The sequence below is a fragment of the Cyclobacterium lianum genome (assembly GCF_900143075.1).
GTDB lineage: Bacteria > Bacteroidota > Bacteroidia > Cytophagales > Cyclobacteriaceae > Cyclobacterium > Cyclobacterium lianum.
Genome location: NZ_FRCY01000001.1, coordinates 584856 through 642526, shown reverse-complemented (window position 1 = coordinate 642526; position 57671 = coordinate 584856). Strand labels below are relative to the sequence as shown.

The window sequence follows — 57671 nt, the reverse complement described above, 5'->3', positions numbered from 1 at the left end:
GCGACATCTACACCCACATTTTCGGTGGAGGCGGCTTTGGCAGGGAAGCCATTGTAGATAAGGGAGGTAACCTACGCCCATTTGTCAAGGCGGCCCAGGAACGAGGGATCGTATATGATGTGGGACATGGAGGCTCTAGCTTTGCATTCAAGCACGCAATCCCTGCCATGGAGCAAGGGCTTAAACCTGACGTTATCAGTACCGACAGCCATATGAGCAGCATCATGAGCGGCATGAAAAACATGAATAATGTCATGTCTAAGTTTTTGAACATGGGCATGAACCTGCAGGAGGTGATCACCGCTTCCACCTGGAAGCCGGCCCAGGTCATCCAGCGTACAGAATTCGGACACCTTAGCCCCGGTGTAAAAGCTGATATCGCTGTTCTTAATGTACTGGAGGGCGACTTCGGCTTTACAGAAAAGACCGGAGAGGGTAAAATGAAGGGGAAATACAAACTGGAAAATGAACTTACCATCAAAGCCGGTCGCGTAGTCTGGGACCTGAACGGACTTACTGCACCCCTTTGGAATGAGTAAACAAATATGAAAAGGAGACATTTCTTTCAACAAGCCGGGATGCTTTCTGCCGGCATTGGCATGGGCCTGTCCGGATCATTGAAGGCGGCTACCGGTAATGTAAACTACAAGAAGCAACCCTTCACTGTAGCCGTCAATGATTTTAAAATCGATTTTCATGTACCCCATCTGAAACAGGCTGTAAAAATCCTGCACATTACCGACACCCACCTTTGGCGTGACGACAAGCGCGGTAAACCCTACCGGCAATTCAGCGGCAGAATGGCGGGGGCCTACAACGAGACCAAACATTTCCTCACCGGTGAGGCCACGCATCCTGAAGAAGCTTTTGAACAAACATTGAAAATCGCCAGGGAATCAAATGCAGACGCCATTACCCTGACTGGAGACCTGTTTAGCTTCCCCTCCGAGGCTGCCATCGAGTGGACAATGGAAAGATTAGATAGCCTGGACATGCCCTATTTCTATTCCAGCGGCAATCATGACTGGCATTATGAAGGCATGGAAGGAAGCCTGCACCAGCTTAGGGAGACCTGGATCAACAGGCGGCTGTTGCCCCTGTACAAAGGAAACAACCCCCTCATGTATGCTGAAGAGGTAAATGGAATCAATATGGTCAACATCGATAACAGCTACTATGAAATCCTGCCGGAACAACTGACATTTTTTCAGGAGCAGGTCCGCAGGGGACTTCCCATGGCACTGATGATGCATATACCCCTATATGCACCGGGAAGGAGCTTAGGATACGGATGCGGACACCCCGACTTCAAGGCTGAAAATGACAAGAATTATCAACTGGAGCGCAGACAAAGGTGGCCGGAGAAGGGGCATACCCAAACTACCATGGACTTTCACCGGGAAGTATTCAATGCAGAAAACTTGCTGGGTGTCTTTGCCGGACACGTACACCGGCAAACGGTAGACTGGGTGAAAGGAACGCCTCAGTTTCTCACTGAGCCCAATGCTGCCGGAGGTTATCTGGAAGTAAATTTTTTACCCATGGACCATACAGACCTGAATCAGGTCAGCAGGTAAGTTTGGCCGCTAAATTTTCTGCCTTATTGATGCCTCATCCAATCCGGCTAGCATGCTTCCGTCCTCAAAAATAAGGATAGGCCTTTTGATCATGCTGCTTTTCTCCCGAAGTATGGGCATAGCGGATTCTTTTTTATCTAAATCCTTTTTGGCAGTATCATCGAGACGCTTGTAGGTAGTGCCCCGTTTGTTTACCACCGTTTCCAGCCCAAGGGTATCAATGAACTTCTCAAGCAACGCATTGTCAGGCTTCTCCTTCTTGTAATCCACAAAATCATATGCTTTGCCTTCTGCTTCAAAAAGTGCAAAGGTCTTTTTCATCGTATTGCAATTCTTAATGCCGTAGATTTTGGTTTTCATTTTTATCCTATTTAACTAACTTTAACAAGGAAATTTTATAATTTTGGAATGTTTATTGCAAGAAAGTACTTGAATTTTATTTTAATCCAAAGTAAACGAAATCATGACTTATTCAAAACTATTGAATGCATCTCTATTTTCCCTTTTGTTATCCGTCTGCTTTGCCTACGGAAGCATCGCACAACAGCTTCCACAGGGAGGCCAAAAGGTAAATGACAATTTTACAGACGAAGAATATGAACAATTTGTTACCATCAACCAGTCCCTTGCACCCATGCAGGCAGAAGTAGAAGCGAAAATGGTGGGGATACTGGAAGACAAAGGAATGGAAGTACCCAGATTTCAGGCCCTGATGCAGGCCCAGCGGCAGGGCAATATCATGGACGCAACCGATGACCCGGATGAGATCGCCTTGTTTAACGAAGCCGGACAGGAAATCATGAAAGTACAGCAAGAAAGCCAGCAAGAGCTTCAACAGCACATTGTAGACAATGGCATGGAAATCCAAAAATTTCAGGAAATGTCCATTGCCTACAATCAAAGCCCGAAAGTTAAGGAAAAGGTAGATGCCAAGATGGAAGAGATAGAAAACCAATAATTTTAAAACTTGTATTGCGTAAAAGGGGGCAGATTTGCCTCCTTTTTTGTTTCCGCTCGCCGGTGCTTCCGGTTTTCAATCTCTCTCCGGAGCTTCCTTCAAATTTTCGAACTGCCTTTTCCCAAAACTTTTTCTCGAATTTGCTGCGACTGAGAACCTGAATCAGCCGGTGATCGCTCCTGTAGACCGTTTCATTTTTTGCACAGGTTTTTGAGCCGGATTTTTATTACATTTAGGCTAAATTCACCCCCAAACGCATGAATATCAAATACAGCATTGCCGGAATATGCCTTGTAGTGGCACCTTATTGCTGGGGACAGCAAGTCGAGGTATCGGAAAAACCCACTACTTACACAACTTATCCATTTTCGGATCCCAGTCCGGTACCCTCATTGGCATATAAACCTGATATTTATCCCTACTTTAAATTTGAAGGATACAGTAAGGATCCGGTGGAGCAGGATTGGAAGCTCATTACGCTGGAAAATGAGTACCTCGAAGTAAGGGTCATGCCCGAAATCGGAGGCCGGGTATGGGGTGCTGTGGAAAAATCTACCGGAAAAGATTTCATCTACGAAAACGAAGTCGTCAAATTCCGGAACATTGCCATGCGCGGCCCCTGGACCTCGGGTGGTATTGAATTTAATTTTGGCATCATCGGACATGCCCCCTCTACGGCCTCGCCCGTAGACTACATTACCTACGAAAACGAAGACGGCAGCATCACCTGCGTGGTAGGGACAATGGATCTTCCCTCCCGTACGCAATGGCGCGTGAAAATCAATCTTCCGAAGGAAAAGGCCTACTTCGAGACAGAGGGGATCTGGTACAATCCCGAGCCTCTCCGCCAGCCCTATTACCACTGGATGACGGCAGCAGCTCATGTGGGAGACGATCAGGAGTTTTTTTATCCCGGACACATCGCCCTGCAACACAGCGGAGCACTGATGGACTGGCCGATCCAGGGAGGGAAAAATGTGAGCTTATATGCCAATAATGCCTTCGGCTCCAGCAAATCCCACCACATGGCAGGATCCTTTCGGAATCACTTTGGCGGGTATTTTCACGATCAGGGCTACGGATTCGGACATTTTTCCAGCTACGATGACATGCCCGGCAAAAAGTTATGGCTCTGGGCTTTGTCCCGATCGGGAGGCATTTGGGAAGACCTGCTGACGGACAATAGCGGGCAGTACATGGAATTCCAGGCGGGCCGGATGCTCAATCAGTTTTCCCCTTCCAGCCGGCAACCCAGTCCCCTTACAAAGGCTGGCTTTGCTCCCTATAGCATAGATCGCTGGACGGATTACTGGTTTCCTGTCAAGCAGATCGGGGGTATCAGTACCGTAAGCCGCAGCGGAGTATTTCATATTCAGGAAAAAGAGCAGACCCTTTCTATCGCCCTGAACCCGTTGAAAACTATCAATGAAAACCTGTTGGTTTACATCAACGACCAGGCTGCTCAAAACATTTCCCTCTCCGGACAGCCCATGGATGTGATCCGCAAAGGACTTCCTCTGAACGGCCCGCTTGAAAAGTTGGAATTGGTATTGGGTAACGAGAAAGTTTATTCCTGGGCGAGCGAAGACCCCATGTAATTGAGCCGGTCGTTTGATAAAGCCGACGCGGCCCCGCTGTCGGCCATCGAAGAATTGTATTACAGTGCCCGGCAGGATTACTACAGCAGGGACTATCCTCAGGCCCAATCAAAATACGAGGAAATTCTCCGTGAGGAGCCAGGACACCAGCAGGCCTGTATCGACTATGCCGAGCTGTTATTCCGCTTTGGCCGTTATGAAGAAGCATTGGAACAAATTTCTCAGCCCCTCTCTACTGATTTTTTCGATCCGCAGGCCAATTTTGTAGCTGGTAGTATTTACCGGGCAATGGACAGGCCTGTTGATGCGCTGGAAGCCTACGGATGGGCATCCCGGTCCATGGAGTTTCGCTCCTCGGCTTATACCGCCATGGCGGAGCTCCAACTCGCTGAAAACAACCTGGAAATGGCTGCCGATTATGCGCGGAAAGCCCTGGATTACAATGTACACAACATCATGGCCTATCAGGTGCTTGCCGTCAAACACAGGCTGGCGGGAGAACAACAAGCTGTAGATTCCGTGCTGGAAAAGCTATGGCAAATCGATCCTCTGAATCACTTTATCCGGTTTGAAAAGTACCTGAACGAGCCGGATGCGGCAAAATTGGAGACATTTCAGTCCCTGATCAACAATGAATTTCCATACCAGACACACCTGGAACTGGCCGCCACCTACCTGAAATATAAGCAAAAGCCGGATGCCCTGCAGGTCCTGGCACTGAGTCCCGAGCATGCCCTTGTAGACCTCTGGATGGCGGCACTGGATGAGGAGAAAACCGATTCGAAACTGGATGCCCTGCTGGCCAAACCCATTGCCTTTGTGCTCCCTTACCGCAAAGAGACCCTGCACCTGCTGCAGCAGGCCCGTGAGAAACGCTCGCACTGGAAGCTGGATTATTACCTTGCCCTGAACAGCCTGGCATTTAATGAAATACAGCAGGCGGCAAAGCTACTGACAGAGATCGGCGATGCAGCAGACGAGGCCACCTTTTACCTGAACCGGGCCTTATTGCTTGAGCGGGCAGAAGACAGGGACCCATCGGCAGACCTGCAAAAGGCCTGGGAAATGGATCCTGCGCAATGGAGGCATTGGCAACACCTGGCCCGGCATAGGGCAGAAAACGGACAGGAGCAGGAGGCGCTTTCCTTACTAAAAAAAGCCACAAGCCGGTTTTCGGGAAATTATGTATTGGAAATGGATTACATCCGGATACTCAACAGCCTTGGACAGTACAAGCAGGCCATGGCCCTGCTCGATAAAATCAAGGTGCTGCCTTATGAGGGAGCGGGAGAAGGACGTGCACTCTTTGAGACGGTTTACCTGAATGCAGCCCTGGAGGACATGCAGGCAAAACGCTGGAACGCCGCGCAGACCAAACTTGAAAAATCCCTGGAATGGCCCGAAAATCTGGGTGTAGGTAAGCCATTCACTGCCAACGAAACCATGCAGGATTACTTGCTGGGGCTGGTGGCGAAAGCCCGGAATCAGCAGGATTCCTTCCGCTCCCACATGCAGCAGGTGCAAGCCGCTACCTCCGGTATATCTCTCAATCGGTCCGAACAACTACTGGCTTTATTTGCACTGGAAGCCCTGGAAAAAAGCGAGGAAGCCGCTGCACTTTGGAAAGAAATCCAGGAGGAAGGTAATGAGGAAACGGTCCGTTTTATCGGCCAACTCTACCTGGGAAGTAACGAAACGGTGCGGTCCGATCCGGGCAATCGCCGGGAAGCCTTACTGGAAAAGATCGCGGAACTAAGGCGGATGCTGCAGTAGTTTCCCGGCCATCAAATCCGGGTATCGGTTATAAAATTCAGAAGATTCAGCTATTGCATCTATTCCGTTTTTATTACCGTTGATTTCGACAATTAAACCCGTATCGCCTTCCGGTCAGGAAAGACAAGCTATTTGTTTTTGTCCCCGTCTAGCTGGTTTAAGATCCGCCTGATTTTGACCTTTACCGAAGCACTCACTTTTTCCAGTGAATCTTCACTGAGCAAGCGGAATTCATTCTTTAGCCCGGGAAAAAATTTTACAATCTCAAAATAAGCCGCAAAGGCCGAGGCTTTGACAAAGGCGCGATCAGAAGACAGGTGATTTCGAACAACGGGCTCCAGATGCTCGGCTTGTTCCTCGGTGAGCGATATCATAGGGATTATTTGAAGTAGGTGAAGCTGGGCCTGCCAATAATGTAGCGCTCCCAAACACCTTACCAATTGATCTACTTGTGTTGTGTTAAGCAGGTTTCCCTGTTCCACATGATGCTTCACCACCCAGCTGCCTGGCACTTCAACTCCCTTGCCTGCTGTCAATAGGGCAATAGTATGGGGAATAAACGAGGCGTCGTCAATACTTTCCTGATACAGGGTTTTCAGATGCCCAATATGGGTACCGTCCCACTTCAAATAGACTTCCTTAAGCGTTGATTGGTCCATATTGATCGGATTATCCGGCATTCGGCGTCAGCAGAGAGCGCTAAGTCCCGGATGCATGCGTTATTAACTTGCCTTGTTAAAATTACAGAATTATTGAAAACTTATCCACCTGCAGCTTTGCTATTTTGATCAACCTGGCCTTTCCAGGATATTGGGAACCAGATTGTGAAATTGAATTGCCCATCGCTATGCCACCAAAAGGCGCGTTTTGTGGTAAAGCAAACCGAAAAATGGTAATAAACGGCTTTCTATCGGCCTCGGTGATGGAAAATCTTTTTTCGTTTACGAATAGTGTCGATAACTGTACCCCAAGGAGCTTAGGATCTATTAATTATAGACACTGGAACCAGATAGCACGCTCCCACCGCAATCGTCCTGATGACTTTCCCTCCTGCCTCCAAAAATCAACATGCCAAACCGATTCTTTATCTATCCTACAATTGATAGGCTCACTGCCGGGATTTACCCCATTCGACGCATACAATTCACCCCGCGTTACGCTTATACAATGTCGTGGGTAGTATTTCATTTGGGTCAACAGCTACAAATCCTGCCCGACTCTGTCATTCAGGCGGGCACAACCTATAATCCAGTGAACTGGGGCGGAGCGTTAAGAAATGACCCATTTGGGTCATTTTAGTGACGAGCCGGGATGCAGGGAAGCTACGAGACCCGTACGCTTGTTGGTCCCGATTTTCGGGATAAATCGTGAGGGGTGCTCCGCAGGCTTACGGCCTGCGGCCATCCACTCGATTAGGGCATTGTGCTTCTTTTTCGTCCGCTCGGTTTTCTTTCGGTTCTGTCGAGCGTTGGGACAGACACACTCTTTGACAAGCTTGGGTTCAAGCGTTGGCATGAGCGGCTTGGCAATGTGTGTGGCTGTGAAGCGTGGGCATCATTCGTTTAGTTTTTTATAAATTTTCTTCATCATCAACTCTTTTACTAAGTCTCCAAACACCTTGTCTTCCAGTATTTTTTCAAATATATCTTGGTTTTGATCCATACGTCCGATGAGCTTGTCAATGAATTTGTCGTTGAATGCGAATTTAAATGTATCAATTTTGTTTACTCTTGCTTGTGTCTGCAAGGTTTCATCTTCCATCAATTCTGCTTCAATTTGGTCGAAGAAAAGTTTGTCTGCTTCTTCAAATTCTGTCCCAAAGCGATCGTTGAGTACATTAATAATTTCCGATAATAACGCTTCTTCGTCTTTTGCCCTTTTCAGTCCTGCTTCGGATGTCCCACTTAATTCTCCTTCTTCTCCCTTTTGCAATTCAATGGAGCCTTCTTTAATCTTCTGTAAGCGATAATACTCCAAAGCTACTTCATCATCTAAATGCAAGGATTCTGAAAGTTCTCGTTTTGGAAGTCTGGTTTGTAATAGCTTGGCATAGGCATAGAACTTCTCAAATTCTGCATCAATAAAAGGCATGATTTGAGATAGGAAAGCATAGAGGTTTGTCCAGGAACGTAAACCTTTTTTAAACTCGTCTTGCTTTTCTTCTTCGGATATGGCTCGATACCTATCAACAGCAGGGTCTGTGAAAGCATAAAGATGTTTTTGTTGTTTTGGATTGTTTAATTTGGTTTTGGGGTCAAAATATACATTGGCAAATGCTTCTATTTCCTGTTCCCAATAAACTTGAAATTGATCCAGCCTTGCTTTCAAGTCGTACAGATGGTTGATATCCGTTTCCTCAGTTACGGATGTAACTTCATAGTAGGGTTGGAAGGAATCCAGAATCGTTTTTCTCTCATTGGCAAAATCTAAAACAAAAGTGTCTTCTTTGCCGGGGCAAGTTCTGTTTAGACGTGAAAGCGTCTGTACTGCTTTAACTCCTGAAAGCTTTTTATCAACATACATGGTATGAAGTAGCGGTTGGTCAAATCCGGTTTGGTACTTATCTGCTACGATCAGGATTTTATACTCATCTTTCTCAAAGGCACCTGGTAGTTCTTTTTCACTGTAGCCTGTTATTTCCGGTTCTGAAACCCCTTGTGGCACATCATCGTCAATTACTTTTCCTGAAAAAGCGACCAGAATTTTTATTTCATTATCGTAGCCTTTCTCTTCTATATAGCTTTCAAATTCTTCAAAATACCTTTTTGCATGGAGTCTTGACCCACAAACCAACATGGCTTTGGCTTTTCCTCCAATTTTTTTGGAGACTACATCTCTGAAATGCTCAATGATGATTTCTGTCTTTTGTGCCAAATTGTGGGGGTGCAATGAAACATATTTCCCAATGGCTTTTGCAGCTTTTTTCTTGTTTAGTTGTGGGTCTTCCTGAATGGCTTTTGTCAGTCTAAAATAAAGCTCGTAGGTGGTGTAGTTTTGCAATACATCCAAAATAAAACCTTCTTCTATGGCTTGACGCATAGAGTACAAATGGAATGGTTTGGGTTTCCCTTCTGAGCCTGCCTGCCGCGCCCACTTCGCTAATGTCTGTTTTTCAAACTCACGCTTTAGCCATTCCCTACCAAATCCAGTCTTAAGTTTCTTCTCTCGATCAACGGCATCTTCACGTGTATTAAAAACTTCCCAATGAATTAATTCTACGGGCAAATATTTAGACGTCCAACTAACTTCACCTCGTTCATGCTCAGAAAATCTTCTTGGAAAATCTTGAGATTGTCCTATGTAAAAAGAGTTGTTTGAACATTTTAGAACATAAATACAGAATTGACCCGCTTGTGGTCTTGGCGCAGGCAGGTCTTTATCTCCAAATACTTGTAAGGTTTTATACTTGGGGGTTGCAGTGAAAGCAAAAAATGAAATATTGTCCTGCTGACCTCTTGCGGCTGCTGATCGCACTATTTGTTCACGAACAAAATCATCCCCGGTATAGTCTTCTTCCAAATCTTCTTTATCTGCATCTTCCAAAGATTTTGAAGCCAAGACTTCTTTCATTTTCTTACTGGCTTCACCACCTTGTGAACTGTGGGCTTCATCAATTATAACCGCATACTTTCTGTCCGGTAGTTCACCAACCTTATCCACCACGAACGGAAATTTCTGTAATGTGGTGATAATTACATTTGTCCCATAACCCAGAGCAGAAGCCAATTGGTTACTGTCCTTATCAATTTTCTGTACAACCCCGGATTTATGCTCAAATTGGTAGATGGTATTTTGTAACTGCTGGTCAAGGACTTTACGGTCTGTTACAACAATGACCGAATCAAAAATTCTTTCCTCCTGTGCATTGTGCAAACTGGATAATCGATAAGCTAACCAGGCTATGGAATTACTTTTTCCCGAACCTGCCGAGTGTTGTACGAGATAGTTTTTACCCACACCTACTTCCAAAACCTTATTGCCAATCTCCCGAACAGCATCTAACTGGTGATAGCGTGGGAATATTAATTTCTCTTTTTTAAAAACTTTTCCACCTGCTTGCCCGTTTGGCGCAGGCAAGTCAACTTCGATTTCTTCTGTTTGCAGATGTACAAATCGCTGAATGATTTCCATCCAGCTGTCTTTTTGAAGGATGTTTTCCCACAAGTAGGACGTTCGATATCCGTCAGGGTTTTGCGGATTTCCTTTACCATTATTAGAGCCTTTATTAAAAGGTAGCCAGTAGGTTTTACTCCCTTCCAATTTCGTACACATGAATACTTCATCCTGATCAACGGCAAAATGAACCAAACATCTTTTTTTGAAAGTAAAAAGGGTCTCCCGGTTATCTCTCGTGATGCTGTATTGTTTAAGTGCGTTACCTGTGTTTTGCCCGGTGAATTGATTTTTCAATTCCATTGTGGCAAGTGGAATCCCGTTCAGGGCTAAGACAATATCAACCGAATTTTTATTCTTCGTGCTGTAATATATCTGTCGATAGACTTTTAAACTGTTTTTATTGTACAAGTCCACCGCATCCGGATTAAGACCCGAAGCAGGCTGAAAATAGGCCATTTGAAACCGAACTCCATAATCTACAAAGCCGTTACGTAACACATCCAAACTGCCCCGTAAATCCATTTCTTTGTACAGCCGCTGAATTACTCTGTTTTCTGCCTCTGTTCCATGAATGGCCGAAATCTTTTCCCAGCGTTTGGGTTGCGATTCCTGTAAAAATCGAATGACCTCATATTTAAACAAGCCCAAAGCTGGACTGTAATCTTGTGCATTACCTTCGGTATAGCCACCTTGTTCTACAAGGGATTGAACAAGGGCGGTTTCAAATGTATTTTCAGTTGTTATACTCATGATGCATAGAATTTATCATCCTTCCAATTGGCGGGATTGTTTATGATGTAATCCGAAATGCGTTGATATTCCGCATCATCTCTTATGATATGGTCGTGAAAACGGGGTTGCCATCCGTTTTTAAATCCCATTCGGTTAGCGTGTTTGGTCACGGCCGATTTGTATGACCCAATGATGGACGAAACCGTATTTTTTCCAATATTCTGAAAACGGTTTTGTCCGATGAATGGGGGTTGGGGTTGGGGTTGTAGAGACAGGGCATGCCCTGTCTCTACAACAACGGTATCAATCCCCACGGTATCATCGATATCATTTTTCCCATCCGGTTTATCCAATATCAAAATCCCGTGAATATGATTGGGCATGACCACAAAATCGCCCAATTCAACAAATTTCGAATGATTTGGAATTTCATACCATAAAATATCGGCAATCACCCCTACGGACGACAATATCATTTTCCCATCGTTGATTTCCCCAAAAAAATGTTCACGGTTACGGGTGCAGATTGTAATGAAATACACGGCATTCCAGCCATAATCCCACCATTGGGCACGGGCTGAGGCGATGCGGTATTTGTTTTTAAATTTAGCCATGGCAGTGCGTTTTGGATGGGCGGAACCGGACTGCCGGGTCTATAAAAAGCGAAGACCCGCGAGCAGATCTGACGGGATGCCACACGGGTACTGTTAATAAAAAGGTACAACGATTCCCGGTATTTAGCAAATCACCACATTGTCTGAACCATTGAATTAATTGATTTGGGGATTTCTCTGATTTTTTAGTGAGATGTATTTTAAATGTTCCCATCGTTAGCTGTGCTTATCAAATTTTCTTGATTTGAGGGTTCCCCTGAGTTGTTTGGTTAAACTTTCGGTTAACAATTCGCTTATGCTGTAAGCTTTTGCTTCCGAAATTAATAAGTAGACCTACCTCTAAATCATACGCTTCCAAATAGTTGATGGCCTGTGCGAGATGTACATCTTCCAGTTGGGTTAATGCTTTCAACTCAACCGAGACCACATCTTCTACCAAAAAATCCACCCTTCTGGTACCTATTTGTTGATGCTTGTAGTAAATGGGCATTTCATGTTCACGCGAAAAGCTCAAACCTCTATCGGCCAATTCAATTTCCAAAGCCCTTTGATAGATCACTTCCTGAAAACCATTACCCAAAGCCGAATGAACCTGCATTGCAGCTCCGATAATTTTCCCTGTTATGTCGGAATATTTGTATTGTTCTTTTATCATAGCCTAATCATTTGATGTCTGAACCTCTGATTTGTCCGATTACCGGATTTCGCTCATTCCATTTTTATTCGCCAATTTATTCTTTATTAAAATCATAGCTAATCATTTAATCATAAAAATCAGTGGTTCAGACTACTTTTATTTTCCCCGTCACCACCTCGCTAATCAAGGCTTCACGGTATTCCTTTAATAAATCAATCAGCTTTTTTGTACGTGCTACCTGCGTATCAATGCGCTCGCATTCGGTTTCGATGTGGCGGACGATGGATTGTTGTTCTTCAATGGAAAGAAATGGCAAAATAAAATTCTTTAATGCTTCAAAGTTTAACCCTTCTCGACCGCTCCCAGTTTGTTCAATACGAATTTGTTCTTGACCAATATTTGAACGCAGGATGAAATAAAGAAATCTTGTATCTGTTTCAGAATTTGGTCTTAAAATACAAACGTGCTGATTTACATTTGCTTCTCCCAACCAACTTTCCACGAAATAAGCTCGACCAATAGATGCACCAGTAATATTCAGCAACACATCACCACTTAAAACTTGACTATTTTTCATAGATTCATGGATATCTTCCGTAATGTAAGCGACATCATCCAATCTTAACCCGTCAAAATGAATATTCTGACTTCTTAAAAGTGGAATTCCGCTTAATTTATAAACACTTGCGCCTCCTGAAGGTGTAATTCCGCTGCCGACTTTTAAAACCAAGTGCCTAACCTTTTTCACCTCCCAATGCTCCGGAATTTCTCCTATCCACTCAATCCCCGAATCTTTGACTTCGGCAGGCTCAGCCCAGGCATGACCATTCCAGACCTTTTTTCCGGTGACCAACTCATTGATGATGGCTGTTTTTTCTTCTTCGTAGAGTTCCAGCAGGCGTTTTTTGTCGGCTATCAGTTCGTCTATATCGGCTGTTTTGCGGTCGAGGTAGGTGGCGATTGCGGTTTGTTCTTGTTTATTGGGAAAAGCAACATATAGGTCTTGAACCTTCCCTACTTTAAGATTTATGCGTGTAAACCCATTGGCCTCAATTAACAAATTATGTCGTAGTTGTTTGCTGTGTAAATGGTAATTCAGGTATTCAGGATATATTTTTGAACTGGTTAACCTCAATCCTTTACAAAAACTATTTAAATAGGTTTCGGGTAACTCCTCTGTGAGAACTGCTGACCCACCAACATCATCATAATCCTCAGAACTCATTAGAAAGAATAGATCACCAACCTTTACTTCATTCTGCTTGTCATCCTCTTCAATAACTACGTGTTGTAATTTGTCAGGATTGATTTTAAGGTTACCGGCAATGTTAGTAAATGGGATGTAATATTTGTTATCATCATTGTCAGGTTGGTCAAAATCTTTTGCGGACTTACCGGTCAAACCACCATATAAGTAACCCAAAAAACGTAATCGTTTTTCTTCCCAGTGTTCTGGAATTTCATCCAAAAATTCAATTTTGGTGGATTTATAGGATTCGTATTTTTTCATTTCCCCTTTTTAATTTTTTCTTCCAGGCTTTTTAGTTCTTCCAGGTCGGCTTCATCGGCTTTTTGGGCTTCGTTTTTTTTGCGCCTGTCATCAAATACATCATAGATTTTTCTCACCTGCTTTTCCATAGCGGTATGGGAAATACTTCCAGCATCACGCAATACGCTTTTATCCTGAAATTCGAGGATCTTATCCACGTTATCCTTCCAAAATTGCATGGTCAGGTCTTTTCGATTTTTGGCCCTCAACTCTGCACTTTCCAAAAACAATACGACCAGCCGGTTCAGGGTATCTATTTCATCGTGGCTGAGGTAATTCTTGGCGATAAAAATGTCCTGCTTGCGTAGGACACTTCCTTTCCATGAGGTCAGGTTCATATTGGGTTGGGAAGCATCCGCACGGGAAACTACGATTTCGGCAGCCGTTTTTCCGGTCACGGCATAAAGCAGCTTGTTTTGGGTCTCGGCAAAAAACATTTGGGTGGCCTTGTCGGTGGCATCATAATCACTGCTGAGGGCAAACAGCTCGCGAACTTTTTGGTAAAACCGTTTTTCAGAAGCGCGTATATCGCGGATGCGCTCCAGTAATTCATCAAAGTAGTCCGGGCGGCCATCCGGGTTTTTCATGCGATCATCATCCATCACAAAACCCTTGATCATGTATTCTTTCAGGTTCCGGTTGGCCCACTGCCTGAATTGCGTGCCTCGCTTACTCCTCACCCTGAAACCGATCGCCAGAATCATGTCCAGTGCATAGAAAGTAACCTTGTATTGCTTACCATCTGCGGCAGTTGTTAAGTTATGCTTAACAACTGAATGTTCTTTTACCTCATTCTCTTTCAGTATTTTAGATATATGCATACTGATGTTGGGTTTCGAGGTGTCAAAAAGTTCAGCCAGTTGATTTTGATTCATCCACACCGAGCCGTCTTTGGCGTAGAGTGCTAAAGAAGCCTTGCCGTCAGCTGTATGGTAGATGATGATATTTCCCTTGTCCTCACTCATTGCAATACCCTTTTTTCGGTATCCAATACTTTTTCTTCCAAAGCCAGAATATCCGCTTTAATCTCCGCCAGAGGCCTCAACGGCTTAAACTCATAGAAATACTTGGTGAAATTGATTTCATAGCCAATCTTGGTTTTGTTTTCATCTACCCACGCTTCAGGTAAGTGGGGCAGCACTTCGGTTTCAAAGTATGCTGATATGGTTTGGGGAACGAGATTGCCTTCTGCGTCTTTTTTAAGGAATGGTATATTTTCATAATCCCGCAAAGATGAATCCGGCTTGGGGTTGCCACTTCTGTCTGTTGCAATCTGTGGAGACTGAGCATGCTCAGTCTTTACTTTTAAAGGCTGCTCAATGGTCACCCTCCAATAGCCAAAGAATTCGTTGGGATAGATTTTTACAAATTCATTTTCTTCAAAATTGCCGTAGAGTTGGGTGATAAAACCAATTCCCTTTTCATTGCCGTTTTCGGCAATTTTCTTGCGTTTGTTGCCCAGACTTCTGTCCATCTTTTGCCAAAAGCGATTAAAATCAAGTTTTCCGTCTTTGTAAAGCTCCTCGTCTTTTGCTCCTGTGGCGTTGATCAGTTGTACCTTACCCTTTCGCTCGGCACTTTTTTTATTGGTTACTATCCAGATGTAGGTGCTAATTCCGGTGTTGTAGAAAAGCTGGTCAGGTAATCCAATCACCGCTTCCAGCCAGTCATTTTCTATAATCCATTTGCGGATATTGCTTTCACCACTTTCCGCAGCACCTGTAAACAGCGGTGAGCCATTAAATACAATTCCAATCCGTGAGCCACCGGGCTTCATTTTGGAAATCATGTGTTGCAGGAAAAGCAAAGAGCCGTCATTAATGCGGGGTAATCCAGCACCAAATCGTCCGCTCATACCTTTGTTCTCATGCTCTGCTTTTATGATTTTCTGCGCTTTTTTCCAGTCCACGCCAAAAGGAGGATTGGAAAGCATGTAATCAAAATTTTCTTCCTCAAGTCCATCTATCGTAAAGGTATTGCCGAATTTGATATTGCTTGGGTTTTGTCCTTTAATCAGCATGTCCGATTTGCAAATGGCATAGGATTCCGGATTGATTTCCTGCCCGAATACTTTCAGTTCTGCCTTAGGATTCAGTTCCTTTACATATTGTTCACCCACAGAGAGCATTCCGCCTGTACCACAAGCCGGGTCATACAGTGTTTTTACAATGCCATCTTGGGTTAATATGTCTTTGTCTTCAATGAACAGCACATTTACCATCAGGCGGATGACTTCTCTTGGTGTAAAATGTTCTCCGGCTGTTTCGTTGGATTGTTCAGAAAATCGCCTGATTAAATCTTCGAACAAATAGCCCATCTCCAAAGAATCCTGTTCCATATTGTTGCGGTCGGGAGTCAGGTCGATTTCCTGAAATTCTTTTACCACTCGGAAAAGGATGTCGGCTTTAGGGTCGTCCATTCGGTCGATATGATCGTCAAAATTGAAGTATTCGATAATTTCTCTTGCACTGGTAGAAAAGCCGTTGATATAATTCCTCAGATTGACAGCAATATTATTTGGGTCGGCAATCAGCTTGTCAAAGTTGAATTGGCTTCTGTTGTGGAAGTTTAAACCGGCAATTTTATTCAATGCCAAGTCTTTTGCTCCCTCTTTAAGTGCTTTAACCTTTGGGTAGTAATCAAGCACTTTTTGTTTGGTAGGTTCCAGCACGCAGTCCAATCTTCTTAATACTGTCATTGGCAAGATGACCTTTCCATAATCTGACTGCTTATAGTCGCCTCTCAGCAAGTCAGCCACTCTCCAAATCAGGTCAGCTTTTTCTTTAAAGTTCTTCATTTATGTCTTTTAATATTTTGTCAAATTTACTGTTCATTTTCTGTCGAGCGGTGGCAAAATTCAAGCTCTTTTGGTTTTTCAGCGTTGGCTTTGCGTGTCGGCAAAACCAAATGTGCCTGTTTGCGCGTTGGCTTTTTTCGCATGAAGCACAATATCAGTATATAGCTACGTCTTGAAAGGGCAGTTGCATGTGTATGTACTATGTCCAATAGCCCGCTCGCAATTTTCATTGGACAAATTAATTAATTCGTAGAAAAAACCAGCAACCAGCACCCCATTTGTTACCCCTACAACTGCCTGCCCCAACCAAACCGGAAAAAAGGCCCCTCTAAAAAACTCCCAGCTACCTGGCTCTGACATAGCAAATCCCTGCATCCGGTAGATCCCGGCTATTTTTCAGGATGCAGCAAGGTTCTGCCTGCCTATACGAAATCTATCTTCTGACGTGAAAAATACACCGGAAATGGCTCAGGGCTTTAATAAATTGCTGTAAGAAAGACTTTCATCCCTGCGGCTGTTCCCATAAGGAGGTATTTTCTGACTTGGTAATAGTGAAACTTACCCCAGTCGAAAGCGAACCGGAAGATACATCCATGCAGTAGTGGGAATGCCTTGAAGATTGCTGGCAGGCAGGAAACCTCCTGTGTATCGATCCAGTACCCGTTCCACTTCTTTGACAAGGCCGGGATCTGAAGAAGCGCCGTTTACCACGGTACTTTCCACCAATTCCCCCGACTCATTGATTTTCAGACCAAGCCAGATCTCCCCTTCTGCCCGGTTATTTCTGGCAGATGGGGGATAGGACAGGTTCTTGCCCAGGAATTCATGCCAGGCCTTCATGTCAGGTAAACCAGGCTTAAAAATATCTCTATCCACAGCTTCCGCTTCTCCGCCCGGGGCTACAAAGGAACCTTCACAGTTTAGTGAACTATCACAAATTTGACAATTTACCAACTAGAAAATTATTTCTACCCTTTGGGGCTTTCCCTGCTACAGCGCCATTTACGCACAGTACTTAAGCCTACACCGCTCGATAAACCGGACCTTATTATCAAGAAAACGATTAAAATTAATTAGGTTTTTATTGTTTACCAATAAATATTTATTGTTATTTGTAAAACAAAAAAAATTCGAAGACTATGAACTGGAAAGAAGCCTGGAAAAAAAAGTGGGAAACCCAACCCATATTGATGTTACTCACCATCATCATCTGGTCGATTTTTATCGGACTATGTATCAAAGGCGGAACCTTATTGTTTACCTCCATATACAGCCTCTTCAATCCGGAGGTGGCCCAAAACCTTTACCAGGGATTGGATTTGTCGGTGGCCAGGGAATGGCATACAGGGTATTACCTGGGGGCTATATCCCTATTGCTAGGGATTTCGATAGCCAAGGCCTATATTTTCTTTTTGGTAATCCGGGTTTTTCTGACGATAGACCTCCTTCACCCTTTCAGTAAGGAAGTTTCAGTTCTTATTTCCAAAATTGGCAAAGTTACCGTTGAGGTCGGTATTTTAATCATTATAGCCTCCGGGTATTTTAATTGGTTGTCTTCCGAAACAACGTCTAGTCCTGCACTCAGTGGATTTTTGGGTGGTGCATTTGAATACCTGATTATGGGTGCCGTTATCTATTCCATTGCGTTGGTTTTCAAGCGCGGCGTAGAAATCCAAACCGAAAATGACCTAACTGTATAGCCATGCCCATTGTCGTAAACCTGGATGTCATAATGGCAAAACGAAAAATGTCCCTAAACGAACTCTCGGAAAAGGTGGATATTACCCTGTCAAACCTTTCCATCCTTAAGACGGGTAAGGCAAAAGCCGTCCGGTTTACCACCTTGGAAGCGATTTGCCGGGCCCTGGACTGTCAGCCGGGGGATATCCTGGAGTTTGTGGAGGATTGAGATTACTTTACTTTGTGCTTGCCGAAGGGTTCAACTTTAGGTGGCATGGTGTCTGATGGGTTTAAGAAGCGGCTCCCTATCAGTTTAAACAGACTTCTTATTGCGAGTCACAAACCTTCTAAAACCACTGAAACCCGCATGCACTATACCCTGTCTTGACAACCGGTTTTATTTCATCGCTTCAATGAATTGTTTAGCAGTCATTGTCGGTAACTTCGAATTTTTAAAATTCTTAAGGTTTCGAGAAATAATCAATTCTTGCTCACCTTCAATCGCTGTAAAATATTGAAGACCGTCCTCAAAATCTGCAAAATTTTCGTCATTTAAAGCCAATCCGATAACCTTATCGTCCAATGGCAATATTTTTAAAATCAACCTAAGCTTTCTCAAGACCGATTTTACTTTGTTGAGATCTAATCGACGCAACAACACATAACTGGTATTGGCGATGGTTAAGGACGAAACCGACAATTCGACTTGTTTTCTGTCTGCAAGAGAAAATAATTCCGCCGTTTCTTCAAAAAAAGGTTCTCTCCGTGACAATAAATCAATCAAAATATTTGTATCGACAAATAATTTTTTCATTTGTACTTTTCATCTAAATAATCACGATATTCTTTTTTGTAATCAAAGTCAACTGGCAAATCAATCACTCCGCTCAAGCTCTCAACAAGGGGTGTAATTGAAATTTTTCTTTCTTCTTCTTTTTGTTTAGTGATGCTGTCAAGATATGATTCAACCATCTTAGAAAGACTAATCTTATGATTACGTGCATAATTTTTAGCTCTTTCTATAACCTTATCATTTAGTCTCAAAGTCAACTTCGTTTCCATATTCATTATATCAAAATACGTACAAATATAAAAAATTCATACGTCATTCTCAATGCTTTTGTTCTGTTGGCTTGCTGCCAACATCTGCCTACTCCCACCAAACCGGAAAAAAGCCCCCTCACCTTTGTCTGGCTCTGACATAGCAAATCCTTACATTCTGGAGATCCCGGCTAATTTTCAGGACACAGCAAGACCCTGACTACCTACACGGTATCAATTTTCTGGCGCGAAAAAAACACCCGAAAATATTTTCATTCGTTCTTAGTTTAGCGCGATTTACATTCTTCCTCTTGGGTGGATCGGGACATTAATGTACCCATCGCGATTCAACTTGGGCTGTCTGCGGGAAGGCAGCAGTCGGAGCAAATAACTTCCAGCCTACTCCTAACTTCTTAAAGATTCTGATTTTCGCAGTATGTCCGCAAGCTATACAGAAACTTCGCCCAATTTGCAGATACCATGGAAAAGGCTATGTCTCAACGCAATTTGATGAAGCGACAGTCAACAATTCTTCTCCGTAAAAGGTACCTTTAGCCCAATGCAAAAAGCAAACTTGTAACGAATTGGCCAAAGGCCACCGGCGCCCAGATGCGTTCGATTTTACTGGGGGTGATGACATTCATAACGGTTCCCAATGCAAAAAAGACCACCATCACCCATATACCTACCAGGGAGATGGAATAGATTTCTGGAAATGCCCGACCCGCTCTGGCCCAGGCAATTACCATCATCCCTGTCAAAACCAGGGCATTGACCGAAGCTACCAAACGCATTTTTGGCGGGTATTTGCCGGGGTACTTGCCACCCATAGAGGCAGCTCCCCAGGGCAAACCGGCCGCGAGGCAAAGTTGAAAAAGGATAACAATGATCGTCAGGATGGTGAACAGGTAAAGGGATAGCGTTACTACCATTGGTTTTGTTTATTTCCGGGTTAAGGTACTAAAAATCCAACTGCATGTACCAGGTACGGCAATGAAATGTAGGCCCGCCGGTCAAATATCTTGTCGTTTGCGCAGGATTTTACCGATCCGATTGAAGGTGATCTCCGAAAATCCCCAGGTGTATCCATCAAAATTGGTCGTATTTACAAACTGGATCACCACCGCATCGATATCTTTGTAATACCGGGCGAAGCTCTGGTAACCCGGGATCAGGCCGGTGTGCTCGTACACGTATATGGAAGAATAGATCTCCTGCTCCTCCTCCGTCATCAGGGATCCATCGTTTAGTGCGCGGAGGAAGGCACCTACATCTCCCGCACTCGCTATCATCGAACCATAGTCTGTCGTTTTGATATCTTCCTGCACACCCACATAGTACCCGCTCATCAGTTCTGCCATTTCCACCTCATGTATGGATGCATAGGTATTTTTCAATCCGAGGGGACGGAAAATTTCCTCCTCCATGTACTGGAATTTACCATACCCCAGTACCCTTTCGATCAGCAGGGAAAGTAAGAGGTAATTGGTATTGGAGTAGGCATAGGCTTCTCCCGGTACAAAATCTGCTGGCAGGTCAAGCACAAGTGCCAGTGCCTCTTCGCTGCTACCGGGCGGATTGATCCAGAATCCGGGTGTATCTGTGAAATTGGGAATCCCACTTCTATGCTGCACCAGCATGGCGATGGTAATCTGCGCGGAATGTTCAATCCTTCCTGCCAACTCGGGGAAATGATCTGCGAGAGTGTTGTCCAGGGACAGACGCTGCGCAGCAACGAGTTTTGCGATCAGGACGGCATCATACAATTTGCCTATGCTGGCAATTTTGAACAGCGCATCAGGCCGGGCTGGTACTTTCTTTTCCCGATTGTGCCAGCCGCCTGCATAATATTCCGGCTCCTTTCCCGCTTGATCCACATAGACGATAATCCCGTCAAAATCGTGTCTCATTGCGTTCGCTACTTCCTCCTCCACAGTGTCCGGCACTGGTGCCAACCAGGCAAATAAAAGCTGCCAGGGGACAAAATAGAGGGATATTGGCGTCCCTACAAGTAAAATAACCCTTAAGATTTGTTTTGCTGACATTTGAAGTTAATTGATTTTATATGTTGATTTTGAAAGGAAATGGGCTTCAGATCCGGAAGGCGGTCAAATGAGAATCATTTGAAGAACACCCACAGGACTGGACGGGCCAAATTAACTATCTTCCGCGTTTCATTCAGTAAGGTGTCGAATTTTTATGATTTTCCCATTCTCCAGTCGGAGATCATCGCGCTCCACCAATGCGAGGATATCCCCGCCAGGCAGCTGTTTTATGGTGCGCACCCTTCCTGGAATATCCAATGCCACCGTTTCGCCGGAATTCGGGTCATATTTCATCATTCTCCGGTAGGCCAGAGAACCGAAGACAAAGCAGCCATTCCAGTCAGAAATGGTGCTTCCCGATACTTTTAGCAGGCAGGAAGGAGCTAATGCCTGACCACCGCTTCGCGTCGGTACGGTCCAGGTATGCTCCGGGAATACAGTAAAAACGGAAGCTGAGTCTTCCGAAATCGTGGACACGCTGGCTCCGTCGTAGTTAATACCGAAGCTAAAGAGGGGCCATCCATAATTGCCGCCCTTCTCAATTACGTTGAATTCATCCCCTCCTTTCGGGCCATGTTCCAGCCCAAACAGGGTATCAGATGATCGTTCATAGAATAACCCCTGAACGTCTCGGTGGCCATAGCTCCAAATGCTCGTTGGTGATGTGCTTCCATCAAAAACCGGATTATCAATGGGGACGCTTCCATCTTCCCTAAGCCGGTGAATTTTCCCCGCATCGTGGTTTAAATCCTGAGCATGCATAATGGGATTTGTACTCGTTGAAAAGTCTGAATTTCCGATGTTTAGAAAAAAGTGAAATTCGTCCTGCCAGGCTATCCGCATACCGTTACCGGTATAATTTTGATCTCTGGTAACAAAAATCGTCTCCAACCGATCAATGGTATGATTTTCCAGGGTAAGCCGGGATACCTTTGCAAAGCCGTCATGGTCCAGGTAGGAGATGTAAATCCATCCGTTTGATGCGTAATCGGGATGGAGGCTTATATCCATGAGGCCGCCATGCAAAATTGCCGGCAGGCCTGGAACACCGAAGGTCACCACCGCTGGCAGTCCCGTTACCTCGGTAATGGTATTCCCGTTCAAATGAAACATCTTTCCTATCCGGTCGGTAATGAAATACTCCTCTTCGCCAACAATCGCTATACCATAGGGTATGGTAAAGCCTGTTGCTACCGTATCTATGACAAAGGAATCGTCAGCAATAGGAAAGGGAGCCTCTGGCACAAGTATCCTGGTTTCTATACAACCAAGCAGGAAGATCCCTGCTCCAATCGATAAAAATTGGATATTGATTTTCATGATTTTGTCTATTTTCATTGTTTTAATTATTTTGCCAAGGTGCAACCCTTAGTCTTTTCCTACAGGCAGGCAATGTTTTCATGGAAAGGCAGCTACCGCATTTGCTGAACCTTTGCCAGGGGCTTCCATTGGCCGGGATTCCTTCTTCATCCCAAACAGCGGCCTTAAAAACCCTACCCTCCTGATAAGTCCCTCATAAAGGAGAAAACATCCGGCAAGAGTAAATGCAATGACCGCGATGAATTTTAATAGGGCAGGGATAGCGAGCGGCAAAATCAAGGCGGCTCCCATATACAAAACAGCCATGTGAACAATATAAACCGGATAGGCTGCCCTACTCAGATAGGTTAGCATGCGACTGGGTTTGTTCAGGTACTGATAGCCAAATCCGAAAATGCCTAGAATCCAGCAGTTGGACTCTATTGCCAGCCCGTAACCAGGTAACTTAGTTTCGAAAAAGACAAGTCGGACCAGGTAGGAAGCCAGTGCCAGCCCCAGGTAAAGCCATTTCCACCGTAGTACCGTTTTCCAGAAGACTTTTCCACTGTAGACGAACAGAAAGCCAAAGAAAAAGGCAAGAAGGCCCAGGAAAAAGCCATGCCAGGTCAGGGCGTACATTTCAAATACAGCAGGCTGGAGAATGAGTACCTCCGCTACAAAAAATACCGATAAGGAAAGCGGACCCACGGGATTTCCCATGATGGCCGTTAGTCCTCTCCTGAATCCAGGAAGTGGCCTTCTCATCAACAGGAAGAATAAGGGTGTCAGCACCAATACATAAATAAAGATATTCCCCAAGAACCACAAGTGACCGGGGTGCAGAAAATATTGCAAAGGCATCCCGTAAAATTGCTGAAAAACAAATACATGGAGCGGCGCAATGGCAAACAGGCCAAACACAAAGGGGATGAGTATTCTTTTCGATCTCTCCTTCATCAATTGCCAGCAATTCCGTTTCCGAATGGCAAAATAGACGCCCATTCCGGACACGTAAAACAGAAAGGGTATGCGCCACACATTTAACAGGGACATCAGTTTCCAAAGACCTTCCATCGGTTCTTCACTTCGGATAAAACCAATAAAACTGGCCCATGGTTGAAATACAATGGCGATGTGGTAAATCAACAGCAATCCAATCGCTATTACCCGCAGCCAGTCAATATCGTATCTTCTTTCAGTTAACATCTTTCTACAGTTTTTATTGAAGCATCATGGCAATTACGGGGCGGGTCTTTTCCAGTTCCTTCAGGTCCAGCTGTAAGCCCAGGGGCCCCAGTTGCGTTTGCATCATTTCATATACCGGCTTGACGGCTTCAAATGGCCCCATTACGGTCTCCCTTGGCGTAGCCCCGTATTCGTTTCGCAGGGTTTTATCTGCTTCCGCATCCAGCAATGCCTGAACCACTTCTACCCGACAGAAAAATGCAGCCACATGGAGCGCCGTAGATCCATCGTTATTTTTAGCAGATAAGTCCGCGCCGGCGTCAATGAATTGTTGGGCGATCCCGGTTTTTCCAAAAGTTATCGCTGAGATCAGCGGCGTGGCTCCGCCAAGCGGCTCCTTTTTATTGATATCAGACCCTGCTTCAATGTGCTGCCTAACTACATCTACATTTCCTTCCAGTACCGCGGCATGGATATCCATATCCGGTATTTCTATCCCATTTTCATTTTTCCTTTCAGCAGATGGGGAACAGCCGAACGACAAAGCGAGCAATAAGCCGATACATACAAAGGCATTTATTCTTTTCGTTTTCATTGATTTGTATTTATTTGGTTGAAATTTTAATTGCTACGAAGCTCGTCGAAGTGCCGAAACCTGGTGTAACCGGCATGTTGCCAAAAGCATCAATTTTGAGGAGGGGATAAAAATTATGAAGCAGGAGTATAAATTATGATGCAAATCCGGGTTTTCCGCAATGAAATTGGCCCACATCTTAGCTTATGTATTGCGGGAATTATTTGTAAATTCGATGGTTAAAAAATCCTCATGTCAGACCCATCCATTTCAGGCGAAGCATTTATCGATACCATAGAGGCCATTGTCCTGGACAATGTTTCACAGGAAGACTTCGGGGTATCCGAGTTGGCTGAGGCCATGAACATGAGCCGGTCAAATCTGCTCCGGAAAATCAAGAAATACACCCATCTCTCCGCCAGTCAATACATCCGGCAGATACGGCTGAAAAAAGGCATGGAATTGCTGAAACAAACTTCTCTAACTGTTTCGGAGATTTCCTTTCAGGTAGGCTTTGGCAGTACTTCCTATTTTATCAAATGTTTTCGGGAGCACTATGGCTACGCTCCGGGTGAGGCCCGAAAAAGCAGAAAGGAACCACCCGCTCCTTTCCTACCCGGAAAAAAATACCGGCTGACCGCATTGGCAGGGCTAGTGATCCTGCTATTTGCTGTTTCTTTTTTTATTTTTAGGTCCTTACTTCCTGACCGCAGCACCGAACAGGAGAAATCCATTGCAGTTTTGCCCTTCAAAAACGAAAGCAGCGATTCCGCAAACCTGTATTTCATCAATGGCCTGATGGAATCGGCGCTGAGTAAATTACAAAAGATCCAGGACCTGCGGGTGGTCAGCCGAACTTCGGTGGAACAATTCCGAAATACAGACCTGTCCATTCCGGAAATAGCAGAAATCCTCCGGGTCAGCTATATTCTGGAAGGCAGCGGACAACGTGTGGGCGAACAGGTCTTGCTCAACATGCAACTGGTGGAAGCAGCGACGGATCAACCGGTGTGGTCTGGACAATACACCCGTGAAATCGGAGATATTTTCGCCCTGCAAAACGAAATAGCCGGCGAAATCACCGATGCTATCAAAGTAGTGGTTACTCCAGCTGAACTGGAACGCATCGAAAAGCAGCCTACGGACAACCTCATTGCGTACGATTATTACCTGCAGGCCTTGGAACGTATGAATGAACAAAATCGGGAGGGGCTGCTTACGGCCATTCCCTTGCTTGAAAAGGCGGTTGAAGAAGACCCACAGTTCGCCCTGTCCTATGCCAATCTGGCCATTTCCTACTATTACCTCGACATCTATCAGATTGAGAAACAATTCACGGACCTCATCAACAACTACGCCGACAAGGCACTCCTGTATGATTCTAAATCTGCCGAAAGCTTGATTGCCAAAGCATTGTATTACCTGCACACAAAGGAGTATCGACTGGCCCTGCCCCACCTGGAGAAAGCACTGGAATACAATCCCAACTCTTTGCCGGTGATCCAACTGCTGGCGGATTTCTATGCACGCATTACCCCCAACACCGCCCGGTACCTGGAATATGCCCTGAAAGGCATTCAACTGGACGTGGGCACGCAAGACTCGGTAAACAAAAGCTATACTTATCTGCACCTGAGCAATGCCTTGATCCAAAACGGCTTTGTAGACGAATCCATCCGGTATATCAACCAATCAATAGCTTTCAACCCGGACAACGAATATGCTCCTTTCCTGAATGCCTATATACTGTACGCCAAAAACCGGGACATAAAGCAGACTACTACGCTGCTTTTGGAGGAATGGCAGAAGGATAGCAGCCGGCTGGACATCCTGCAGGAAGTGGCAAAAATGCATTATTTTCAGGAAGACTATACCAAAGCCTTTGTCTACTACGAGCAGTTTGTTACCGAAAGGGAAAAACAGGGACTGGGCATTTATCCCCAGGAGGATATCAAAATCGGGCTGGTGTACGAAAAAATGGGCTACCCTGAGCGTGCCGCAGAATTTTACAATGCTTATGCCCGGTATTGCGAGCAGGACCAATCCATCTACAAAAGTGCCAGTATGGCTGTATTGTACGCGCAGGAAGGAAAAATTAAGCAGGCCTTTGAGCAATTGCGCATTTTCTCCCAACAGGAAAATTACCAATACTGGATTGTCCTGTTTTTCGAACTAGACCCATTAATCGCCCCCCTCAAAGAACATCCGGAATTTAAGAGCCTGATGCAGCGGATAAAGGATCGGTTCTGGGAAAAGCATGGGGCCCTGAAAAAATCATTGGAGGCCAAGGGTTTGATTTAGTGTCAGGAGTGTTCTGGTATTTTTTAGTCCCATATTTCCGGACAGCCTATTTTCATTGTTCGTAAATACGAAATGAACTGGCCTGCGTGAACCGATTCGTGATATCCAATCCGTAGTAAATAGGGTCCGAGAATTTTCTTTTCACCATTTCCAGGGTGAATGATTTCGGTTTCGCTTAATTGCGTATCCGAAAATTGGCCAACAGTTTTTAAAAACGCCTTTCTATAGGGTTCAGCAAATTCAAGTTCATCTGCAAGGCTAATGAATGGTCGATTTTTCCAGGGCGTTTGATAATTTGTCATATTCCCATTATTGATGATAATATTCCAGCCATAATCGGCTTGCAAAACGTGCCTAACCATTTCTATAGCAGTCATGGCTTTCTCGTCAGGCCTCCAATGATAATGGCTCTCGGGAAGTCCATTCCAGAGCTTCATGCTCCTTCTTCTTATTTCTTTAAAATTTAAAATTATCAGTTCAGATTGAGTCATTCTCTTCGTTTACGGGGATGCCAACTCAAATCATAGCCAACTCCTATGTACGGACGTACTTTTGGTATTTGCGGTGGACATAGGTGGATATGATTTCTTAAAAAGGAAACAGCTAGTCCATTAATGATTAGAAGTAGTGCAGGTTTACTTCATAAATAGTCCGAGGTTTTACTCCGAGTTCAACCTTTTCAAACCTTTTTACAAATTCTACCTGACTATTTTTCTTCGCCATGAGAGTCTATTGTGGGTAAAATCTATACAAGAATACACAAAGGCAGGTAAACTCCAAATACCTGTCTGATATGCATCAATTATTGTTTTCAAATTAATCATTTCGGATAGAAATCATCCTCTGCTGATACCATTTATTTTGAAAGCAAGGGATTTAGACCAATAACCAGCAAGGGATCACCCTTTTCAGCTTTTCTGCCCCGGTCCGGATGGGCTACTGACCCGGTAATGTCCTGTTTCCAATCAGGGTGTTGCCGTTGATTTCGATGATCATTTGCTGGTTTTTGAAAAAAATTTTCAATTCATCCGTATAGGTAAGCCGCAGGTAGCCTTCACCCGCCGCCAGGAGCTCATCGTCCAAAAACAGGCGCCCCTCAAATTCATGCAGGCGTATCTCTTCACGGTCCATGCCCAGGTGTTTTTTCAGCTCTCCTCTCACAAAGGTATATTGCCCCATCCGGTCTGAATAGGCCCCTGGATCAGCGAGACCGTCATCTGAAGGCAGGGAAACAGGCTGCCCTCTCGCTGTCAGGTACAGGTCCCGCAGCAATTGCAGGATGGGGGTGTTGCCCCAGTTGGAGGTGATGCCTATAAAATCACCACTCTCCGGCATGCGAATGATCACGCTCTTGGTACCGTACCCGCTGCCGGCCGCAAAATAAATTTGCTCTTCCCCAAAATATTTGATACTCCAGCCATAGCCTTCTTCATCGGATTCCCCGCTTTTAATTTGCGGCCGGAACATCAATTCGGTATACTTCTCTGACAGCAACTGCTGCGCTTCCAGCCCTTTAACGAAGGAAAAAAGATCCGAGGGATTGGAATACAGGCCACCACCGGCATTGTCGCCAAAATGCTTGCTCCTTTGGGTAAATTCCAGCCCATTGGCAGAAAGCCGGTAGGGCACGGCTTGTCGCTCCACCACGTTTCTACTCCGGTAGTATCCGGTGTTATCCAGGTGCAGTGGCCGGATAATGCGGGCATCGATATATGCCCCATAGTCCATCCCGCTGACCTGTTCGATCAGTGCGCCCAAAAGTATGATCCCGGAATTGGAATATTCGTATCGCTCTCCCGGATCAAAGAGCAGGTATTGCTTCCCCACCAGCCCTAGCTGCTCGGTAAAAGTCAGTTCATCCTCCGGCTGTACCCCCGATTCCCTGGGGAGTCCGGAAGTATGGCTCAGCAAGTGGTGTACGGTGACGCGGTCTGCCCAATCTGCCTCCAGTTCGTTCAGGTATTGTGAAATTGGTACCTGCAGCCCGATTTTATTTTCCTCTGCCAACTGCAGCACAGCCACAGTGGTAAAAATTTTCGAAACAGAGTTGATCGAAAAGCGGGTAGTGGGATGATTTCTTTGGTTGAAACTTCTATTGGCCAGGCCATAGCTTTTCTCAAATGTCTTTTGGTTATCAGAGACAAATAAAATGGTGCCTGAGAAGCCATAAACTTTTTGATAAGATGCGGCAAGGCGATCGAATTTAGCATTCAGACCGGGCTCCTGAGAAAAACCGGCAGACACATGCCATAAAAACAGCGCAAAAATAATTTTTATGTTCACAGCTATCTCGTTTTAGATGATGGATCAGAAAGCTTCAAAGCCGAATCATGCCAGCAGGGCCTCGTGTTGCAACAGGACGAAGGCGGGACTAAATTACTCGGCAATTTTTTTTTAATTTCAAACCAAAGCTCCTTTCGCACTGATTTTAGAAGACTTAACCTGACATTTCTTTCCCTATATTTTCTTTGCAATATAAAACCCATAACTGTAAAAATCCTTGTATTTTTGATACCATTCCATTTCCATTTTCGTATCTGCAACCACTTTTTTGGCAGGTTCGGAATGGCCCTGCTGGTCCAGGAAAGTTGCAAAATGCTTTTCCAGGGGCTTATAGTAGTGATCCGTCCAGCTTTCCGGCGAAAGATAAAAGTAGGCTACCGGTGAAAAACCATTGTGCTCTAATATCCTGATTTTATCGGATGCGGTAGCTATTTCCGGGTAGGCCTGATGCCAATAATCCTCAATTTCTTTTGGCCGGGCAAGACTGATCCAGGTGATTTCAGTCAGGGCCAAATAACCCCCGGTTTTCAGGAAATTCTTCCAGTGCTTTATACCGCTTTCAAAACCTATATTGTAAATGGCCCCTTCGGACCAAATCAGGTCAGTGCGAAACTAATTTTAGTCCGATAATGGAGGCGATCAATGTGCTGATAAAAAACAGGCGCCAGAAGGTGGCCGGTTCCTTAAAAATCACTATTCCAATCAGTACCGTCCCTACAGCCCCAATGCCGGTCCATACCGCATAGGCCGTTCCGATCGGTAGCTGTTGGGTCACCTTTACCAACAGCAGCATGCTGATCCCAAGGCAAATCAAAAATCCCAGGTACCAGTAGGTAGCCTCTATACCGGATGCTGCTTTCGCTTTGCCGAGGCAGGCAGCAAAAGCGACCTCAAATAGGCCGGCAATCACCAATAGTATCCAATTCATTTGAGTCGGTTTATATATCCGGCTGCAATATCGGGTTATTATTTTATTGGACCAGTTCCCGGCGGGCATTCATAAAGCTGCATTGCGTACCTCGCATTCGGAAAAAGAAGCAATAAGCGAAGTGAAGTGGATACTGAGCAACGCAATTTTCCCGGGGAAAGCGGTAAGATGAAGTTCGATGGTAAGCTTGCAAAGTGACTGGTTCGTGCCTGCCCGATTCTGGTTAGGAAACTACCCTTGTTCTCTACTGCTATCTTCCAGCGCTTTCTTCAGTCGCCCGGGTTCCGGTGTTCCAACCATAACCGACTTTTTCTTGTCCTTTCGCATATAATCGATCTTGATTGCCTTCGAACCTTGTATATTGTACAGCATGCCTTTTGGCGTTATCCGGATACCTAGTCCGTAGTACCATGGGGTGCTGATAATCTCTGTTTCCAACAGTTGGTCCATTTCAAATGTGATTCTGATCAGGCCAATTCCATAGGTGAGTCGGAGTGTCGATTCACCGAGTTCAACGGTTAGTTTGTAAAACAAAAAACCAAGCCCCACGAAAAACAGCTCCAGAACCAGGAATGGTGTAAGAGGAAGTGGCTTGCTTCCCCATTGATTCACAAAGGCGAGGAAGAGAAAGATGCTGACCGATCCAAAGATCGTTATTACTACCCAGCCGGTTTGTGACTTCCTGTATACCACACCCATCACCAAATTAAGCTTACCACAAATTTCATTCTCCCCTCCTATTCGTTCGGCGCTTTGCTTCTTTGGTCAATGCAAAGCTCTCCCTTCGCGTAATATTTTTGATATATTCCACTTTCCGGAACCGCAAGGCACTCCAGTCCTCGTCAATGGCAACCTGCCTGACCGCTTCAAGCCCGTAATCACCAAGGATCCCAAAACCCGTGTCCCGGTTAAAATCACATTTGTACCGCTTTGAACTGGCTTTGGGATAACATATCCAGATGACCACATCTCCCGGCAGCTTTCTTTCAACAGTGGAAATAAAGCGATCGATTTCCGCCTGGGTCATCACAAAACAAAGGGCAAATGTTACCGCCTCAGGCTTAGCGGAATCACTGTAAATGATCACTTCGGTAGATTGGGCCAGCGCATCCAGTTCTTTTTTAAATGATTCGGGCGCATTGACCACCAGGATTTGCTCCTGTCCCTTATAGTTTAGCTTTTTGAATAAAGGTGTCATATAATCAGTCTTCGTTAAAAACTTTGTGATTGGATTTTGTCGATGGTATTTTACTTTTGCGATAAGATCTGATTGATTACTGCAAGTTGTTTGTCAACGATCGATTGATTGTGCCCATGTGCCGCATCAGGTACTAAAAAATATTCCTTTTTTGGGGCCTGAATTTTATCAAAATAAGGTTTGGTGAGCTCTTTTGAGGTCAATATGTCTTGCTCTCCCTGTATCAAATAGACGGGGACTTCAATTACCAAACCATCCTTGTCGAAATCAATGGCTGAAACCATCGATTCTATCCCAAGTTTGGCATGTCCGACAAAATTGATAAAGGAGTAGTCATCCCCATCATTTCTTGCTTTCCTATCTTTATCATTGTCATATTGAGCTGCTATTTCCCACCATGCATCAGGAGCAGGAATAGAACGATCTCTCTCATATTTTTTTACTATTCGCAATAATTGGCCGTAACTTCTGGCATCGTCATAAGGTGGCTCACCTAATGAATCAAGCACATCCAATGAAATAAGGTCTTCAGATTCAATAGCCAACTCATGAACCTTATTATAAGCATAGTCGATATTTCTGGAAAAATTCACTACCTGAGCGTGGCCCAGATAGGCATCAAAAATCTCAGGGCTATCCAAAATCATTTTCATGCCAAGAATAGAACCCCAGGAAGTGCCCACCAGTATTAGTTTTTGACTATCAAGGTAATCAAGAATATACCTTGTAAGCTCGACCCCGTCTTTGGTCATCTGTTCTACCTTCAATGGATTTTCTACATAATATTCTTCATTTATGTCAGAAGGAGCACTGCGGCCAAAGGTTTTTCCGGCCCCCCTTTGGTCCCAATTTACCAGAACAAAATCCTTCTCCCAACCGGCATACATATTGTTATCAAATTGACTCAATGTGCTCCCCGGACCACCATGCAGAAAAAGGATGATGGGATTGCTTTTATCGTCACCTTTTATTGTAATCCATTGCTCAATTCCCCCGATGGATACGAATCTCTCTTCATTTATAGATTCACTTTGTGCCCACAATAAAGCTGTGGACATAAAGAAAAATAGAGTGAATAAGCAGGAGATGCTATTTATCTTAATGTTAGACATGTTTCATGCATTAGTTTCCATCCAAAAGCATCTGCTAGCTACAAAGATTTGCCTCGAGTAAACAGGAGTAATTACAGCTCAAGTTTCTCACCGAATCGTTCATCGGATGGGCATTGCGACCGGCTTCTCTTGTAAATAAACCGTTCTGCTTTCCTAAGATATCTATTTGTGAACCAATTTCAAACTCACCAACAGGCAGGGAACAAGGAAATGCCGGTTCCATCAACGAGCACTATTCTAAAACCAATGCCTTTTCGGGAGGTCATCGTCATGTGGGTTAAGAAGTCTTTTATCAGTGATGGGGGGGGTTAAAAAAAAATTAAGGTGAAATTGAAAGTCTAAAATGAATCCGGTTTTATCAAAAAAATCTACTGAATAAAACCCTTCATAGGGGTTTTCGGAGTTTCTATTATAGGTGAAAGTACCCATTTTAACATTGGTACCGAGGTAAGCACCTTCAAAGAGTTTGATTTGAAAACCATATCCTACTTTCCCAAACAGGTAGTTGTAGGTAGCGGGATAGTAGGTGTTTCTTTGACTATGAATAATAAATAGTTGTGTAACGAAATAGTGGGTGAATTTCTGATCTGTTCCATTACTCAGGCATTGTGTATTCGATCAATTCTTCCACGTAAAAAAAATCACCCTGGGATTGGGTCAGTTTAATGAAATTTTTAACCGCAGGTGCATATAACCAAACCTCCTCTTCATGGGAATTATACCCTCTGGAATTGGTGGTTCTTCCGGTGTATTTTATGGTGTATGCCATGAATGTTCCCGCTGTTACCGTTTCTTCCCGGTAACTCAATACCTCTGCCTCCTGACTTTGGCTTCCGGTTGTTCCATCCTGGCTGGTCCAGTTGTTCTCATATTTCCACTTTTTACCCACTTCCAAAGGCCAGTCGTATTTAGGTGTACCGCTTTCGTCGGGCCTGACAATGTCAGTAACAGGAATAGTATCGCTTCCTATGGTCATGCCCAAAACACCATCCATATTGACTATTTCTCTGGTATCTTCGCCATCCGAGCGGACTTCTCCCTCTGTGGTGACACCTTTGTATTTCCAAATCCATTTTTCACCGAGCCGGTAATCGGCAAGCGTTGGTTGCCGGGAGGTATCAGATGTCAATGAACGGCTACAGGAACCCATCATTACCAATGCCAAACATAATAGGATGTAACTTTTCATTTTTTGATCTATTTTGGATTTGTTTATTACGCCCCAAACCTTTTTAGTGTGTTCAGGCGGTCTTGATCTTGGTGTACATGAGTTCCCCGCCCACTTACTGAGACAGTGGAAAATAGCGGTGCCGTGGCTATTGATTCTTTCTGATTATTTGCGCCATTCTATTGTTAATTATTTCCGACAGGTTCCAATTGTAAAGCTTAGGGTCAGTTGTGCTGTAGAAGGCAACAATTACGGTATCTATATCTTTATGATATGCGGCGAAACTCTGGTAGCCCGGAACCCAGCCTCCATGCTCGTACTCGTAAAGGGAAGCATATATTTCCTGTTCTCCGGGTTTAAACAATGATCCCTCGTTCAAGGCCCTCAGAAAAACACCTACATCCGCTGCTGTGGCGTGCATGCCGTGATCATTTGTCTTGAGATCAGGAGCGTATCCCACATGGTAGCCACTCATTACATCGGCTATATTCACCTCCTTCAGCGAAGAGTATGTATTTCTGAGCTTCAGGGAATCTAGAATTTCCTCCCGGATAAACTCAAAGTTGCCATACCCCAGTACGTCATCCATAATCTTGTTGATCAACAGGTAATTGGTATTGCAATATTCATAGTCTTCACCGGGTTCGAAGTTGGCCGGTTTTCCGAGTATCAATGCAAGGCTTTCTTCATAGGATCCGGTGGGAGAGGCCCAGAAACCAGGTGCATCTGTAAAATTGGGAATGCCGCTCCTGTGCTGAATCATCAACCTTAGCGTTATTTTATCTGCATGCTGGATTTTTCCTTCAAGTTCAGGCAGGTACTCCGCTAAAGTTTTGTCAAGAGAAAGCCGTCCCTCACTTACCAGTTTTGTGACGGCTACTGCATCATACAGTTTGCTGATACTTGCAATTTTAAACAGCGCATCGGCTCTGGCCGGTGTTTCGGATTCCCGGTTGTGCCAGCCAGCAGCATACTGCTGCGGTGTCTTACCCCCCTGGTCGATATAGACGATCATACCGTCAAACCCATGAGCGATTGCCTCCTCCAACTGTTCCTGAATGGTATCCGGCAGGGGAAGGATCCAGGCTTTCACCAACAGCCAGGGAACAAAGAAGAGCGAGGCGATTGATCCAAGGATCAGGACTACTCTCAGCACTTGTTTGGTATAGTTCTTTTTCATGGTTTTTCGATAGGTAATGATCCGTTTTGATAAAGGAATAGGTTCAAATCAGTCTTTGCCAGATTTAGGCAGGGGCAAGGCCCACATTTCTTTCCTTGTGCCCCTGTTCCACATATTTGTGCGCTTCTGCAATTTGCTCCAGGGGATAGCTTCGATGTCATATTTGACGGGATTTGATGATAACACCACAAAGATGAAGGATAAACGCTTAGCGGAAGTTCGCAATCTCCGCAATAGGTTCGGAATTACAAATCCGAACCAAAAAAAGATGGTAAAACAGAATAAAGGATTTAAAAACTGCCCAAACAAAAGGAACGCTACCGGCTGCTGCCCGCCAACCGGGAAAATTACCGGCCTAAAAAAGCCCAATAATAAATCCCATTCATGACTCCTATAGTAATTTAATGGGTTCCTCGGATGGATACGAAGGTTTACACTACCCATTATACCCAAAGGCTTTACCCGCATCAGGCTTTATGGAATACTGGCCACTGCTTTCAAGGCTAGCCACAAAGGAAATAGCATCAGTCAGATCGGTCAGGTTTTAGTAGAACTTGGAGAAAAATCAGCTAACCTGCTCAGAAAGTGTCGTTGTTGCAAGACCGCAGAATTGCATACAGTGGCATGTTTCGACCAAAGGGGGCCACCAGCTAACTGGCTCAACAAAATCAGCAAACAAAACAAAAAGCACCTGGTAGCTTATTGCCCAAATGGTAAAAAAAACCCAAAATCCGCCCCAAAACCCATAAACAAGTGGACAACATCTACTAAAAAAGCCTCATCGGCCAACGAAAAACGTAAATTCAGTAATTTTTTCAATCACCGTAAGCCAAGAAATCAAAGACGGGAAAATCATTCCCATAGTAATCCAAATACCCACCAACCCTTCAAATATTCATTGCAGGCCCCCCTGAGCCTGCCGAAGGGATTACCTTGAGCCGGCCGGAGGGTTTACCCTGAGCTAGTCGAAGGGTTTATCCTGAGCCAGCCGATGGGTTCAACACTGCATTCAGAGCAGGCTATTCCGGCCGTCAGAATGCTTAGTTATTGTACGCTGGCCTTTTTTATCTGCCCTATAAATATTAAAGCAATTTATGAAAGAAAAGGGAACTCTCGTGAGATTACATATACATAAATGCTTCATTAACAAGGATTGTGATGGTATAATGGATTCTTTCGTTACGTTGTAGTCACCATAGGCTGCTTGTCCGTTGTTTTACTGAATTTATCAATCATTAGGGTTTAGAAATGATACCATTACCAAAGGAATAGGTAAGGATCACGTTCCATAAAAAGTCTTTTCCAGCGATGCTGCTTGAGATCTTCTTGTTCATTACGGAAGAAATTGATAAGGGGAAATTCCTTTTGGAGAGCTTAAATGCTGATGCCATATAATACCCTTCGCCAAAGTCAAAAGAAGAGAGATAAAAAACCTGTGGTGATATCTCAAACTCCATCGATTTGGATAATTTGATGTTGCTGAAATTGGCGGTAAGCGCTAAAAAGTGCTGAAGCTCATTCGTACCAATGTCGTAGCCTTTCGAAATCATATATTGCATTCCGACCATGATCTTATCAGAAATTTGATACGTAGGAACCAATTCCCCAACTAAATAACGTTCTGTTTTAATTATTTCATTATTAGTGGAATCCGGTATCTTAGCAAAGTTCAGACCAAGATGCCCTCCGGCACGCAGCTTAAACTTGTCCCCTTCGATAATTTTATATCGCAACCAGTATACCTGGTACCATGGCCTACCTTCTTCCAAGGAAAAGGTTAATTCCGGTTCAAAACTAAATCGTCCTTTTTCCAATAAAAGATTAAAGATGGCCGCAGGTTGTTCCAGCGAAAAGTTAGGAATGAATGAAATACCGTTATTGGTAATACCAGCTTTGCCAGCGATTTGTGTTTTGTTGCTTTGCTCCGTTTGTGAACAAACATTTAAAGCATAAAAAAGAATACAAATAAGGAGGACGGTATTTTTCATTATTTTTGAAATATCTTAGTCTTCTTCCGTGATGAAAATATGCAGTACAGCAAGCCGAACTACCTTACTTCGGTGGCATGCCAGAGCATCATTTTCCATGTATCCTGCTCTCTAACCCACAATTCAGTAAATTCTACACGTATGTCAATCATTGTCCCTGAAGCATCTACCAAAATGCGACATATACCTGAAACAACACCAGTACCGCCATGAACCCTAACTGCAATATCTTTTTCGTCAGTAATGGCTTGATATTGCAGCCTGCGTGTTTCCAATGCTTCAATGAATTGTGCTTTACTCTCTACAACCGCATTAGCGTGAGTGAACGTAAGGTCTTCGGTCATCATTGAAGCAACTGCATCAGCGTCACCACTTAGTGTGGCAAGCCTCCGTTTCTCATGAGCAGCTAATACTTCTCGCTCAGCGTCATTTTTATTTTCCATAGTTGACTTTTTTTCATCGCAACCTGTAAGAAATACATAAGCTGCAACAAGGATTATCAAATTAAATTTCATAGTTTATTTATTTTAAATGGTTTTGATAATTTTTGCTGGAGTACCTCCAACAATGGTATTGTCAGGAACATCTTTGGAAACGACCGACCCTGCCGCGACCACCGCGTTTTCGCCAATTGTGACCCCTTGTAAAATGATGGCATTGGCCCCAATCCAGGCGTTCCTTTTGATATGAATCGGTTTTGGTACAAGAGAATGCCTTTCTTTGGGTGAAATGGGATGTGCTTCAGAGAGCAAGCTGACTTTCGGTGCTAACAGGACATTGTCTTCGATGGTGATCCCACCTAAATCGAGGAATACACAATCGAAATTTATAAATACGTTCTTCCCGATCCGGGTATGTTTTCCATAATTGATATACAAGGGAGTAAACACAGCAACGCTTTTTTCAATTTCCGAAGCTGTAATCCGACTCAACAAATCCCTTATTTCTTTGGGATCGGATGAATTGTTCATTTGTACCAACAATTCTTTGGTGGCAAATGAAGCCTCACGCATTTTATAGGCCTGTGGGTCATTGGGCGGTATGGTTTCGCCTTTCCTTAACCTGTCGAAAATATCTGTTGATTCCATCTTTGGAAAATTTTATAGAGCAAAGGTAAGTGTTCTTTTTATTCCTTATATTACACGAATTTCATGAATAATGTCACATATTACGTATACTTGAAAAAAGTAATAGCACCTAAATGAATGGAGAAAAGGAAAGCGTGATCTTGTTTGAATCATCAGTAAATGTACGGTTTCCTGATGATTTTTTGGGTCGATATCATACACATCTCTACTGTCACAGCGGAAGTATGGCATTTGTTTTTAATGACAAACCTTATGTATGCAAAGCAGGGGAATTTGTTTTTTGGTTTGCAGAAAGCAAGTTGACAAATTTAGCATATTCAAAAAATTTTAAATCAACGGTATTGTTGGTGGAAAAGGAGTTTCTGTTTGAAAATATTCCCGACCAGAGCAGAGGCATTGATGCCACCTTACATTCTAAGGAATACCCTGTATTGCATTTAGGCGATAAAAAAGACAAGCACCGGGTCCTGTCGAATTTTCAACTCCTGTACGATAAATCGCAACAGAAAAAGCACCTCTTTTATCATGAAGTGCTGAAATTTCAAATGCGCTTATTCATTCTAGAAATGTGGCACACATTCGCCAATGAAATTGAAAATAGAAAACGTACGGTGCAGAGTGGAACGCTTTACGAGCGGTTTGCCCAATTAGTCCAGGAGCATTGTAAAAAAGAACGGGAAGTACGGTTTTATGCACAGCAATTGCACATTACCCCCAAGTATCTGAATTATATTTGCAAGACTACTTCCGGCATTACTGCTTCGGAATGGATTAAACGGTATGTCCGTGAACGCCTGGAACTCCTACTTCAAAACACGCAATTAAACATAGCTGAAATAGCCGATAATATGGGGTTTTCCAGCCGGTCATTTTTCACTCGATATGTAAAGAAAGTCTTAGGCGTTACTCCGAGTGAATACAGGAACCGATTGAGATAAATCAGTAATGTATATGATAGCAATCTTTGCTCTTCTTGGGGGGTAGGTTTTTAGCTTGCGTACAACATCCATATATAGCTATATTCTGGAGCTGAGTTGCGTGTATATGCACTATAACAAATATAATTTTCCCGGTTTTTCGTGGTCAAATTAAGAAATTCGGAGGTAAAAAAACTTACTTTTTCCTTTTTGCGAAAAAAAACACGAAAATCAGCACTGAACATTAAAAAGGCCCATTCTCCATCCCTGCACCCAACCTAATACCTCCCCGGCCCCAGAACCGTCCTTTCCACGGCCACGGAATCGATTTTTTCCCGGGAATAGTACAGGGGGAAGTACTCGTCCCTGGCCCAGGATTCGAATAAATTGTCGTAAAAGGGACTGTTGGGATCGCCGGACTGACCGGGGGCATTGGTTGCCTGCGTTTCGTCCCAGGCTCCCGTGTTCACAATGATCCGAAAGGAAGCACCGGAACTTTGCCGCTTGTTGCCCCCCGTGGATCCGGGAGTGTAGGCATTGCCGCCCCGAGGCAAGGGCCCCAGGTTTAGTTGGTCCTTTACCTGCTCATTCCCCAGCGCTCCCAGGCTGTGGACCAGGTACACGTGCTTGAAGCGCTCCTGCCCGTACTGCCAGGCATCCCGATTCGCTCCCAGGTTTTCCTCCAGGTCGGCCAATCCCTGCGCAAAGGCATCGGCCAGCAGGCGGTCCCGGCCGGCCTCGGGATCAGGGCCAAAGCGTTCGTCCGGTGCAGCGATCCAGTCCAGGATTTTCTTCAGCTGGATGCGGCCGATGGCTTCTCTTCCGGCTTCCGGCACCAGGCGTTCGCTAGCCAGCCGCAGCAGCGCATCTTCAAAGGCCACGTAAATGGCGGCCGGAATGGAGTTGGGGTCCAGCCTATGGTCCCATCCCCGCAGCCGATCCCGGTCGGCAGCCGCCTTGCCGGAAAGGGGAAGGTCCAGCAGATAGGACACCAGCTCCCGGGCGGGAATGCTGAGGTAGTCTACCTGCAGGGCTTTCATGTCTTCCATGGTGACGGCTTTCTTCGTTTCCAGCACTTCCTCCACCCGATCACCGCGAAAGGGATCCGACCAGGAAAAGCCGATCGCCTCCCAATGGGTATAGTCGGCAGGCGTCACGTTCTGATTGGCCGAAGCAAAGTAGCCTTCCGGGGGATTGACGGTATGGGGCTTCTGGGGAATGGGCAGGTAACCCTCCCAGTCGTAGCGCCCGTCTCCGGGCACGGGCACCAGGCCGCTGAAATTCCGCCGAATGGGCGCAATGCCCACGGCCTGCCAGCCAATGGTACCGTCCTTGTCTGCCCAGACCATGTTCTCCCCGGGAATATGGCTGTAGGCACAGGCCTCCCGAAATTCCTCCCAGCTTTTTGCCTGGTCCATGCGCAGGGAAGCCAGGTAGGGAGCTCCTCCGGGTTCCAGCCAGGCACAGCGTACCGCATAGGCCCTATGGTGCACGGAATCCACATAGGTCACCGGTCCGTGACGGGTATAGCGCAGGCTAACTTCCTGATCCTCCTGGCCCTTTACCGGGATGGTCTCGGTAAGGATCTCCATGTCTTCCCAGGCCCCATCGTAGCGGTATTGGTTGAGATTCTCCGGATTCAGTTCGTACACGTACAGGTCTTCTCAGTCGGTCCGGAACACGGTGAGTCCCCAGGCCCCGTAGCCGTTATGGCCGATGAAGATGCCGGGGATTTCGGGTTCCCCTCCTCCGATCACATCCCATCCGGGGGCATTCAGGTGCACCATGTAGCGCAGCGAGGGGACGGCGATGGTCCGGTGCGGATCGTTGGCCATGTAGGGATGCCCGCTGGCCGTACGCGAACCGTCCACCACCCAGTTGTTGCTGCCCAGGGAAAAAGGCGCCTCCTCCGCAAGACCCGCAGTTTCCTCTGCGCTGCCCATCTCCGGATCGCGGTATTCGGGCAGGATATCGGCAGGCCGGAAGGAAAGGGGCTTTCGGTAGGCCTTGTACAGGGCCAGAATATCGGGAAACAACCCTTCCGGCTCAATTTGCGGGTCCAGGGCAATATCGGGGTCTTTGGGATGAAACCACTTCAGGTCTTTGACCTGCGCTTCACCCAGGCGCGCCACGGCCCTGCCCAGGTCCAGTTCCTCTTCTATATTACCCAGCAGCCCCTGGTGCCGGGATATCACCACCTCGGGTGTCCATTTTTCCGGCAAAATACCGAGCATCCGGAAAGGCAGGGGAAGTTCTTCGGGCCTGGACCGGACTTCCTCAATAAAGGCATTGACACCCTCCGTATAGGCCGTGATGATGGCTGCTCCTTCGGGGTGGTAATGATTCATCTCCTCCTGCATGTCTCCCCGGAACCGAAACAGCCGGGTACCGATGTCCCGCTGCAATTCGGCGGGTCCCAGGATCTCGGCTACCGTGCCGGTGGCCTCTCGCCTCCAGATCTCAAATTGAAAAAGACGGTCCCTGGCAGCAGCATAGCCTTGCGCAAAAAACAAATCGTGCTGGTTTTTGGCATAGATGTGATTCACACCCCATGGATCACGGATGATCTCTACAGGTTCCTGCAGACCGGAAAGGGAGATACCTTCGGTAGGGTTTGATTCACAGGCCCAAAGCAGGGGCAGGAACAAGGCAAAGACAATGGCTCTCATAGGTATTTTAATTTTGAATCGGTAAAAAAGAAGGAAAAAGAACGGGCAACGCCGGGCTGTTGGCATACCGCACTGGCAAAGCCCTTTTTTCTGCCGGGAATGGACAGAGAGTCTTGCTTTGCGCCAAACACAGTCGTTTACCAGCTCTTCAGGAGTAAAGGCCACCCATTTTTCCCTGCATTCAATATACAGCAAAAATACCAATTGCCCAATGCGGAATTTACGGACAATCCTATTGGGCTACATTCAAAAAGCAAAATCCGCCAGTGCCTATACACTTCTTGCTGAAAGGCAGATTGGCTATCAACTTCCCGGTAATTTTTCGCCCCTGGCAGCCAGCTGGACAAGTTGGTCGATTCTTTTTTTCCTGGTTTTTTCGGTTCGCGCCAGTTTGAGCCATCTCAGTACAAAGCGCTTGCTTGAGGGATTGATGGCTTCAAAAAAAGCGGTGGCCCCCTGGTAGCTTGCCAGCGCATCGGCCAGGTCCAGAGGAACAATCAATTGGTCTACCTCATCCATAAAGTCCCATAGCCCACTTGCTTTGGAAGTTTCAATGGCTTTCAAACCCGATTCCTGCATTTTACCTGCCGCAATTAGTTTTGCTGCCCGCTCTTTGTAGCTTCCTGCCCAATGTTCCACCTTTCTCCAGGTGATCAATTGCATGGTCCGCTGCTCGTCCAACTTGCGCCGGATGCCGTCGATCCAACCAAAACAAATCAGCTCATCGAGCACTTCCTCTCTGGAAACATACCGTTGCGGTTCACTTTTCTTCCAGGTCACCAGCCAGACGCTCTCCTGCTGGCCATGATGCTGCATCAGCCAGGACCGGAGTTCTTCCAGGGAAGAAACCTCCACTTTTTCGAAATTTTCGGTTTTAATCATCGCTGCTATCGATTTTCAATCTAACCGTGCTGCGACAATTTGGTTCGCTAGTCGAAGCAATACCACTGCTTTCTGTACTTCTTTTGCCTACCCCAACAGGATTGATTACTTGCAAAAGGGCTTCACATGCCCTATCGTCCGTTCACTTCCGCCGGATTTTTCAATCCATTTGAACAACCGGTTTTGAACACCATTCGGAAGATTAAGTACAGGTCGGTCGTCGCATTCCTTTGAATACTAGATACTTGAGATAGATACTGGTAGCAGAACCTGGAGCCGATGTCAAAAAAATCAGGTAGTATCCCTGTTCAGTTCACAGGTACTGGCATCCAATTCTACCTGTATGGTATGGTGATGGAAATCATATTCCTTTAAAGCCTCCAGGGCATGCTGCCGTACCTGATCTACTTTATCGTATTCCGAAATATTCTCCAATACAAGGTGTGTGGTAAAGACATGATGGCTGCCATCGAGTGACCAAATATGCATGTGATGAACCGACTGCACGTGGCTTACAGCCTTAAGTTTTGCCCTGATTTCTTCCAGGTCGATTTTTGCCGGAACGCCCTGCAGTAGCAAATAAAGCGTGTCCCATAATCTGCTACCCACTCCATACAGGATAAAAAGCGTTATACCGATTGACAGGGCGGGATCCAGAAAATACCAATCCTTAAATTGCAGAATAACGGAGACGATCAGTACGGCCAGCCATCCCAATACATCTTCCAGCAAATGCCAGCTAATGACCTTTTCGTTTAAAGAGGTGGCTCCCCGGGTTCGCCAGGCTGCGTAGCCATTGGCCGCCAGACCAATCACCGCTATCCCCATCATCCAAAGCGACTGTACCGGCTCGGGATGCTGAAACCTTCCTACCGCTTCTATGACGATGTAAACAGAACCTCCGATCAATACAAGTGCATTTACCAATGCCCCTAACAAGCGAAAGCGTGCAAACCCGAAGCTGAACCTGTCTGTTGCGCTTTTTTCAGAGGCTTTCTTTTCCAGGTACCATGCCAGACCCAGCGAAAGGGAGTCCCCGAAATCGTGTAAAGCATCTGAAATAATGGCAATGCTATTGGTAAGAAAACCACCTGCAATTTCCAGACAGGTAAAGGCAAGGTTTATAAAAAAAGCGATTCTCAGGTTTTTCGTTCCCCCTGAATGTTCATGCGAATGGGCCATTGCTTACTTTTCTCTGGTTGAAATCCATCTGACAACCTCCTGGAGTTGCCGCCGCAGCAATTACTCCCTGTAAAACAGGTCCCAGGCGCCCTACTTTTGGTGGCCTCCTGCGAACGCTAAACCATAAATACCCGTACAAAGCCTATCGGCACAGTAAGGAACCAGGATAGGTCATCGCCGCGCTGCCTTTTTCCCAAAACTCAATCGCCAGGCTCACCGTTCCCGCAGCAAATACTCCGCGTAACGCAGGGCCGAGGGTAGCAAATTGTTCCGCTCCCGTGCATGACCCGTAAACGCCTCCAACTGCTCCCGGGAAATGTAGCGCCCGCCAACCCATACCCCCTCCGGCTCCCTCATCGTGTCGGGATCTTCCACTGGATTGCTTTGCACCAACACCAGGTTGGCCTTTTTCCCCACTTCTACCGTGCCGGTATTGGTCAGAAAGTCGTGGGTTTTTGCCGGATTGACGGTGGCGGTTTGTAACGCCTCATAAGGACTCAGGCCGGCTTCCCGGTAAAAGGCCAATTCCTGATGCATGGAGACACCGGCCGGGGTGATGCCAATGCCGGCATCGGTACCCGCGACCAGGTTGACACCCGCCTCCTGCAATTTGCGAACCGCAAGCAGGTGAAAGCGATGCTGCGCCAGAATCTTATGAGCCAGCAGAGAATCGTTCTTCTCTGCTGTTGTCCACCGCTGGTACTGGGCCTCGCTGTCCACCATCCGGATCAGTGGATTCATAAAATCCAGATCCGGGGCCTCCAGGATCTGCTCTTCGGTCAGCAGGCGGTAAATATTGTAATACACTACCAGTGTGGGACAGTGTGCGGACGAGGGAAAGGAAGCGTAGTCCGCCACTACCCGGGCCAGACCGGCCGTATCCAATTGGTAGTTCAGGGCCTGCTGCACGATGTCTTCGCTATGTTCTACGCTGACAATCTCCTCCCGCAGGTGTGCCGCATAGGGAAGGGCCGACGAGGGGTGGGCGGCGATGTCTATATCCTGTATCCGGCACTCCTCCAAAATGGCCTCGAAAAGCTCCGGTGTCAGCCCATTGTAGGTCTTGATAAAATCGTAGCCTCTCGCCTTGTAGCTGGCCACTTTTTCCCGGGCCTGGTCTACAGAAAGAAGCTGCAGGTTATCGTCTCCCGGATAATCGGGCCCGGTGAGTTTGGGGCCGGAGGTATAGAAGTCCGGGCCCAGCAACTCGCCCTTTCGGATGGATTCCTTCATGCGCAGGTGCATGGGCTGACCCCAGAGGTTGCGCACCGTGGTCACCCCATTGGCCAGGTACAGGCCCAACTCCTGGGAATCCCAGACGTGCACATGCATGTCCGTCAGCCCGGGCATCAGGTATCCGCCTTTTCCATCGATTACCGGTATTTCCGACAACTCAATTTGAGAAGCAATTTCAACGATAAGGCCGTCCTGTAGGTGTACCATCTGATCGGCTAGCACGGTATCGGCGGTCATGGGTACCACATGCACATTTTTGATCAGGTAGTCGCGTTGCTGCCAGTCAGCTTGCTCCGCTATTTTCAGGTAAGAAAGGCTGTGTTGCTCCTGAAAAATCAGGGCAAAAACCAATATTAAAATCAGTAGGAGTAGGCCGCCGGCTATCCGGCTTATTTTTTTGACCAGATTCATGAGAGAGCAGCAATTGGTTGAGAAAAGCGCTGCCGGCAGGCCCGGAAAAGCAGCCAGAATGCAAAGCCAATCTCTGCAAAGGCCATGGGTACGCTTGCGATCATTTCGATAAATGCAATCTCTTGTACATAGCCGGGAATCATTATTTTAGCTAGGTGTATGCCCGTGTAAAAACCACCCGCGACGAGCAAAAGCCAGCCGAAAAAGGAGGGTATTTCGCTTCCCCTGACTGCCAACAATCCCAATCCCAGCAAGTGAAATCCAAACAGGACCAATCCCTGGGACCATACCCACTCAAAGCGCTGCAGGGAGAGCAGCACCTCCTTGGCACCTGCAGCAGCTTCCACCAATGCGCTCGCCTCCAGCAAATGGACCACTGCCGCCAACAATACGAATGCATAAACAATCCTGATCAGGGCGGTAAGGGCCGAAAGACGGAAATTAACTTCCTTCAGGAATCCGTGCAGACTGCCTGCTACCAACAGGTCCAGTACCACAATCGCTCCCCAGGCTGCGATCCCATAGCTGAACAACTTACCCGATGATTGCAGGTTGCGGTAGGTTTCTTCGGGACTGTTTGGGTCGATCAGCCCGCTGTGCACATATCCATAGGCAAAGCCGGCTAGCAGGGCCATGGCTATCAAAGCCAGCCCGGAAAGAAGGGCCATATTTCGTTTATCTGACATCATTCGCATTCAATTTACTGATAAGAAATCCTTTTATCAACAAATAGGCGGTGAGTGTAACCTCCCCCAGAACAGCCGTCACTCCCACCAGTACCGCCAGCCAGGCTTCATTACCAGGAAACAGGAAATCGCCAAAGGCTTCCATTTCGTAGCCGATCCCAGCCATGATCATCAAGATCCCCAACCAGCCGGGTACCGGAGAGCGGTACAGCAGGAGCCCTAATAGCAAACAATGGAGGCCAAAAAACACCCCTGCTATCAGATAGCCTGTTCGGTGCGCTTCCATAAAGAGCAGGCTCATCGATTGAAGCTGCGGTCCGTCAAATCCAGCGAGGAAATCCGGTGCCAGAGCTGCCTGTAGGGCCAGGTAATGATTGAGCAGATTCAAGCTACCTATCGCCGGATGAGCCAGTAGCCGCAACACCATTGCCGTCAGCGCCAGCGTCTGCCCATAGGCACGAAACAATTTGAATAAAAAGATCGAAATGATCGCATCCAACAAAAAAGCGATCAGATCGAGTCCCAATCCCAGGCGAAACAGGCCTTCCTCGCCCGATATATTCAGGGAGGTGGCCACCGCATCATCCGGAACGATCAGACTACTCCGGATGTACCCCTGACTGAAGCCAGCCAAAACGATTACCAAAAGGTACATGAGGCCCGTTTGCCTCATGTACGCCTTTCTTTCCGATTTTTCCTGTAGTGGATTCATAGCGAAATACCTTTAACTACAATTACCTGGTAAATTCCACCACCGTCCCACTTACGGTCAGGGTCCTTTTGTAGTAGAAAGGAGGAACCCCGCCTACATGTTCTTCGGTGAGTACATTGGTAATGGTACGGCTACCTGACGTCAAATCTGCCTCTTCGATCATGGCGGCATAGGCTTCATTATAGAGGCTTGTCCGGTTTGTTCCACCGAAAATCAGCACGTAGTCGACCGAAGCCGCACCGCTTACCTGACCAATGACTTCAAAATTTTTACTACCCAGGTGCACCTCAGTGCTGTTTTGGTTCTGATTCAGAACCCAGGCCTGGTTGACCCCGCAGGATCCCAATCCAACAAGTAATGTGAGGGCAATGATTGCATTCTTTACGTTTTTCATCTTTGTATATAGTTTGAGTTTTAATGATCTGATATCTGCCTGTCGGCAGAATGTTAAGGAATAATTCTAATCCTGTAGATTTTTTTTTCCGGATAGGATTTGATTTGAAACAGAAGTGAAATCTTCCGAGTTGATAATAATGATATTTCCTCTCTTGTGACCGGAGTCGATGTATTGGTGTGCTTCGGAAAGCTTTGCCAGCGGATATTGCCGGTCGATTACGGTCCGTAGCTTTCCCGCTTGCTGCAGCTCCAGCACCTCAGTCAACAGACCCCTAAGCTGACTGTCAGAAAGCAAACCGGTCGCTTCAAAAACCGCCTTTTTAGACGAAAAGTAGCGGGTAAACAGCATTTGGGCGAGTAGTGAAAATTTGAGAACCGGAGAATAATAGGTACCCTCCTTCTTCAATACCCGCCGGCAGTCCGCAAAGGAGCGTTTGCCCAGGGTATCAAAGATCAGGTCGTACCGGCGGTCACTTTTCGTAAAATCCTCTTTCGTATAGTCCACCACATGGTTGGCTCCAAGTGATTTTACCAGGCCAGCATTCCTGCCGCTGCAAACTGCCGTCACTTCTGCGCCCAGGTACCGGGCGATCTGTACCGCGGCCGTTCCCAGGCTTCCGGAGGCACCGTTGATCAATACCTGATCGCCCGGTTTTACTCCGCCAAGACGCTTCAGGTAATTGTAAGCCGTCAGGTGACCGTCGCAGAAGCTGGCTGCCTCCGAAAACCCAAGTGTTTCGGGGAGCGGCAGGAGTACCCCACTGGCTTTTAGGCGCAGGTATTCGGCATTGGCACCAAATCCAATGGTGGTTTCGCCGAAAACGGGGTCCCCAATCCGATAATTGTTAACCTCCCTGCCAGTTTCTACCACGTAACCGGCAAATCCGGTTCCCGGTATGGGGCTTTTAGGCTTCCTTAGTCCGATAATGAGCCGGCCAAACCAGGGCTTACCGGTACGCATCATTGCGTCTGCGGTGGTAGCCGAAGAAGTGATGACTTTCACCAATACTTCGTCGGCTGCGGGCTGTGGCCTGGCCACCCGGTGTGGTTTCAGAACGGAAGCGGGCCCATATTTTGTGACCTGTATGGCCTCCATTTTTTCGTTGTTCATGACATTTCTTTGTTGATTCGCAACAAAGGTGGTCTATGGAAACCTCACAAAGGTCCGGAAAAATGTAAAAGAAGTTCGGAATTATAATCCTGAACTCATTTGTCCGGTAAACTGCTGCTTTTTTGAAATTCCCTGGGGGTCATACCGGTTTCTTTTCTGAATACCGTATTAAAAACCGTTTTGGAATTGAAGCCACTTTCATAGGCCAGTCCGATCAGCGAAATGTAGGCATTTTGGGGATCTGCAAGCAGTTTTTTAAAGTGCTCCACACGAAACGCATTGATATAGGCATTGAAGTTTTTGCCCTGCTTTTCGTTCAGCAGCCAGGACAGCTGGTTGGGGTGCATTTCCAATTGTCCGGCCAGAGAGCGCAGGGAAAGAGAGGGATCCAGAAAGGGGCTTTCGGCAGCCATGAAATCAGCCAGCTTCTGAAGGCTTTGGTCTGCCTCCGATTCACTGAGTTCTGCGCTGTTCCGCCTGGAAGACGTGGCGGCTGGAGCGGCATCTGCATAAATCCGTTGCCGGTATTGCTCAAAACGGGTGCTGCTACGCAGGTAATCGGCCAGGGGGTCACCAAAGGCCAGTAAGAGAATGGAAGATTGATTCTGGAATAGTTTTTCCAGGATCGAAAATGCCTGCTCCTCCTGATGAAGGGTACAATACACGAAAAACAAATAGGCATGTGCCTGAAAGGATGTATCTCCCGAGGCATTGGTTTCCAATTCGGCCAGCAGCGGGGAATAGCTTTCTTTTTCCCCCTGCATGACCCGAAGGAGGCAGGTCAATCCCAATTTTTCATCCGGCATGATACCGTCCGGCTCCCCGTGAACAATCAAAGTCTCTGCCCGGTCAAATGACCGTGTTTTCAAAAACACATAACTCAGCGTAATGAGCGCAGGTAGGTTTTTGGCGTTTGCTTCCAATAGCTGCTCGAGTAGTACTTCTGCCTCATCAAAGGATTGAGAACGATACAAAAAATACGCCTGATAAAATTTTGTTTCCGGGTTAAGTGGATCTATGGACCGGGCATAGCGCAGGTGTTCGCCTGCTTTCTTCAGGTCGTCCTTCAGCATAAAAAGAAATGCCAGAAACTGATGCCCTTCGGCATAGGTAGGTTTACTGGCGATCGCCTGCTGGCCATACCACATGGCTTGGCCAAAATTGGCTTCGGTAAAGAAAGCCTGGTTGGCTAGCAGGTAGTTCAGTGGCGCATTTTGGGGATCAAGGGCTTTGGCCCGCTGAATGGACTCGATGGCTTTGGCCCAGGCAATCTCGCGCGGAGCAAAGCCGGCAACCGCCAAAAAACTGTAGGCATCGGCCAGGCCGGTGTGTGCGTCGATCAGGTCGGGGTCGATCTGCAGGGCCTTTTCAAAATACCCGATGGCCTGGTTGGTATCTTCTGGATTCCAACGGTTAAACAGCGACTTACCCTTTAGGTAATGCCGGTAGGCCTCTACTTTCCCGGTCGGTGCCTGTACCAGTTGATCGGCAATGTCCAGGTGCCCAAATTGTTCCCTAAGCTTGTCAGCGATCCGAAGGCTGATTTCATCTTGTACGGCGAAAATGTCTTCCAGTTTTCGGTCCCAGCTTTCGGACCAGAAATGAGAATCGTCTGATACATTGATCAATTGCGCACTGATGCGCAGGCGATCGCCACTCACCCGCAAGCTGCCTTCGAGCAAATTCGCCACTCCCAATTCCCTACCAATTTCTGCCACCGGGCGATTTTGCCCCTTGAAGAAAAAACTGGAAGTACGGGAGGTGACTTTCAGCTGTTCAATCTTCGCCAGTGCATTGATGATTTCTTCCGTAATGCCATCGCAGAAAAATTCGTTTTCCGTTCCGGGACTTGTATTGACAAAGGGCAAGACGGCAATGGATTTCGGGTTGATCATCCTGTAGTTTCGTTTATCCGGGATTCAGCGAGTCAAAAATTGGGGTTTCAGGTCCTAATTTATATATTTTTTTTATAAGAGACCCCTGACTTCCGGATATGCTTTGGAGCTGCCCCGTTTGCATGGCGCAAATCGCAGGAATTGTGATGTCCCTTTCAGGACTTTTAGCAGGTATACATGCCACTGATGGACCCCTTTCTTTAGCCGGGAACCCGATCGCTTAAAAACAAATCTATATTCCTACTACTTCCCTGATCAGGTAGTGTTTACCCGGACATTTCCCTGCCTGGCCTCAATTTTCGCACCGGGTGTGTCGTGGCTTTGGGGTGATGGTGTGTTAATCCGGACAAACCGGTATGCGGTTTTGGTTCGGTACCAGACAACAGTGCTGCCAATCTTCCTCGATCAATTGACTTTCCTGGCCGGCACCCATATCCGGTAAACTCCGCTGCAATATTTTGGAATTCTCGTTCTGATATTCACCTCACCGACAGGGGTATAACCGTGTAGCCAAGAGCGCTCAGCTGATTGATCAATCCGCATTTGTACATGAGATGACTTAGTCCGACCGCGATGAAGCAATTCTTTTCGCTGAGTAATTCTCCAATTCTCTCCATCCATTTATTGTTCCTGTCTGTCAACATCAGCGCATTGGTACAAGGGGCCTGCAATTGGTAGTCTACCTCCATCCGCGCATACCAATCAGTCTCTTCACAGTCACTGGTATGCCTGGCTCTGATTTTTTCTATGATGGCGGACAACCTGCGTCTGTGAATTTTTCGGGGCATCCCCTCGACATCCTTATTGATCAGCGCTATTTGCTCGGCTGTAGATTCGAGTCCAATAAGTTCGATGTCTTGTTCTACGGCCCGAGAAGCAATGTAATCATCCAGCGAGAGAGAAGTATCCTCAGGCGCTTTGTTCAAACAGATCTGTTGTTTAAAATGCCTGTTGAGGAAAACATGCATTTCGGTGGGACTCATTTTATTGAAATCTGTAGGGCTGTCGGCAAAGAGATCCTCGATGTACATCAGGTCATCCTTTGCCAGGTATTTTTTCCAGGTGGTAGTCGCGGTACGTGCATTGATGATATCTTCCGGAGTTTTCCCTGGAATATTCAGGTTTTCCTTGATCAATACCTCACTGGATGACAGCGCTTTGCCTGCGTTCGTCAATGCGTCGAAAAATTCCTTTCCAAATGCATGGTGTGTTCCAAATAGGTAGGAGACATTATTGCTTTCTGAAGAAGTCACCTTGAATAAAATGGTATTAACGGGACCAGAATTTATCCTGGTTTGTCCTCGTACTGACCCCACCTGAAGCGTGAGCCATACTAACGGAAATAAGAAATAGAGGATACTTTTTATTGTATGTTCCATATCAGATGATGATCATTTTGTCCGGTCCAAAGTATTATTCTCCAGGATCAGCACACTGGGTATTTCCTCCAGACCTCTCATTAGCAACTTGGTGTATTCCATGGTATTGTGGGCATAGGATCCCAGCACAATATCGCTATCTCCGTCTCCGTCAAGGTCACCCACATCCATGGTCAGCCATTTGCCGGCCGCAGCTTCCGGGATCATCCTGGGCTGAAAGATCAGGTCTCCCCGGTTTTCAAACAACAGGAACTGCTCATTCGGATCTTCCAATTCATCATAGAAGGCGATGGTGGCCAGATCCAGATCCCCATCTCCATCATAGTCCAGGGCCATTACTTTTGCAGCGCCGTATTGGGGATAAAACCAGGCTTCCTCAAATTGGCTGTCGCCCGTATTGAGATAGATTCGAAATCCATGGTAAGGTTTGTAGACACTGGAATAATCCCAGTTGTCCCCATTGCTGACCAGCAAATCCGATACTCCGTCTCCGTTCAGATCCTGCAATTCAAAATAGCTGGTGCCCATAAGCGGGGAAAACCGGAGCAATATTTTCTCTGCTTCAAATTGTCCATTACCCTTATTGAAAAATACGGATATGCGCTCGTCTCCCTGGCAAAAGAGTGCCAGTATATCCGGCCTGCCGTCCTGATTCAGGTCAGCAACTTCTACTTTCCGTGCCCCGGCACCGCCAAGGGTAAGCGGATCGGATTGAAAATCGCCATCCCGGTAGATGGAAATGTTCCCTCCATTGTGCCCATAGTTGCTGATCAGCAGTTCCGGGCTTCCATCTCCATCCAGGTCTGCCCAGGTACTGTATACGGGTCTGGCTAGCCGATCCAGCTTCCTATTCCAACTACCTGCATTCAAATCCATCTCGTACAATGCTCCCCGGGAAAGGTCGCTTGGTGAGATGGAGCCAATCGTGATGAAATGATACAGATTGGCTGCTTCCCTGGAAAAATGCACCGCAGCACTGCTGATAGCAGGAAGTGTAAAGAGCTCATCGTTTTTATCCATGGCGTACAATTGATTGCTGCCAGCATCCGAGATAAGCAGTTCGCTACGCTCCTCGTTGACTGCTACCAGGCTGGTTTTAGGACTTTTGATACCTTCAATAAAGAGTGTTTTGGCGGTAAAGCCCGAGAGCGCTTCAACAGCTGACCTGGGCACTTGCGCAGGAAGCGCTGGTGGCGCTTCGGCAAGGTAAAAATCTACAATGGCCTGAAAATCCGAAGGGCTGATCAGGGGCTTAGCAGGATACACGCCCATTCTTTTTACTACCGCTATTTCTTCTGCAGTCTTTTCTTCCCATACCCCCAAACTATCCTGAGCAGCCTGATCACCCATCAGCGCTGCCATCTGGGGCAAAACTTTTTCTTTCCAGATGGAATTTGGCAATAGAGAAGGGGAAGGATAAATATGGCAACTGCCACAGTAAATTTTGGCCAGTCGCTCTCCCTTTAGCAGTGCTTCCTCCTGGCCCCAAACAACATGGCTTTGAAATACTCCCAGCAGGAACAAGGTAGCGGATAGACGAAACAGGAGCACTTTAACCAAAGTCATTTCGGTTGCAGACGCAGGATAATCAATATTAATTTTATCCTTAAGCGATCTTGTATTGTGCAGGCGGAATGGCTGTATTTGAATCATAAAATCCCGGCACCAAAGATAGGGCATTAACCGAAAGCGAGAGACAAGCGGGCATAAAAAAAGCACAGGAAAACCATTTTATTCCTGTGCTCCCTAATCTTTTGCTACAGCCTGCAGTCACTACTACATGTCCTACCTGGTAAATTCTACCACAGTACCGCTTACCGTAATGGTACGCTTATAGTAAAACGGAGGAATACCGCCCACATGTTCTTCTGTAAGTATATTGGTAAGGGCCCGTGATCCGGAGCTCAATTCCGCCTCCTCTATCATTGCCGAATAGGCTTCATTAAACAAATTCCTTCGGTTTTTTCCACCGAAGACAAGAATATAATCTACCTCAGCCGCTCCCTTTACCTGGCCAAGGACCTGAAAATTATTGCTTCCCAGGTTCACCTGGGTGTTATTTTGATTTTGATTGAGCACCCAGGCCTGATTGACGCCGCATGAACCCAGACCGAAGATTAGTGCCATTCCCAGCATGACATTTCTGGCTTTTTTCATGGTAGATGATTGAAGTTTTTTACAAAATAGCGTATAGAATGAATGGGGTTGGGAAGTAAGTGGCAATGCGAATTGGGCTCTCCTACAAGCGGCGCCATATTCGTCAGTTTTCATCCAAACCTATTCTCCTTTCACGTATTTTCTCCAGTTGTGTTGCTCTTTAAATCCCAAAACTTCACGGATTTTTTTATTGGAAAACAAAGCCTCATGTTCGCCCAATTCACGGGTAATCTCCACTCCAGGAAAAAACCGTTCCGCCAATTCTTTGCTGGGAATAATTGCTCCGTTGTGGTCATTACCGGCATTGAATACCTGGTATCCCAACCCATCTTTCTTCACACATAAGTCCACAATCTGCCCCAGGTCACGGGCGTCAATATAGCAAAAGGCGTTTCTGCGGCGCACTTCGGGATGTTTAAAATAGTAGGGAAATAATTCCTGGTATTCATGCGGCTCAATCACGTTGCCAATCCGGAGCGCGTAAATATCGAAACCGGAACGTCGCTGAAAAGCGCGGGCCGTTTTCTCATTGACGACTTTGGACAGGCCATAGCTGTCCATTGGGTTCACATCATAATCTTCTTCGAGTGGAAGGGAGTGTGGATCGGTAGGACCGTCAGAAAAACAAACTCCATAGGTGGTTTCCGAGGAGGCGATGATGATCTTTCGAATGCCCATTTTTACCGCAGCTTCAATCACGTTATAGGTACCGATGGTGTTGACCCGGAAGGTCTCATTATCCGGATTGATCAGGATGCGGGGTACAGCGGCAAAATGCACTACCGCATCAAATTCCGGAACGCCGTTGCCGGGCTCCAGCTCATCAAGGCCGGCATAGGAGCTCATGGCATTGAACATCTGCCCGGAATCGGTAATGTCGGCGATAAGGTTATCCACCCCGGGGTGATCCAGGGGTTTCAGGTCAACGTTCATCACCCGGTATCCCTGATCGAGCAGGTAAGGAACTACGTGTTTTCCTGCCTTTCCGGATCCTCCGGTAAATAATAATCGCTTTTTTGTCATAGGTTTATCGATTGCTTTCAGTCAAAATTAGGGTAGAATGAATGTTCACCGCGACCTCCACGACTTTATTTTTTAACTGCAACTATTATTCCCGTTGCCCGGTTTTGTTTTGTAACATTCAAATCGTTTTAAGCGCCGCCTCATTGGCCTCCAGAATTCGATCCAAATGCTCAAGCTCCAGGGCGGTGGACAAAAACAGACTTTCGTATTGCGATGGTGCCAGGTAAATGCCCCGATTCAGCATGGCATTGAAATACCTGCCAAACATTGCGGTATCGCAGGTTTGTGCATCCTGAAAATTTTTCACTTTCCGATCCGTAAAAAACAGGCTGTACATACTCCCTATAGAATTTGTAGTGAACGGCATGCCCAGTCGCTTCAGGGTAGCCTGTATGCCTTCCACGAGGGTCTTACCGGTTTGCTCCAGGCGTTTGTAGACTCCTGGATTTTTGTTGAGGTGCTGCAGCATGGCCAAACCTGCCGCCATGGCAATCGGATTTCCGGAAAGGGTTCCTGCCTGATAGACCGGACCCTGTGGGGAAACAAATTCCATAATTTCCTTGCGGCCGCCGTAAGCACCCACCGGCATGCCTCCACCAATGATTTTGCCCATGGTAGTCAGATCAGGCCTTACACCCAGGACTTCCTGGGCCCCTCCTTTGGAAAGCCTGAAGCCGGTCATCACCTCATCAAAAATCAAAACGATGCCTTCCTCGTCACAGATTTTCCGCAATCCTTCTAAGAATCCCGGCTCCGGTAACACGCAGCCCATGTTGCCGGCTACCGGCTCGAGTATGATCGCTGCCACCTCATCCTTATTGGCTTCCATCAACAGCCTGACCTTATCCAGATCATTGAAAGGGGCCAGAAGTGTGTCCTTTGCCGTACCACTGGTGACTCCCGGTGAATCGGGGTTTCCCATGGTAATGGCACCCGAACCAGCAGCAATCAAAAAACTGTCGCCATGACCATGATAATTGCCTTCGAACTTGATAAACTTGTCCTTTCCGGTATATCCCCTGGCCACCCTTATGGCAGACATGGTGGCTTCCGTACCGCTATTGACCATCCGCACCTTCTCTACAGAAGGTACCATGGTTGTGATCAATTCCGCTATCTCCACCTCCATGTCCGTCGGGGCACCGAAGGAAGTACCATTTTCCATGGCTTTGACCACCGCTTCCCTTACTTCAGGATGATTGTGTCCCAGAACCATGGGGCCCCAGCTATTGATCAGCTCAATATACCGGTTACCATCCACATCAAATATGTAGGGTCCCTCTGCTTTGGAAATAAAAAGAGGCTTCCCACCTACGGCCTTAAAAGCCCTTACGGGAGAATTTACCCCTCCGGGAATGTATTTTTTGGCTTGTTCGAAGAGTTGCTTGCTTTTTTCTGTAATCATGAGTGAATTATTCTTCTATAGTCAATACGCCTTCTTCCAAACTAAGAATAGGAATGTAATCGTTGGACCTTTTGCCGGAAAAATCAAATCCAAATGTGAGCTCACCACGTTGATACCCCATCTGATCCAGATTTTTACGAAAATCAAAGCCCTGGTCTCCGTTTATCACCCGACTGACGAAGTCCCCGAGTTCGTAGCCAGTGTACACAAATGCACTGGGGTAGGTCTGGTAAGTATCCAGATAGCTCTCCCTGAAATCAGTCAGGTTTTGTCTATTAAAATCTACTGTATTGTTACCTACAAAGTGGAAATTTCTGGTTTCCATCATTTCATAATTGGCAAAATTAAAATACAACCAGCTTTCCATGACTATTATGGGCAGGTCAGGACCGATAGCTTCCACCATGGCAAAAACCGGAGCCGCCACATTCGGGTCGTCAGAGAAGACCACCATCATGTCCACCTCTGCTTCTTCATTGTTGCCCAATCCCAGATTCTCAAAAAAACCACGCATGTCCTGGCTATTCACTTTCCTGCTTTCGCTGATCTGCAAACCGTTCCTTCGCGCCATTTCTGTAAAAAGGCGCGCGAGCTGCTCATCTCTGCTTGCTCCGGAATAGGCCAATGCAATCCTTTTCCCATTGAACCTCCTGCAATAATCAATGACTTTCTGGCTAATGGCTTCCACTGAGGGCCTGAACAGATAAGAGTAATTGGAACCCTTGATATTTTCGTCCATATTGGAGAGCGGGTTGATCTGCGGGATCTGGTACAGGTTTGCAAACTCAGCCACCAGGGCAGTTTCCTCGGGATAGATCGGCCCCAATATAATATCGGCGGTTTTCAGAAAGGGCTCTGCTAGTATGGCACGGACTTTTTCGGTATTCCGTTGTGTATCATATACCTGAAAATTGAGTCTTGTACCCTTTTCCCGGGCCTGATCCAGGGCAAGCTGTATACCCTGATACAACTGAAGGACAAAATTATTTCCCTGAAGCGAAGCGGTGCCCGATCCGCCATCGTAATTGAATGGAAGCACTACTGCGATATCCAGCACCTGATCCTTCCCGGCATTCGATTCGCTTTCAGCAATATCAAAAGCTTTCCTTCGTACTTCCTCATAAAGGTTCCGCTCAGTCGTGGACAAAGTTCCCTGTGTTTCCAGCAGTCTTTTCAGCGCCATTACCAGACCCATATTTTCGGGGTACTGTCTATATTGCGCTTCCAGCACACTTGATGAACTCACCTTCAAAAATTCATAGGTAGCCTTATAGGCTTCTTGCCGTAAGGCTTCAACAGATATGGCCGCAATTTGTTTGAGAGCCTCGCCGGGTGCAGACAACTGAAAATGCGAAAGTGCGAGCAAATACCTGGCTTCATCCTCTCCTTCCCAGTTGCTGTTCTGCTCCAGTACCATCATACTCGCATTTTTAGCCAGTTCAAACTGTCTGTTTCCATAAGCTGCACGGGCAAAATGATAGCTCGCAAAATCTGCAAGCTCGCCGTATCTCTCTCTATCCATGTATGGTCTCAAAAGCTCCATGGCAGATGCATGGTCTCCTTCCTCAATGAGACGCTTTGCGCGTTCGTAGCTGGCTATATCTTCCTGAGCGAACAAACCCCCAAGGCTGATGAATAAAAAGATGATCGGTAGTATTATTTTCATGGTCGGCAGATTTTTACAGGCTAGGATAGTCAAATTTCATACCTATTTTTTTTAACGCTAAGTATACCATAGTCCGGCTGATACGGTCTAAGACTATTTCGAAATCAATCACTGAACCTGCCCCTTGTAAGTTCCGGATTGATTCTACTGCAGTGTAAACGTTTCTCTACTATGGTGAGGGGCTAAAACGACTCGAAAGGTATCATCCGGCTTAAAGATAGTTCAGATCGGGTTGAAATCCGAAAGAAAGGTGCCGTAAACCCTTTCCGTATATTCGAATCAGGGTCAGCATGGCTTTTATTCCCATTCTATCGTGGCAGGAGGTTTGGAGCTGATATCGTATACCACGCGGTTTACCCCCTTCACTTTATTGATGATATCGTTGGATATTTTCCCCAAAAATTCGTAGGGAAGGTGGATCCAATCTGCGGTCATACCGTCTACGGAAGATACCGCCCTGAGGGCCACAACGCGCTCATAAGTGCGTTCGTCGCCCATCACGCCCACTGATTGGATGGGCAGA

52 protein-coding genes and 2 pseudogenes (2 of these 54 cut by a window edge) are annotated in these 57671 nt (G+C 46.2%); 10 read left to right on the top strand and 44 right to left on the bottom strand.

Annotated elements, in window-relative coordinates:
• Positions 1-539, top strand: the end of a protein-coding gene (locus BUB19_RS02600) for an amidohydrolase/deacetylase family metallohydrolase (protein WP_317041565.1). Its footprint begins 778 nt before the window's first position; 539 of the gene's 1317 nt are visible here — the last part of the coding sequence; its start codon lies beyond the left edge, outside the window; the stop codon is at positions 537-539.
• Between the two features lie 6 nt (positions 540-545).
• Entirely contained in the window at positions 546-1577 is a 1032-nt protein-coding gene (locus BUB19_RS02595; RefSeq protein ID WP_073091352.1) for a metallophosphoesterase family protein, read from the top strand.
• Between the two features lie 9 nt (positions 1578-1586).
• Here the strand turns inward: BUB19_RS02595 and BUB19_RS02590 are convergent, their stop codons facing one another.
• Positions 1587-1937 carry a Spx/MgsR family RNA polymerase-binding regulatory protein gene (locus BUB19_RS02590; protein WP_073091350.1) on the bottom strand — a complete coding sequence of 117 codons (351 nt, stop codon included), beginning with the start codon at positions 1935-1937 and terminating at the stop codon, positions 1587-1589.
• 103 nt (positions 1938-2040) lie between these two features.
• On the opposite strand from BUB19_RS02590, the gene BUB19_RS02585 reads away from it, so the two are divergent.
• From BUB19_RS02585 to BUB19_RS24440, 3 genes are all read left to right on the top strand, one after another.
• Positions 2041-2535 carry a hypothetical protein gene (locus BUB19_RS02585; protein ID WP_073091348.1) on the top strand — a complete coding sequence of 165 codons (495 nt, stop codon included), beginning with the start codon at positions 2041-2043 and terminating at the stop codon, positions 2533-2535.
• Positions 2536-2792: 257 nt separating this feature from the next.
• Entirely contained in the window at positions 2793-4133 is a 1341-nt protein-coding gene (locus BUB19_RS24445; protein WP_245802758.1) for a DUF5107 domain-containing protein, read from the top strand.
• Positions 4134-5906 carry a tetratricopeptide repeat protein gene (locus BUB19_RS24440; protein ID WP_245802757.1) on the top strand — a complete coding sequence of 591 codons (1773 nt, stop codon included), beginning with the start codon at positions 4134-4136 and terminating at the stop codon, positions 5904-5906.
• Positions 5907-6034: 128 nt separating this feature from the next.
• Here the strand turns inward: BUB19_RS24440 and BUB19_RS02570 are convergent, their stop codons facing one another.
• The 8 genes from BUB19_RS02570 to BUB19_RS02525 all read right to left on the bottom strand — a co-directional run bounded on the left by BUB19_RS02570 (position 6035) and on the right by BUB19_RS02525 (position 17305).
• Complete coding sequence (locus tag BUB19_RS02570) at positions 6035-6565, bottom strand: hypothetical protein (RefSeq protein WP_143155888.1); 531 nt, start codon at positions 6563-6565, stop codon at positions 6035-6037.
• Between the two features lie 895 nt (positions 6566-7460).
• On the bottom strand, positions 7461-10772 hold the full coding sequence (locus BUB19_RS24080; protein ID WP_178371426.1) for a type I restriction endonuclease: 3312 nt from the start codon (positions 10770-10772) through the stop codon (positions 7461-7463).
• Positions 10769-11368 carry a transposase gene (locus BUB19_RS02550; RefSeq protein ID WP_073091338.1) on the bottom strand — a complete coding sequence of 200 codons (600 nt, stop codon included), beginning with the start codon at positions 11366-11368 and terminating at the stop codon, positions 10769-10771. Before BUB19_RS02550 ends, BUB19_RS24080 begins: the two co-directional genes overlap by 4 nt.
• A 229-nt stretch (positions 11369-11597) precedes the next feature.
• Positions 11598-12023, bottom strand: coding sequence for a GxxExxY protein (locus tag BUB19_RS02545; protein ID WP_073091336.1), 426 nt, complete (start codon positions 12021-12023; stop codon positions 11598-11600).
• A gap of 127 nt (positions 12024-12150) precedes the next feature.
• Positions 12151-13515, bottom strand: a complete 1365-nt coding sequence (locus BUB19_RS02540) for a restriction endonuclease subunit S (RefSeq protein ID WP_073091334.1) — start codon at positions 13513-13515, stop codon at positions 12151-12153.
• Complete coding sequence (locus tag BUB19_RS02535) at positions 13512-14519, bottom strand: virulence RhuM family protein (RefSeq protein ID WP_073091332.1); 1008 nt, start codon at positions 14517-14519, stop codon at positions 13512-13514. Before BUB19_RS02535 ends, BUB19_RS02540 begins: the two co-directional genes overlap by 4 nt.
• Complete coding sequence (locus BUB19_RS02530; RefSeq protein ID WP_073091330.1) at positions 14516-16351, bottom strand: type I restriction-modification system subunit M; 1836 nt, start codon at positions 16349-16351, stop codon at positions 14516-14518. The genes BUB19_RS02535 and BUB19_RS02530 overlap by 4 nt, the downstream gene beginning before the upstream one ends.
• 558 nt (positions 16352-16909) lie before the next feature.
• Positions 16910-17305, bottom strand: a complete 396-nt coding sequence (locus BUB19_RS02525; RefSeq protein WP_143155887.1) for an energy transducer TonB — start codon at positions 17303-17305, stop codon at positions 16910-16912.
• Between the two features lie 185 nt (positions 17306-17490).
• Between BUB19_RS02525 and BUB19_RS02520 the strand changes: the two genes are divergently transcribed.
• Both BUB19_RS02520 and BUB19_RS02515 read left to right on the top strand, forming a co-directional pair.
• Complete coding sequence (locus BUB19_RS02520) at positions 17491-18051, top strand: DUF2975 domain-containing protein (protein WP_073091326.1); 561 nt, start codon at positions 17491-17493, stop codon at positions 18049-18051.
• A 2-nt stretch (positions 18052-18053) separates the two neighbouring features.
• The gene (locus tag BUB19_RS02515) at positions 18054-18260 is read left to right on the top strand and encodes a helix-turn-helix domain-containing protein (RefSeq protein WP_073091324.1); all 207 of its coding nucleotides are present in this window, start codon (positions 18054-18056) and stop codon (positions 18258-18260) included.
• 168 nt (positions 18261-18428) lie between these two features.
• On the opposite strand, the gene BUB19_RS02510 is transcribed toward BUB19_RS02515, so the two are convergent.
• The 7 genes from BUB19_RS02510 to BUB19_RS02480 form a co-directional block, all read right to left on the bottom strand.
• Complete coding sequence (locus BUB19_RS02510; protein ID WP_073091321.1) at positions 18429-18845, bottom strand: type II toxin-antitoxin system VapC family toxin; 417 nt, start codon at positions 18843-18845, stop codon at positions 18429-18431.
• Positions 18842-19093, bottom strand: coding sequence for a DUF6364 family protein (locus BUB19_RS02505; RefSeq protein WP_073091518.1), 252 nt, complete (start codon positions 19091-19093; stop codon positions 18842-18844). The genes BUB19_RS02510 and BUB19_RS02505 overlap by 4 nt, the downstream gene beginning before the upstream one ends.
• Before the next feature lie 530 nt (positions 19094-19623).
• Complete coding sequence (locus tag BUB19_RS02500; RefSeq protein WP_073091319.1) at positions 19624-20004, bottom strand: hypothetical protein; 381 nt, start codon at positions 20002-20004, stop codon at positions 19624-19626.
• A gap of 81 nt (positions 20005-20085) precedes the next feature.
• Positions 20086-21117: a serine hydrolase domain-containing protein gene (locus BUB19_RS02495; RefSeq protein WP_073091317.1), complete on the bottom strand. Its 1032-nt coding sequence runs from the start codon at positions 21115-21117 to the stop codon at positions 20086-20088.
• Between the two features lie 129 nt (positions 21118-21246).
• The gene (locus BUB19_RS02490) at positions 21247-22455 is read right to left on the bottom strand and encodes a PQQ-dependent sugar dehydrogenase (RefSeq protein WP_073091314.1); all 1209 of its coding nucleotides are present in this window, start codon (positions 22453-22455) and stop codon (positions 21247-21249) included.
• A 60-nt stretch (positions 22456-22515) separates the two neighbouring features.
• Complete coding sequence (locus BUB19_RS02485) at positions 22516-23622, bottom strand: acyltransferase family protein (RefSeq protein WP_073091311.1); 1107 nt, start codon at positions 23620-23622, stop codon at positions 22516-22518.
• Between the two features lie 13 nt (positions 23623-23635).
• Entirely contained in the window at positions 23636-24196 is a 561-nt protein-coding gene (locus BUB19_RS02480; protein ID WP_073091308.1) for an ankyrin repeat domain-containing protein, read from the bottom strand.
• A 231-nt stretch (positions 24197-24427) separates the two neighbouring features.
• Here BUB19_RS02480 and BUB19_RS02475 point away from each other — a divergent pair, with 231 nt between their 5' ends.
• Positions 24428-26476, top strand: a complete 2049-nt coding sequence (locus BUB19_RS02475) for a helix-turn-helix domain-containing protein (RefSeq protein ID WP_073091303.1) — start codon at positions 24428-24430, stop codon at positions 26474-26476.
• A gap of 23 nt (positions 26477-26499) precedes the next feature.
• Here the strand turns inward: BUB19_RS02475 and BUB19_RS02470 are convergent, their stop codons facing one another.
• The 9 genes from BUB19_RS02470 to BUB19_RS02425 all read right to left on the bottom strand — a co-directional run bounded on the left by BUB19_RS02470 (position 26500) and on the right by BUB19_RS02425 (position 34345).
• Complete coding sequence (locus BUB19_RS02470) at positions 26500-26967, bottom strand: DinB family protein (RefSeq protein ID WP_073091299.1); 468 nt, start codon at positions 26965-26967, stop codon at positions 26500-26502.
• A 445-nt stretch (positions 26968-27412) separates the two neighbouring features.
• On the bottom strand, positions 27413-28759 hold the full coding sequence (locus BUB19_RS02465) for a serine hydrolase domain-containing protein (RefSeq protein WP_073091295.1): 1347 nt from the start codon (positions 28757-28759) through the stop codon (positions 27413-27415).
• Between the two features lie 174 nt (positions 28760-28933).
• Entirely contained in the window at positions 28934-29272 is a 339-nt protein-coding gene (locus BUB19_RS02460) for a hypothetical protein (RefSeq protein ID WP_073091292.1), read from the bottom strand.
• Between the two features lie 88 nt (positions 29273-29360).
• Positions 29361-29687: a DMT family transporter gene (locus BUB19_RS02455; protein WP_073091289.1), complete on the bottom strand. Its 327-nt coding sequence runs from the start codon at positions 29685-29687 to the stop codon at positions 29361-29363.
• A gap of 231 nt (positions 29688-29918) precedes the next feature.
• On the bottom strand, positions 29919-30380 hold the full coding sequence (locus tag BUB19_RS02450) for a hypothetical protein (RefSeq protein WP_143155886.1): 462 nt from the start codon (positions 30378-30380) through the stop codon (positions 29919-29921).
• Between the two features lie 31 nt (positions 30381-30411).
• The gene (locus BUB19_RS02445; protein ID WP_073091285.1) at positions 30412-30885 is read right to left on the bottom strand and encodes a hypothetical protein; all 474 of its coding nucleotides are present in this window, start codon (positions 30883-30885) and stop codon (positions 30412-30414) included.
• A gap of 50 nt (positions 30886-30935) precedes the next feature.
• Complete coding sequence (locus BUB19_RS02440) at positions 30936-31943, bottom strand: alpha/beta fold hydrolase (protein WP_073091284.1); 1008 nt, start codon at positions 31941-31943, stop codon at positions 30936-30938.
• A gap of 649 nt (positions 31944-32592) precedes the next feature.
• Positions 32593-33186 (bottom strand): hypothetical protein, encoded by a 594-nt coding sequence (locus tag BUB19_RS02430; RefSeq protein ID WP_073091280.1) that lies wholly within the window; start codon positions 33184-33186, stop codon positions 32593-32595.
• A gap of 127 nt (positions 33187-33313) precedes the next feature.
• Positions 33314-34345 (bottom strand): serine hydrolase domain-containing protein, encoded by a 1032-nt coding sequence (locus tag BUB19_RS02425; protein ID WP_073091279.1) that lies wholly within the window; start codon positions 34343-34345, stop codon positions 33314-33316.
• Between the two features lie 418 nt (positions 34346-34763).
• On the opposite strand from BUB19_RS02425, the pseudogene BUB19_RS24835 reads away from it, so the two are divergent.
• Positions 34764-35045, top strand: a pseudogene (locus BUB19_RS24835) (IS91 family transposase); the annotation flags it as partial.
• 535 nt (positions 35046-35580) lie between these two features.
• Here the strand turns inward: BUB19_RS24835 and BUB19_RS02410 are convergent.
• Genes BUB19_RS02410 through BUB19_RS02400 form a run of 3 tightly spaced genes read right to left on the bottom strand, consistent with a single transcriptional unit; the run spans position 35581 to position 37421 of the window.
• Positions 35581-36333 (bottom strand): hypothetical protein, encoded by a 753-nt coding sequence (locus tag BUB19_RS02410; RefSeq protein ID WP_073091272.1) that lies wholly within the window; start codon positions 36331-36333, stop codon positions 35581-35583.
• Between the two features lie 59 nt (positions 36334-36392).
• Positions 36393-36848, bottom strand: coding sequence for a nuclear transport factor 2 family protein (locus BUB19_RS02405; RefSeq protein ID WP_073091269.1), 456 nt, complete (start codon positions 36846-36848; stop codon positions 36393-36395).
• 12 nt (positions 36849-36860) lie between these two features.
• A complete protein-coding gene (locus BUB19_RS02400) occupies positions 36861-37421 on the bottom strand; it encodes a sugar O-acetyltransferase (RefSeq protein ID WP_073091264.1) in 561 nt (186 codons plus the stop codon).
• Positions 37422-37768: 347 nt separating this feature from the next.
• Between BUB19_RS02400 and BUB19_RS02395 the strand changes: the two genes are divergently transcribed.
• Positions 37769-38359, top strand: a complete 591-nt coding sequence (locus BUB19_RS02395) for a helix-turn-helix domain-containing protein (protein WP_218588540.1) — start codon at positions 37769-37771, stop codon at positions 38357-38359.
• A gap of 257 nt (positions 38360-38616) precedes the next feature.
• On the opposite strand, the pseudogene BUB19_RS02390 reads toward BUB19_RS02395, so the two are convergent.
• The 16 genes and pseudogenes from BUB19_RS02390 to guaA form a co-directional block, all read right to left on the bottom strand.
• Positions 38617-41007: pseudogene (locus BUB19_RS02390) on the bottom strand (penicillin acylase family protein).
• Between the two features lie 303 nt (positions 41008-41310).
• Positions 41311-41889, bottom strand: coding sequence for a YdeI/OmpD-associated family protein (locus BUB19_RS02385; protein ID WP_073091251.1), 579 nt, complete (start codon positions 41887-41889; stop codon positions 41311-41313).
• Positions 41890-42180: 291 nt separating this feature from the next.
• The gene (locus BUB19_RS02380) at positions 42181-43071 is read right to left on the bottom strand and encodes a cation diffusion facilitator family transporter (protein ID WP_073091245.1); all 891 of its coding nucleotides are present in this window, start codon (positions 43069-43071) and stop codon (positions 42181-42183) included.
• Between the two features lie 213 nt (positions 43072-43284).
• Complete coding sequence (locus BUB19_RS02375) at positions 43285-44718, bottom strand: amidohydrolase family protein (protein WP_073091238.1); 1434 nt, start codon at positions 44716-44718, stop codon at positions 43285-43287.
• On the bottom strand, positions 44715-45407 hold the full coding sequence (locus tag BUB19_RS02370; protein ID WP_178371425.1) for a DUF4386 domain-containing protein: 693 nt from the start codon (positions 45405-45407) through the stop codon (positions 44715-44717). The genes BUB19_RS02375 and BUB19_RS02370 overlap by 4 nt, the downstream gene beginning before the upstream one ends.
• On the bottom strand, positions 45394-46116 hold the full coding sequence (locus tag BUB19_RS02365; RefSeq protein ID WP_073091233.1) for a DUF4386 domain-containing protein: 723 nt from the start codon (positions 46114-46116) through the stop codon (positions 45394-45396). Before BUB19_RS02365 ends, BUB19_RS02370 begins: the two co-directional genes overlap by 14 nt.
• 22 nt (positions 46117-46138) lie before the next feature.
• The gene (locus BUB19_RS02360; protein WP_073091230.1) at positions 46139-46510 is read right to left on the bottom strand and encodes a DUF6567 family protein; all 372 of its coding nucleotides are present in this window, start codon (positions 46508-46510) and stop codon (positions 46139-46141) included.
• Positions 46511-46576: 66 nt separating this feature from the next.
• Positions 46577-47623, bottom strand: a complete 1047-nt coding sequence (locus BUB19_RS02355; protein WP_073091227.1) for an NAD(P)-dependent alcohol dehydrogenase — start codon at positions 47621-47623, stop codon at positions 46577-46579.
• 95 nt (positions 47624-47718) lie between these two features.
• Positions 47719-49518, bottom strand: a complete 1800-nt coding sequence (locus tag BUB19_RS02350) for a helix-turn-helix domain-containing protein (RefSeq protein ID WP_073091224.1) — start codon at positions 49516-49518, stop codon at positions 47719-47721.
• Between the two features lie 479 nt (positions 49519-49997).
• Positions 49998-50897, bottom strand: a complete 900-nt coding sequence (locus BUB19_RS02345) for a TraB/GumN family protein (RefSeq protein WP_073091221.1) — start codon at positions 50895-50897, stop codon at positions 49998-50000.
• Between the two features lie 12 nt (positions 50898-50909).
• Positions 50910-52463 (bottom strand): FG-GAP repeat domain-containing protein, encoded by a 1554-nt coding sequence (locus BUB19_RS02340; protein WP_073091511.1) that lies wholly within the window; start codon positions 52461-52463, stop codon positions 50910-50912.
• Positions 52464-52682: 219 nt separating this feature from the next.
• On the bottom strand, positions 52683-53054 hold the full coding sequence (locus BUB19_RS02335) for a DUF6567 family protein (RefSeq protein ID WP_073091218.1): 372 nt from the start codon (positions 53052-53054) through the stop codon (positions 52683-52685).
• A gap of 120 nt (positions 53055-53174) precedes the next feature.
• Positions 53175-54077, bottom strand: a complete 903-nt coding sequence (locus tag BUB19_RS02330; protein WP_073091215.1) for an NAD-dependent epimerase/dehydratase family protein — start codon at positions 54075-54077, stop codon at positions 53175-53177.
• Between the two features lie 118 nt (positions 54078-54195).
• Positions 54196-55482 (bottom strand): glutamate-1-semialdehyde 2,1-aminomutase, encoded by a 1287-nt coding sequence (hemL, locus tag BUB19_RS02325; RefSeq protein WP_073091212.1) that lies wholly within the window; start codon positions 55480-55482, stop codon positions 54196-54198.
• Positions 55483-55489: 7 nt separating this feature from the next.
• Positions 55490-57148 carry an ABC transporter substrate-binding protein gene (locus BUB19_RS02320; RefSeq protein WP_073091207.1) on the bottom strand — a complete coding sequence of 553 codons (1659 nt, stop codon included), beginning with the start codon at positions 57146-57148 and terminating at the stop codon, positions 55490-55492.
• A gap of 297 nt (positions 57149-57445) precedes the next feature.
• On the bottom strand, positions 57446-57671 hold the final stretch of the coding sequence (guaA, locus tag BUB19_RS02315; protein WP_073091201.1) for a glutamine-hydrolyzing GMP synthase. The gene runs 1304 nt beyond the window's last position; the window shows 226 of its 1530 coding nt (coding positions 1305-1530); the start codon falls outside the window, past its right edge — the gene reads right to left on this strand; its stop codon occupies positions 57446-57448.

Bases quoted from the DNA above. Each gene is read 5' to 3' on its own strand.
- BUB19_RS02365 (WP_073091233.1), bottom strand. From the start codon at position 46,116: ATGAATCCACTACAGGAAAAATCGGAAAGAAAGGCGTACATGAGGCAA.
- BUB19_RS02455 (WP_073091289.1), bottom strand. From the start codon at position 29,687: ATGAATTGGATACTATTGGTGATTGCCGGCCTATTTGAGGTCGCTTTT.
- BUB19_RS02500 (WP_073091319.1), bottom strand. From the start codon at position 20,004: ATGGTAGTAACGCTATCCCTTTACCTGTTCACCATCCTGACGATCATT.
- BUB19_RS02380 (WP_073091245.1), bottom strand. From the start codon at position 43,071: ATGGCCCATTCGCATGAACATTCAGGGGGAACGAAAAACCTGAGAATC.
- BUB19_RS02335 (WP_073091218.1), bottom strand. From the start codon at position 53,054: ATGAAAAAAGCCAGAAATGTCATGCTGGGAATGGCACTAATCTTCGGT.
- BUB19_RS02370 (WP_178371425.1), bottom strand. From the start codon at position 45,407: ATGATGTCAGATAAACGAAATATGGCCCTTCTTTCCGGGCTGGCTTTG.
- BUB19_RS02405 (WP_073091269.1), bottom strand. From the start codon at position 36,848: ATGAAATTTAATTTGATAATCCTTGTTGCAGCTTATGTATTTCTTACA.
- BUB19_RS02340 (WP_073091511.1), bottom strand. From the start codon at position 52,463: ATGACTTTGGTTAAAGTGCTCCTGTTTCGTCTATCCGCTACCTTGTTC.
- BUB19_RS02475 (WP_073091303.1), top strand. From the start codon at position 24,428: ATGTCAGACCCATCCATTTCAGGCGAAGCATTTATCGATACCATAGAG.
- BUB19_RS02480 (WP_073091308.1), bottom strand. From the start codon at position 24,196: ATGAAAACGAAAAGAATAAATGCCTTTGTATGTATCGGCTTATTGCTC.
- BUB19_RS02505 (WP_073091518.1), bottom strand. From the start codon at position 19,093: ATGGAAACGAAGTTGACTTTGAGACTAAATGATAAGGTTATAGAAAGA.
- BUB19_RS02550 (WP_073091338.1), bottom strand. From the start codon at position 11,368: ATGGCTAAATTTAAAAACAAATACCGCATCGCCTCAGCCCGTGCCCAA.
- BUB19_RS02360 (WP_073091230.1), bottom strand. From the start codon at position 46,510: ATGAAAAACGTAAAGAATGCAATCATTGCCCTCACATTACTTGTTGGA.
- BUB19_RS02535 (WP_073091332.1), bottom strand. From the start codon at position 14,519: ATGAGTGAGGACAAGGGAAATATCATCATCTACCATACAGCTGACGGC.
- BUB19_RS02410 (WP_073091272.1), bottom strand. From the start codon at position 36,333: ATGAAAAATACCGTCCTCCTTATTTGTATTCTTTTTTATGCTTTAAAT.
- BUB19_RS02345 (WP_073091221.1), bottom strand. From the start codon at position 50,897: ATGGAACATACAATAAAAAGTATCCTCTATTTCTTATTTCCGTTAGTA.
- BUB19_RS02425 (WP_073091279.1), bottom strand. From the start codon at position 34,345: ATGAAAAAGAACTATACCAAACAAGTGCTGAGAGTAGTCCTGATCCTT.
- BUB19_RS02520 (WP_073091326.1), top strand. From the start codon at position 17,491: ATGAACTGGAAAGAAGCCTGGAAAAAAAAGTGGGAAACCCAACCCATA.
- BUB19_RS02590 (WP_073091350.1), bottom strand. From the start codon at position 1,937: ATGAAAACCAAAATCTACGGCATTAAGAATTGCAATACGATGAAAAAG.
- BUB19_RS02545 (WP_073091336.1), bottom strand. From the start codon at position 12,023: ATGATAAAAGAACAATACAAATATTCCGACATAACAGGGAAAATTATC.
- BUB19_RS02430 (WP_073091280.1), bottom strand. From the start codon at position 33,186: ATGAAAAGTTACATCCTATTATGTTTGGCATTGGTAATGATGGGTTCC.
- BUB19_RS02495 (WP_073091317.1), bottom strand. From the start codon at position 21,117: ATGTCAGCAAAACAAATCTTAAGGGTTATTTTACTTGTAGGGACGCCA.
- BUB19_RS02440 (WP_073091284.1), bottom strand. From the start codon at position 31,943: ATGTCCACAGCTTTATTGTGGGCACAAAGTGAATCTATAAATGAAGAG.
- BUB19_RS02595 (WP_073091352.1), top strand. From the start codon at position 546: ATGAAAAGGAGACATTTCTTTCAACAAGCCGGGATGCTTTCTGCCGGC.
- BUB19_RS24080 (WP_178371426.1), bottom strand. From the start codon at position 10,772: ATGAGTATAACAACTGAAAATACATTTGAAACCGCCCTTGTTCAATCC.
- BUB19_RS02515 (WP_073091324.1), top strand. From the start codon at position 18,054: ATGCCCATTGTCGTAAACCTGGATGTCATAATGGCAAAACGAAAAATG.
- BUB19_RS02320 (WP_073091207.1), bottom strand. From the start codon at position 57,148: ATGAAAATAATACTACCGATCATCTTTTTATTCATCAGCCTTGGGGGT.
- BUB19_RS02470 (WP_073091299.1), bottom strand. From the start codon at position 26,967: ATGACTCAATCTGAACTGATAATTTTAAATTTTAAAGAAATAAGAAGA.
- BUB19_RS02485 (WP_073091311.1), bottom strand. From the start codon at position 23,622: ATGTTAACTGAAAGAAGATACGATATTGACTGGCTGCGGGTAATAGCG.
- BUB19_RS02540 (WP_073091334.1), bottom strand. From the start codon at position 13,515: ATGAAAAAATACGAATCCTATAAATCCACCAAAATTGAATTTTTGGAT.
- BUB19_RS02585 (WP_073091348.1), top strand. From the start codon at position 2,041: ATGACTTATTCAAAACTATTGAATGCATCTCTATTTTCCCTTTTGTTA.
- hemL (WP_073091212.1), bottom strand. From the start codon at position 55,482: ATGATTACAGAAAAAAGCAAGCAACTCTTCGAACAAGCCAAAAAATAC.
- BUB19_RS02385 (WP_073091251.1), bottom strand. From the start codon at position 41,889: ATGATTAAAACCGAAAATTTCGAAAAAGTGGAGGTTTCTTCCCTGGAA.
- BUB19_RS02530 (WP_073091330.1), bottom strand. From the start codon at position 16,351: ATGAAGAACTTTAAAGAAAAAGCTGACCTGATTTGGAGAGTGGCTGAC.
- BUB19_RS02355 (WP_073091227.1), bottom strand. From the start codon at position 47,623: ATGAACAACGAAAAAATGGAGGCCATACAGGTCACAAAATATGGGCCC.
- BUB19_RS02350 (WP_073091224.1), bottom strand. From the start codon at position 49,518: ATGATCAACCCGAAATCCATTGCCGTCTTGCCCTTTGTCAATACAAGT.
- BUB19_RS02570 (WP_143155888.1), bottom strand. From the start codon at position 6,565: ATGGACCAATCAACGCTTAAGGAAGTCTATTTGAAGTGGGACGGTACC.
- BUB19_RS02330 (WP_073091215.1), bottom strand. From the start codon at position 54,077: ATGACAAAAAAGCGATTATTATTTACCGGAGGATCCGGAAAGGCAGGA.
- BUB19_RS02400 (WP_073091264.1), bottom strand. From the start codon at position 37,421: ATGGAATCAACAGATATTTTCGACAGGTTAAGGAAAGGCGAAACCATA.
- BUB19_RS02510 (WP_073091321.1), bottom strand. From the start codon at position 18,845: ATGAAAAAATTATTTGTCGATACAAATATTTTGATTGATTTATTGTCA.
- BUB19_RS02375 (WP_073091238.1), bottom strand. From the start codon at position 44,718: ATGAATCTGGTCAAAAAAATAAGCCGGATAGCCGGCGGCCTACTCCTA.
- BUB19_RS02445 (WP_073091285.1), bottom strand. From the start codon at position 30,885: ATGACACCTTTATTCAAAAAGCTAAACTATAAGGGACAGGAGCAAATC.
- BUB19_RS24445 (WP_245802758.1), top strand. From the start codon at position 2,793: ATGAATATCAAATACAGCATTGCCGGAATATGCCTTGTAGTGGCACCT.
- BUB19_RS02490 (WP_073091314.1), bottom strand. From the start codon at position 22,455: ATGAAAATAGACAAAATCATGAAAATCAATATCCAATTTTTATCGATT.